Here is a 57,671-nt window from a genome sequence, read left to right as displayed (position 1 = left end):
AAGCAGCGCCCGCCAGCAAGACTCGGTTTCCCGTCAGCTGACCCAGACCTTTATCCGTCAGTGGAAAGCGGCGCACCCGGCCGATCAGATCACCGTCCGTGACGTTGCCGTCAACCCGGTTCCGCACCTCGACATCAACCTGCTGGGCGGCTGGATGAAGCCCGCCGAACAGCGCAATGACAGCGAGCAGTCCTCGCTGGACCGCTCCAACGAATTGACCGACGAGCTGCTCGCCGCTGACGTGCTGGTGATGGCCGCGCCGATGTACAACTTCGCGATCCCCAGCACCCTCAAGGCCTGGCTTGACCATGTGCTGCGTGCCGGCGTGACGTTCAAGTACACCGAAACCGGCCCGCAAGGCTTGCTCAGCGGCAAGCGTGCCTACGTGCTGACGGCTCGCGGCGGCATCTACGCTGGCGGCCCGGCCGACCATCAGGAACCGTACCTGCGTCAGGTGATGGGTTTCATCGGCATTCACGACGTGACCTTCATCCACGCTGAAGGCATGAACCTGGGCGGCGACTTCCAGGAGAAGGGCCTGAACCAGGCCAACGCCAGGCTTTCTCAGGTCGCTTGATATGTTAATCGCCAGATAATCACTGGATGTTCTAGTGCTCTGGCGCAACCCCTTCAAGGCTTTACGCGCATCGAACCTCCCTTTGCACTTGTTGCTCCTGAGTGCTGTAGCCCGATTGAACGCATTAGCGAGATCGGGCTTTTTTTTGCCCGGGATTTGAAGGCGGACACAGCCCCCCCTGTAGGAGCTGCCGCAGGCTGCGATCTTTTGACTGTAAAAAAAAGATCAAAAGATCGCAGCCTGCGGCAGCTCCTACAGGGGATTTGTGCGTATCCAGTCGATTCGCAGTGAAACCAAAAAACCGCTATCGTCGCCGCCATTCAAAACAGGGGCGACCATGGGCTATCTACTTTTTGTCACGCTGATCCAGGCGTTTTCCTTCAGTCTGATCGGCGAATACCTGGCCGGGCATGTCGACAGCTACTTCGCGGTGCTGGTGCGTGTGGTGCTGGCCGGGCTGGTGTTCATCCCGCTGACACGCTGGCGTTCGGTGGAGCCGGCGTTCATGCGCGGCATGCTGCTGATCGGCGCGTTGCAGTTCGGCGTGACCTACGTCTGCCTGTACCTGAGCTTTCGCGTGTTGACGGTGCCGGAAGTGCTGCTGTTCACCATCCTCACGCCGCTGCACGTGACCCTGATCGAAGATGCCTTGAACCGGCGCTTCAACCCGTGGGCGCTGATTGCGGCACTGGTGGCGGTGGGCGGCGCAGCGGTGATTCGTTTCGACCGGATCAACCCGGACTTCTTCATGGGCTTCCTGCTGCTGCAACTGGCCAACTTCACCTATGCCGCCGGGCAAGTGTTGTACAAGCATCTGGTGGCCAAACACCCGAGCGATCTGCCGCATTACCGGCGCTTTGGCTTCTTCTACCTTGGCGCACTGGCGGTGGTGTTGCCGGCGTTTCTGTTGTTCGGCAAATCGAACTTCCTGCCGGAGGCGCCGCTGCAATGGGGTGTGCTGGTGTTCCTCGGTCTGGTCTCGACCGCACTCGGCTTGTACTGGTGGAACAAGGGAGCGTGCATGGTCAATGGCGGCACATTGGCCGTGATGAACAACCTGCATGTGCCGGTGGGGTTACTGCTGAATCTGCTGATCTGGAATCAGGATGAGGAACTGGGAAGGTTGTTCCTGGGCGGGAGTGTGATTCTGGCGGCGGTGTGGATCAGCCGGTTGGGCATCCGTAAAACCCCAGCCACCGCATGATCCCTGACTGAAAAATATCCCTGTGGGAGCGGGCTTGCCCGCGATAGCGGAGTACCAGTCGATGAATTCGTTGCTGACACTCCCTCATCGCGGGCAAGCCCGCTCCCACAGGTTTCAGTGGCGCTACATAATATGTTTTTCAGCCTCTGGGATGCTGGCCGCGCCCAACACCGCCGGTAATAACCCCGAGCGCAAATCCCCGCCACTCGGCTGCTGATACAAGCTCAGTCCAAATTCCGGCAGCACTGCCAGCAGGTAATCGAAAATATCCCCCTGAATCCGCTCGTAGTCCGCCCACACCGTTGTGCGGGTGAAGCAGTAGATCTCCAGCGGAATGCCCTGCGCCGTGGTCTGCATCTGGCGAACCATGCAGGTCATGTTCGGTTGAATTTCCGGGTGGCTCTTCAGATAAGCCAGCGCATAAGCGCGAAAGGTTCCGATGTTGGTCATGCGCCGGCGATTCGCCGACATGGCCGCGACATTGCCCTGCGCCTCGTTCCACGCCTTGAGTTCGGCTTTCTTGCGGCCCATGTAGTCGGTCAGCAGATGCACCTGGGACAGCTTCGCTTCCTCGTCATCGCGAATGAAGCGCACGCCGCTGGCATCGATGAACAGGCTGCGCTTGATCCGCCGGCCACCGGACTGCTGCATGCCGCGCCAGTTCTTGAACGACTCGGACATCAGACGCCAGGTCGGGATCGAGACGATGGTTTTGTCGAAATTCTGCACCTTGACCGTGTGCAGGGTGATATCGACCACGTCACCGTCGGCGCCGACCTGGGGCATCTCGATCCAGTCGCCGACCCGCAGCATGTCGTTGCTGGTCAATTGCACGCTGGCGACAAACGACAGCAGCGTGTCCTTGTAGACCAACAGGATCACCGCCGACATCGCACCCAGACCCGACAGCAATAACAGTGGCGAACGATCGATCAGCGTAGCGACGATGATGATCGCGCCAAACACGTACAGGACCATTTTCGCCAGTTGCACGTAGCCTTTGATCGAGCGCGTACGGGCGTGTTCGGTGCGCGCGTAGATATCGAGCAGGGCATTGAGCAGAGCGCTGATCGACAGCAGCAGGAACAGAATGGTGAACGACAGCGCCACGTTACCGAGGAAGGTCATCGCGGTTTTGCTCAGCTCGGGCACCAGATGCAGGCCGAACTGAATGACCAGCGACGGCGTCATCTGCGCCAGTCGCTGAAACACTTTGTTGTGACGAAAGTCGTTGATCCAGTGCAGGGCCGGTTGGCGACCGAGCATGCGGCTGGCGTGCAGAATCAGATAACGCGCCACTCGTCCGAGCACCAGCGCGATCACCAGTAAAACCGTCAAGGCCAGGCCGGCCTGCAAGATCGGATGCTGTTCGAGGGTGCCCCAGAGGTCCTGGGCGTTGAGCCAGAGCTGTTTGAAATCCATAAGAGAAACGATTCTTCTGTAAGACGCGATGGCCGATTAGAGCATTTAAGACGCCATGTATTACCGTTGGATACAAATCGAGCAACAAAAAAGCCACTGATTCACGCCGTTTGTATAAAGAAACTCGGCCTGAGCGCTCGAAACCGGTAACCTATGCAGCTGTTTTTTTGCATATCTTCGAGGTAGCACCCGTGTTTTCCCAATTCGCCCTGCACGAACGCCTGCTAAAAGCTGTGGCCGAGCTGAAATTTGTCGAGCCAACGCCTGTGCAAGCCGCGGCCATTCCGCTGGCGCTCCAAGGGCGTGATTTGCGGGTGACTGCGCAAACCGGTAGCGGCAAGACCGCCGCGTTTGTACTGCCGATCCTCAATCGCCTGATCGGCCCGGCCAAGGTTCGAGTCAGCATCAAGACCCTGATCCTGCTGCCGACCCGCGAGCTGGCCCAGCAGACCTTGAAGGAAGTGGAACGCTTTGCGCAGTTCACGTTCATCAAGTCCGGCCTGATCACTGGCGGTGAAGACTTCAAGGTCCAGGCTGCCATGCTGCGCAAGGTGCCGGACATCCTCATCGGCACCCCGGGCCGGATGATCGAGCAACTGAACGCCGGTAACCTCGACCTCAAGGAAGTCGAAGTGCTGGTGCTCGACGAAGCCGACCGTATGCTCGACATGGGTTTCTCCGAAGACGTGCAACGTCTGGTCGACGAATGCCCTAACCGTCAGCAAACCATGCTGTTCTCCGCCACCACCGGCGGTTCGGGCCTGCGCGAAATGATCGCCAAGGTGCTGAACAACCCTGAGCACTTGCAGCTCAACGCGGTCAGCCAGCTGAATTCGACCACCCGTCAGCAGGTGATCACCGCTGACCACAACCAGCACAAAGAACAGATTGTGAACTGGCTGCTGGCCAACGAGACCTACCAGAAAGCCATCGTCTTCACCAACACCCGCGCCATGGCCGACCGCATTTACGGTCGTCTCGTGGCTCAGGAATACAAGGCGTTCGTGCTGCACGGCGAGAAAGACCAGAAGGATCGCAAACTGGCGATCGACCGTCTGAAGCAGGGCGGCGTGAAGATTCTGGTGGCTACCGACGTTGCGGCCCGTGGTCTGGACGTTGATGGCCTGGACATGGTGATCAACTTCGACATGCCACGCAGCGGCGACGAATACGTGCACCGTATCGGTCGTACCGGCCGTGCCGGTAACGACGGTCTGGCGATCTCGCTGATCTGCCACGGCGACTGGAACCTGATGTCGAGCATCGAGCGCTATCTGAAGCAGAGCTTCGAGCGCCGCACCATCAAGGAAGTCAAAGGCACCTACGGCGGACCGAAGAAGGTCAAGGCCTCGGGCAAAGCCGTTGGTGTGAAGAAGAAAAAGACCGACGGCAAGGGCGACAAGAAGAAAACTGCCGCCAAGACGCCGACCAAGCGCAAGAGCGTCAACCGTCCCAAGCCAGACGCTCTGGTGAGCAGCGACGGCATGGCGCCGCTCAAGCGCCGCAAGCCGGCAGAGCCAGCGGCTGAGTAAGTCGTTTCAGGCGCATAAAAAACCCGGACAGTGTCCGGGTTTTTTTATGGCCGGGATTTGTCAGCTCCCGAGCAGACCGCTGGTGTCGGCATCAAAACGTTGCTTTGCCTTTTCAGCGGCCGGTTTCAGCAACGCGAGCAGCGCGGCCTCGCTGTACATCCGGGTTGTCGCCAATTCCTTGGGCGTCGGCTCAATCGGAATCAGCAGATCTTCACCGTCCGCGTGCAGCCAGATTGCCACAACGTGTAGTGCCGAGACGAACAGCAGTCGCGGTTCCACGGTTTTGCCCTGCAATGGCGGCGACTGCTCTGCCAGTTTCAGCGCACCGACGGCAGCGGCGGCGAGTGTCCCGTGGTTCAACGAGGCAAACTCGACGTGGCCGCGTACTTCGGCCAGTTGCGCATCGGCAATCGTTACGCCATCGGCGAAGACCAGGTAATGCCAGTCGCCCATCCGAGCGTCTTGCAGACCTTTGCCGTTGCTCAAGTCCTCCAGACTCAGCGAGTAACCGCGCCAGGCCTCGCTGAGGCTGATCTTCGCAGGTGAGGCGTTAGCGAATTGGCGGTTGGCGCCAAAGCCTCGGGTTTGCAGGGCGGCTTGCAGAGCCGGACGCAAGGTCTGTACGCCGTTGGAAGGCGCCTTTGGATAAGTCAGGTTCATAAGGTCGCCCCCTGGTTTTTTGCGGTGAAGTAAGTGTTGGTCCAGTTGCCGCCGCCGTTGTATGAACGGGGGAATGTGTTCAGCGCGCGGGTCGAATAGCCGTAGATCGAGTCTGCGACCAGTACGTAGTTGCCATTGGTGCCGTAGATCGTCAGGAAGTGCGCACCACCGCCGTACCAGGCACAGCGCAGGCCGACCGGGCGGCCCATGTTGATCTGGTTCTGAATGGCCGACATCTGCAGCGACCCCTGATTCATGCCGTTATAACTGCGCGTGGTGCGCAGGGCGGTGTCCAGATAGCCATAGACGTTGCACGGCCCCGGCTGATTGCAGCAGTTGCGGTTCAGCTCAGAACTGGCAACACCGCACTGAGTCCACGACCCGGTGCCGTAATAGTTGCCGACTGAGGCGGAAACGGCCGCCCAGCACCAGTTGGTCTGGGTTTGCTTCTGCATCGTGAAGTTGAGGCTGCCTGCGGCGAGTGAGCGGGGCTGCGCCGCTGCTTCGACGTCGACCAGTTGCGGGTCGATCAGGTGGCCGATAAGACACCTTGGCAGGGTCTCGGCCGTAAAACGGGTTGCTTCATTGGTTAACATTTTTCAATCCTCCATGAGTGAAAACAAGCGTCCAGCTTGTGAGTGTGTTGCGGTGTTGCTGAGCTATCGGTGCGTAAGGGTTGCCATGTTGGATGGCGCGTTCCGATCTCCTTGCTCGAGGTGACCTTAGCCTGAATATGCATTTGTGCAACAAAATAAATGCACTGATGCATTTTTAAGATCAAAAGATCGCAGCCTTCAGCAGCTCCTACAGGTGGGCCATCAATCCCATGTAGGAGCTGCCGAGGGCTCGGGCCGCGTTCGGACGATCTTTTGACTTTTAGCTGTCTGCTTTCTTCTCAGCCGAATTCAGCTCTTTCAACCGCTGATCAATCAACTGGCACTTGTCCGGCAAATCCGCACTGGCCGTGCCCAGGTCCATCTTCTGCAATTCAGCATTGATCTCTTTGGCCTTGGCTGGATTCTGTTCGGTGAGCCGGGTGACCTCCTTGGCCAGTTGTTCACGTTTGGCCGTGGCTTCTTCGGGCGTGCAGGCCCAGACGGGCAGGGCGCAGGCGAGGGTGGCAGCGAGGGTGAGCTTGATCAGGGTTTTCATGGGAGCAGGCCTCAGTTCCGGTTAAGGCGGGTAAAACGGTTGAGGGCTTTGGCCTGTTAAAAGTTCAGTCTCGCTCCCATCAATCCTCCGCAGACTTTATGGGAGCGAGGCTTCTCACCATAGCGATGACACGGCATCAAAGACTAACTGGCGTGGCAGCAACTGGATCGGTTTTCCCCTTCATACCGGTCATGATGGCGCACCCATTCCATGATCTCGTCCTCATTTCTGCCCTTGGGCGTAAGGTCGAGGTAGTTGTACGCGCCGACCAGCATGTCCAGGCCTCGGGCATAGGTTGAGTAGGTGTGGAAAATCTCACCTTTATCATTGCGATAAAACACGCTCAGCCCCGGCAGCTCTTCCTCTGCGCTGTCAGTCTTTTCGTAGTTGTAGATAGCCTTTCCAGCTGCAACCTCTTCAGCATCTGGGCAAACGCCGAAGTCATAGTTGAAGTCGCAACCTTCTGACGACACCCAGTCAAACTTCCAGCCCATCCGCTGTTTAAAATCCTGGAATTCGTTGAACGGCGCATGGGAAACGGCAACCACAGCAATGTCGTGATGGGCCAGATGCTGATTGGCACCATCGATGTGGTCGCTGAGGAACGAGCAACCCTTACAACCCTGCTCCCAGCCCTTGGCGAACATGAAGTGGTAAATCACCAGTTGGCTGTTTTTGCCGAATAGATCGGTGAGTCTCAGTTCGCCGTTTGGCCCCTGAAAGTGGTAGTCCTTATCGATCTTTACCCAAGGCAGTGCGCGGCGTTCAGCGCTGAGGCGGTCGCGTTCCCTGGTGAACGCTTTTTCGTGAGCCAGGTGCTGCTTACGGGCGGCGAGCCATTCTTCGCGCGATACCACCGGATGATTCTCAACGTTCATGATGATTTCTCCTGCGGGGTTGAAACCGTCTGTTTCAGACTAGTCGTTTAACCCGCCGGGAATTCGACAGACCGCCGGTCGGTCACCGAGCAAAATGCGGCTGAACGGCTACGGCACGCCCGGGTCACAACCTATGAACGCGCCCTAAATCACGCGCACCGGAGGTTGAATCAGGATGACGACTTATAACTGGGATTTGATTGAGCGATTGCTGCATGAAGTGCAGAACAGCGCTGGCCATAGTTTCGCCCCTCGGGCGTACGCGGAGGATTACGCGGCAGCGAAAGCCAGCGCCGGTGAGCCGATCGAGAATCTGGATCACTTGAAAACGCTGGCCTGTGAATATGAGCGGTTGCTGCTATTGCGCGGTTACATTGAACCGCGTGGCGAAGATGAAGGCAGCACCGGCAATAACTTCAGTCTGACTCCGCGGGGATCGAGCCTGTTAAGCCTGATCGACAGCAGCATTCCCGGGAATGACCATCCGCGTCAGGTGCTGGATGAACAGGAAGATGCACTGGCAGAGGGGACGTTTGATGAAGTGGCGTCCAAAGCGCAGATAGCCTGACTTCGAAGTAATCTCCCTTGTGGGAGCGAGCCTGCTCGCGAATGCGGTATGTCAGCCACCATCAAAGCGTCTGACACACCGCATTCGCGAGCAGGCTCGCTCCCACATTGGTTTTGAATTGATCTTAATGTTGTCGTGCAGCCTTCAGGCATTTCAGATCATTGAAATCTTTACGCACACCCTCGATCTTCTTCAGCAACCGTTTACGCTGCTGCGGCGTACTCTCGGCCATCAGGTCGACTGCCATTGCTCGACCTTGTGCCTCGGTGTTGGCGTAGGCCTTGCGGTAATCCGCCGTCCACAAACTTTCGCGGTTGATCAGAAGGGTCTCGATACGTTGTGGGAATTCGGGACTTTTGCGCTGTGCAACCGCAGCGCTGAACTGCTTCTGCCAGTGCTCACGGTTGGCAATCCATTGGGTGTTCTGATCGCCCAAGGCGTTAGTCCAAGCCAATACCCGCTGCTTTTGTGTCGGGCTTAGTGGGCCGAGCCAGTCGTTCAGACGCTTCTCCATGCGCTCGCCACGTTCCTTGATCTGCTCGGCCAATGGCGGTTCGACGTAATCCTGCTGGCGTTTGCGCAGATCCTTGGCGAACGCGTCGTTCATCTCCGCCACCTGCTTATCGTCCAGGCCTTGCAGAAGTTCGATGGCTGACGGGGTGATCTCCCGCGCAGTTTCGGTAATGGCGTTTTTGGCTTCCACGGTGCGCGCCTGAAGCGCTTCGTCAGTGACCTGATTGGTTTCGACCATCGTTTGCAAACGATCCAGCCAGTCGAGATAGCCCGGCAATTGCGTGGTGCAGTGCCAGCTCAGGTGTTCCTGGAGGCGCTCGTTGAACCAGCCCTTTTGCTCGCCGTTCATGTCCAGGTAGTCGCCAAGCGTCCACGGGATAATCACGTCGAGATTGCGATACGCCAGGCCGACGCGGCTGCAGGCGCCAAGGGCGAGGGTGCAAATCAACAAGGCAGCGATGTGTTTGAACCAGCGAGACATAGGCGAATCCTTGCGATGGCCAGCCGTAGGGTCTGATTCTCATGTGAACGCAGAATGAGCCCGGCAGTTCAGCCAATCAATAGAACGCGCGTGCAGCCTTGAGTGTGACGAGGCCATCGCACTCGCTGTTGTGCCCGGAATAGGCCGAGCAATCGCTGCCGCTGAGGCTGGAGTTGCTGTAGATCAGGTCGAGGTCGACGCCCATGAAAGGCCGGGACAACTTCACCGACCAATCGGTAAAACTGCTGACGTAACCACCGTCCACCGCGACCGGCGAATTCAGTTGGTGGGTGGTGTATTTCATGCTGACACCAATGCCGAAGGGTTGATTGCCGCGCAGATCGGCAAACAGCGTGTTGTTCTGTTTATCCGGATCGTTGCTCAAGGCAATGCCGAACCGGCTGCCGAGCAGGGTCAGACCACCGAACAATTCCTGGCTGTCGAGGGTGTCCACTTTGGGATAGCTGTAGTGGATCATCCCCACTTCGTAGCCGAGGGTTTCGTCGAAAGGTTGTTTGAAGCCGACGTAGGAATCGATTTCGAGGTTCTTGCCCGGCGTGATGCCCATGCTCGGTGCGTACTGGCCGATATAGAGGCCACTGTCGTGGCTGAGGTCGAGTCCGCCATGAAACGAGCCGGTGGACGCCGGTTTGACCAGTCCTTGCGCCATGCTGCGCGTGGGCGTGGTGCCGAGCTTTAGGTCGAAATCACCGAGTTCACGCTGGAAAATCTGCGCGTGCGCAGTCGAACAAGCCAGCAGGCCAGCGAGCGATAAACAGGATGATTTGCGCATGCGTCACTCCATGTACAGCGAGCGCAGGGCAGCGAGCCTGCTGAAACGCTTGATCTAGACGCGTGCAAGGATACCGGCGAATGCTCGGCATTGATGGCCGTTCGTCGATTTTCAAAGAATGGATAAGTGTTTTTTTTAAGCAGAGGGGGATTTTGCGGTGCCAGTCCAGACGCTTCGAAGCTCAAAGCGCCTAGGGACGGGTGTATTACCGGGGATTACTTCTTGCCCAGGCTGATCTGCTTGGACGGACCGAACGTCTGGCCGCTGACGCCTTTGGCAATTTGCTGGATCTCGCCGCCGGACTTGAGGAACAAAGCAATCTGATCGTTGATCGATTCGCTTGTTTCAACTGCTGGGGCTGGCTTTGCTTTGCTGGTGGATGCTTTTACACGCATGGCGGCCATTAACCTGTAGAAGAGTAACTCGGCCAGGCATCGTACAGGAATAACTTGACAATAGCTCGGTAAATATCCCCCGGAATAACCAACCTTCAAGGTGGATTATTCTCGGTTAAATATCCGAAATACTTCGCTAACCTGCTGTTTTAGTTAAGAACATCTGTGCATTGCGGTGCTGCGGCGCTCTTGCGCTGGGCACCGAATCAGTCTGACGAGTGGCACCGCGTGCGTGCCCGACCAAGGAGAATCAAGGCGTTGCGCAGATTTTCCCGGCCTCGCCGTTTTGCCGACGAACGTTCACGGTAAAAACGGGTAGAATGCCGCCCACGCAATGAGGGTTTTGGAAATGGCTTTAGTCGGGCGCTACAACAGTTTGCAAGTGGTTAAACGCACTAACTTCGGTTTATATCTGGACGGCGGTGCCGACGGCGAAATTCTTTTGCCCAACCGTTATATCCCTAAAGATATTCCCAGCGAAGATGAAGACTGGCTCAACGTATTTGTTTATCTGGATAGCGAAGACAAACTTCTCGCTACCACTGAAAAACCGAAAGTTCAGGTCGGTGAATTCGCCAGTTTGAAAGTTGTTGAAGTCAACAGCATCGGTGTGTTCCTCGATTGGGGCTTGCCGAAGGATCTGTTGCTGCCGTATTCCGAAGAGAAGCGTCAGATGACTGCCGGCGAATATTGCGTCGTGCATGTCTACCTCGACAAGCACACCCGTCGCATCACCGCCACTGCGCGACTGGATCGTTACCTCGACAAAACCCCGGCCACCTACAGCCCGGGTCAGGAAGTTGATCTGCTGGTTGCCGAAGCTACCGATATGGGCTTCAAGGCAATCATCAACAACAAGCACTGGGGTTTGATTCACAAGAACGAAATCTTCAAGTTCATGCGCGCCGGCATGAGCGAAAAAGGCTTCATCAAGGAAGTGCGCGCCGACGGCAAGATCAGCCTGAGCCTGCAACCGGTTGGCCAGGAAGCGGCGAGCAGCCTGAACTCGAAGATTCTGACCAAGTTGCGCGAAAATGACGGCACCCTGCCGGTCAGCGACAAGAGCGATCCGGCATTGATCAGCAGTCTGTTCGGTGTCAGCAAGGGCAACTTCAAGAAGGCCATCGGTTCGCTGTACAAGGAAGGCAAGATCGTCATTCATGCGGATCGCATTGAACTAAGCTGATCGCGCACCAGCCCCATGTAGGAGCCGCCGAAGGCTGCGATCTGTTGATCTTCAACGGCAGAAGATCGCAGCCTGCAGCAACGCCTACATTGAGGGTCGTATGATGAAGAAAGCGCTGATTGCTTATTCTGCAACGCTGGTGACGTTTCTGTTGCTCGACGGGATATGGCTTGGCCTGCTGATGGCGCCGACCTATCGCGAACTGCTCGGTCCATTGATGCTCGAAAAACCGCTGCTCTTACCGGCAGCGGTTTTTTATTGCCTGTATGTTTTCGGTTGCGTGGTGTTTGTGGTGTTGCCGGCACTGAGATGGCAGAAGGCAGCGACGATGGGCGCACTGTTGGGACTTGTGGCGTATGGCACGTATGACCTGACCAATTGGGCGACATTGCGCGGATGGTCGGTGCAGGTGACTTTGCTCGATTGGGCGTGGGGGACGTTTGCCACTGCTGTGGCTTGTACTGTTGGTTTTGTCGTGTCGAAACGGCTGGTGAAGTCAGACTCCTGAACAGCGTTGATTGAACTGGCCTCATCGTTGGCAAGCCAGCTCCCACAGGGTTTTGTGTCGAGCACGAGACAGGGGCAGGCGCCACGAACTTGTGGGAGCTGGCTTGCCAGCGATTGGCGGCGCAGCCGACAGCCATTCACCACTGACGCAGCAAGGGAATTAAATGTCTTTTCCAGACGGCTTTTTCTGTCGCACTGGTTAATAATCGACGCCACGACTCTTCGCCCCGGACATTGATCCGGGGTTTTGTTTTGACCAATGGATGGCTGCCATGTTGTGTGTGTTCGAGGTGTTGCGGTGATTGTCGAGCGGCGCAATGCCGACCGTTTTGCCCTGCAGGTGATGATCGGTCTGTGCCTGATCTGGGGCGTGCAGCAGGTGATGATCAAGTGGGCTGCACCTGACATCGCACCGGTGATGCAAGCGGCGGGGCGCTCGGGGATTTCTGCGTTGCTGGTCGGATTGCTGATCTGCTGGAAGGGCGGTTGGGATCAGGTCGGGAGCACCTGGCGCGGCGGCTTGCTGGCCGGTGCGCTGTTCGGGCTGGAGTTCTTCTTTATCTCCGAAGGTCTGCAACTGACCACGGCAGCGCACATGTCGGTGTTCCTCTACACCGCGCCGATTTTCACCGCGCTGGGCGTGCATTTTCTGCTGGCCAGTGAGCGTTTGCGACCGTTGCAGTGGCTGGGGATTTTGCTCGCCTTCATCGGTATCGCGATTGCATTTGCCGGTGGTGTGTCGTGGGACAACCTCGATCGGCGCATGTTATTGGGCGATGCCTTTGGTGTATTGGCCGGTGCCTGTTGGGGCGCGACCACGGTGGTGGTGCGCGCCTCGCGCTTGTCGGAAGCCCCGGTGACGTTGACCCTGTTCTATCAGTTGATCGTCGGCTTCGTCGGCCTGCTGTTGATCGCACTGTTCAGCGGCCAGATCGGCCATGTCAACCTGACCGCAGTGGCGGTGGCCAGCGTGCTGTTTCAAGGGCTGGTGGTGTCGTTCTTCAGCTACCTGGTGTGGTTCTGGTTGCTGCGGCGTTATCTGGCGGCCAACCTCGCGGTGTTCTCGTTCATGACGCCGCTGTTCGGCGTCACCTTCGGCGTGTTGCTGCTCGGTGAACAACTGAGCCTGAACTTCGTCATCGGTGCTGTGCTGGTGCTGCTCGGCATCACTTTTGTCAGTGCCGAGCAGTGGCTGCGTCGGCGTTTGCGCAAAGCGCTGGGCCAGTAGCCGTCGATTGCATCGCCAGACCGCCGGCAATCAGCAAACCACTGCCGGCGATCACCAGCGCCGGCTGCAAGCCACCGCTGAAATGGCTGCTCAGCGCGGCGAGTAACGGGCCGCTGAGCTGGCCAACGGCGAAGCAGGCGGTGAGCATGCCGGCATTACGCTGGGTGGCGTGCGGCGCCAGTTCCCGCGAGCGTTGCATGACCAGTTGCATGCAGGCCAGGAACGGCGTCCCGCAGAAGATCACGCCCAGCGCCAGCCCCCAGCCGCTGCCCAGCAAGCAGGCGAACACCCCGGCGGCTTGCAGCCACAACGTCGCCATCAACCAGTGACGCGTGGTGTGCGGTTCGTGACGACGCAGGCTCACCAGTAAAACGCCGATGGCGGCGCCGAGGCCGAAGCATGGCCAGAACAGATCGGCCTGCCATTGCCCGTGAAACTGTGCGTTGGCCATTTGCGACAGGAACGTGGCCGGAATGATGTAACCGACGCCATACAGCGCGTAAATCAACGCCAGACGGCCAATGCCACGATTCGCCGGGCTCACGACCGCTGCATCAGCTGCCTTCGCGGCGACCGGTTGTGGCAGGAGTCGCCAGACCCCCAACATCATCACCAGCGCGGCCGCGGCATAAATCAGCCACAACGTCGCGGACGTCTGGTTCAACAGATGTGAGACCAGAGCCAGCAACCCTGTCAGAAAAATCCCCAGACCCGGCCCGGCAAAGACCAGCGCTCCCAGCCGTGGGCGACCCGCTGCCACCGCCAGTGGCTGACTCAGCGCGGTAATCATCACCAGCACCCAGGCACTCGCCACACCGGTTCCGAAGCGCAGCAGCAGATGTGCCCAGAAGCCATTCGCCCAGAACGACGCCAGTGTCAGCAGCACACAAAGCCACAAGCCGCCGTGCAGGCGCCGCTGCACCTGTTGCGCACGATGGGCAAACATCGCGTCCACCGCCCCGAGCAAGTAGCCGAGGTAATTGGCCGCGGCAATCAGACCGGCGGCAGTCAGGTCAAACTGCCCCTCGCTGAGCAGGTGCGGCATTTGCGGGGTGAGGGCGAAGCGCCCGATGCCCATGGCCATCATCAGGGCGACGAAGCAGGCGGATAAGCGAATCAGCGGCGACATGGTCTGGATTCCGTTGGCAAGATCAATGACCGTCAGGCTAGGACTGATTGACTTTCTTTAAAATTGAATAATAGTGAGTAACTTGTTCTGTTCTGGAGAAAGGTTGTGGAGTTCAGCCAACTGCGGATTTTTCAGGCGGTCGCCGAGGAAGGTTCGATCACCCGCGCCGCCGAACGCCTGCACCGAGTGCCGTCGAACCTGTCGACGCGGCTCAAGCAGCTTGAAGAGCAAATGGGCGTCGAATTGTTCGTCCGTGAGCGTCAGCGTTTGCAGCTATCGCCTGCGGGAAAAGTCTTGCTGGACTACACCGGCAAACTGTTCGCCCTGCGCGATCAGGCCAGCGCGGCGGTGATGGGCGGGCAACCGGCGGGGGATTTTGTGCTGGGCACGATGTACAGCACCGCAGCCATCCATCTGCCGGCATTGCTGGCGCGCTATCACAAGCAATATCCGGCGGTGAACCTGCAAGTGCAGTCGGCGCCGAGCGGTGAGTTACTGGAAGGTTTGCTCACCGGGCGCCTCGACGCGGCGTTGGTAGACGGGCCGCTGCAACTGGCCGGGCTCGACGGCGTGGCGCTGTGCGAGGAAAGGCTGGTGCTGATCACCGAGATCGATCACCCGCCCGTGCACAGCGCCAGTGATGTCGAAGGGCGCTCGGTGTTCACCTTTCGTCGCGGCTGTTCCTATCGCATGCGACTGGAGGCATGGTTCGCTCATGCCCACGCGGCAATGGGCCGGGCGATGGAGATCGAGTCCTATCAAGGCATGCTCGCCTGCGTGATTGCCGGCAGCGGGGTGGCGCTGATGTCGGAGTCGATGCTGGCCAGCCTGCCGGGGCGCGACAGCGTCGCGGTGCATCCGTTGGCCGAGCCGTTCGCGGGTGCGACAACATGGCTCATGTGGCGTCGGGGCATGGTCGGCGCCAATCTCAATGCGTGGATAGAAGTGCAGCAAGCTGTCTATCCCGTACCTTTGGTTGAATCCCTGGAAACGGCTTGAACCAATGGTGGCGCACTCTGTTCAATTCAGTAACAGATCATTGCGGATTTGGCCGAGCATTGCGTAGGACTTCGGACTATTATCAGTGCGAAGCGGCCTCAGAATTCCGGTCGCTCAGCACTACCCTGAAGGGGGCATGACGATGAAAGAGAAAATTCAGAACTGGCTGCATGATTTGGGTGTTGCCCTCGGCTTGATCGAACCGCCTCTGCAACCGGTTCCGATCCGCACTGACGACGAACAGCGTCGGCGCCAACCTCGTCGGCGGTAATGTCCCTGATGTGAAGGGTCAATAGACTCAAGATCAAGAGATCGCAGCCTTCGGCAGCTCCTACAGAGAAAAGTGTAGGAGCTGCCGAAGGCTGCGATTTTTTGTTTTCAATGCCGCCCGATCATCAGCAAAAACCGGCTCAAGTCATTTGCGGTCTTCGCAGTTTTGAGCAGGTGATCTTCTTCAGCGGTGAAAGCTGTCAGGCCGAATTCATCTTCCAGATGAAAGATCAGGTCCTCGATATCAGCTTTCTCTAATCCCAACTGCGCCAGGCTGGTGTTGTCATTGAATTCGCGGTTCTCCAGCAGGCGGCGGATATACCGATGCACGGCGGCACGTACGGCAGCTCTTCTCATGGCAGATATTTCGTTGTTGTTTGACTGATTACAGCAGGCATCAAGGTTGTTGCCGCAGCCATTCGTCCATCATCGAGCGTGGCTGAGCTGTCTGCAGCGAATCTTCACCAGCACTTTCCTCCAGGCGAAAAAAACGGGTGTGGCAACCGACGCCACACCCGTCGAAGAAAGCATCAGTTGTTACATCGTACTTAGATCGCGCTGGCCACCGTCGCAGGGCGCGGCGACAGCAGGCTGACCACCACAAAACTCACCAGACCCACAGCCAGGCTGTAGTAGATCGGGGTGTTGGCGTCCAGACCGTCCTTGAACATGAACAACAGCGCGGTGGCAAAGCCCAGGCCCATGCTGGCGATGGCGCCGGAGGTGGTCGCGCGTTTCCAGAAGATCGCACCGATCAGCGGAACCAGCATGCCGCCCACCAACAGGTTGTACGCCAGGGTCAGGGCGCTGATCACGTCGTTTACCACCAGCGCGATGCCCAGTACGACAACACCGGTCAGCAGGGTGAACAGGCGGTTGATGCGCAGGCTCGATGGCTTGCCGCCACGCAGTTTCGGCAGCAGGTCTTCGGTCAGCGTGGTGGCGGCGGCGAGGAGGCCGGCGCTGGCGGTGGACATCATGGCGGCCAGTGCGGCAGCGATCACAAGGCCTCGGATGCCGTCCGGCAGCGACAGTTTGACGATCGCGGCGAACGCGTTGTTGACGTTGTCCAGATCCGGGATCAGCACATGAGCGGCCATGCCGATCAGGGCGCAGGCCAGACCGTAGACGACGCAGTAGACGCCCGCGATGCTGCCGGCGTACTGGGCGACTTTGGCAGTCTTGACGGTGAACACCCGTTGCCAGATGTCCTGACCGATCAGGATGCCGAAGAAGTAGATCATGAAGTAGGTGATGATCGTGTCCCAGCCGATGCTGGTGAAGTTGAACGCGGTGGCCGGCAGTTTCAGCACCAGCTCATCCCAACCGCCGACGCGGTACAGGCAGATCGGCAACAGGATGAACATCAGGCCCACGGTCTTGATGATGAACTGGACGATGTCGGTCAGGGTCAGCGACCACATCCCGCCGATCGCCGAGTAGACCACCACTACACCACCGCCGAGCAACACCGAGACCCAGAAGGGCAGGTCGAACAGCACTTGCAGCACGGTGCCGATCGCCAGGATCGAGGTCACGCCGATCATCAGTGCATAGGCCAGCATGATCACCGCGCTCGCCGAGCGGGCCATCGGGTTGTAGCGTTTTTCCAGGACTTGGGTAACGGTGTAGATCTTCAGTTTCAGCAGCGGCTTGGCCAGGAACAGGTTCAGCGCAATGATGCCGCAACCCAGTGCCGCGCACAGCCAGAAACCGGAAATGCCATGCACGTAGCCCAGACGCACGGTGCCGACGGTGGACGCGCCACCCAGCACCGTCGCGGCCATGGTGCCCATGTACAGGCTCGGGCCCAGGTTACGACCGGCAACGAGAAAATCCTCGTTGGTCTTGGCCTTGCGCATACCGAAATAGCCGAGCAAAAGCATGCCGGCGGCGTAGATGAGGACGACGAATAAATCCAAAGCCATGATGGCGTGTCTCCGATTGTCTTTTTTATGGTGAAACAAAATTGGTTCGATGGAGCTGCCCTTTGTGGGAGCGAGCCTGCTCGCGAAGGCGATCTGTCAGTGACATCCATACTGGATGTGCCGAAGTCTTCGCGAGCAGGCTCGCTCCCACAGAGGAAAAGTGTCAGGCCAGTTCGGGCTTCGCTGAGGGGGGCATGAATTGGCTGCGTTCATCCTTCGGGCCGTAAACCGCCGCGGGCTCCGGAAACAGGCGCAGCAGCGTCAGATACACCACCGAGGCCAGACCCAGGGTCACCGGCAAACTGATGTCGATGCCGCCCGCCAACTCACCCAGTGGGCCGACGAACTGCCCCGGCAGGTTGACGAAGAACAGACCCACCGCCGCGCTCGGAATCCACGCGCCCAGGCCCCGCCAGTTCCAGCCGTGGGTGAACCAGTAGCGTCCGCCTTGCTCGCCGCGCGTGAACACTTGCAGGTCATCCGGGCAGTAGAAGCCGCGCCGCACCACCAGGCCGATGATCATGATCACCATCCATGGCGTGGTGCAGGTGATGATCAGCACGGCGAAGGTCGACACGCTCTGCACCAGGTTTGCCGCAAAGCGTCCGATGAAGATGAACGCAATCGACAGCACGCCGATCAGTAACGTCGCCTTGACCCGCGAGAGCACCCGCGGGAACACGCTCGACATGTCCAGACCGGTGCCATACAGCGACGTGGTGCCGGTGGACATGCCGCCGATCACCGCAATCAGACACACCGGCAGGAAGAACCAGCTCGGCGACACCGCCAGCAGACCGCCTACATAGTTGTTTGCCGCGATGTAGTCAGGCGCCTTGATCGCCACGATGGTTGCGGTGGCCAGGCCGAACAGGAACGGGATGAGCGTCGCCAGTTGCGCGGCGACCACCGCCAGCATGATGCGGCGCTTCGGCGTTTCGCGAGGAATGTAGCGAGACCAGTCGCCGAGGAATGCACCGAAGGAAATCGGGTTGCTCATGGCCACCAGTGCCGCGCCGATGAACGCCGCCCAGAACCCGGCCTGACCCATGGCCACGCTGCCGGCGTACTGGCTGTCAAAAGCGGGGGCAAAGGCGAAGATACCGAGCAGGAACAACAGGCTCGCGGCCCACACCGCAATGCGGTTGACCCACAACATGAAGCGAAAGCCGTAGATGCAAACCGTCAGCACCAGCAGCGCGAACAGCCCGTAGGCCAGACCGAGCGTGAGGTCGGTTTCCGGCAGGTCGAGCAGGCGTTTGGCGCCGCCAACCAATGCATCGCCCGAACTCCACACCGAGAGCGAGAAGAACGCGATAGCGGTCAACAACGACAGGAAGGAACCAACGATCCGCCCATGCACGCCGAAGTGCGCACCGGAAGACACAGCGTTATTGGTGCCATTGAGCGGGCCGAACAGGCCCATCGGCGCGAGGATCAGTGCACCGACCACCACACCCAGCACAATCGCCCAGACGCCAGCCTGAAAAGACAGACCGAACAGCACCGGGAAACTGCCGAGCACAGCCGTGGCAAAGGTATTGGCGCCGCCGAAGATCAAGCGAAACAGGTCGCTGGGCCGGGCGTCACGCTCATGATCCGGGATCTGTTCGACCCCGTTTGTTTCGATGCTGCTAAGGCGTTTTTCATTGTTGTTGTTATTCATGATCTGCTCCGATCATCAGGCGCGCTCATCGTGCGTGAGCGTCACCATTGGCTAAGGGGGTGGCAGCCCTTCCGGCATTGCGGACAAATGTTCGTGGCAGGCCAGCCAATGGCCTTGTTGTTCTAGGCTCGACGTTTGTTTCTTGAAAACAATCGTCTCGCGCTCCTGGCTGAAGTGTTGCTCCCCTTGCATGCGCAGCTCGGTGGCCACGTCATGGATGAAAATCGCCACGTCACCCTGCAGGCTGACGAAGGCGTTGCTCGAGGTGCAGGAAAGCACCTCGAAGCCATCCTCGGTGCGCCAGCTGTCCCACAACGCCTGATAGGCATCGCGCGACAGCAGTGGCTGTTCGAGGGTGTAAAACACGAAGCTGGCGTCGGCGCTGAACGCGCCGAAGTAGGCTTCGCGATCATTGCGTGCGAAGGCTGAAACCAGCTCGGCCGCCGCATGCAAAACCTGATCATGATCGTTCATGACCCGACCCTCAGCGATGAACCACGCCAGGCAGTACGCAGAGCATTTCGTACAGCAGGTTGGCGGCCAGCAGCGAGGTGTTGCCGGTGGTGTCGTAAGCGGGCGAGACTTCTACCAGATCGCAACCGATCAGGTCGAGGCCTTGGCAGCCGCGAATGATCTCAATGGCCTGAATGGTCGTCAGGCCACCGATTTCCGGGGTGCCCGTGCCAGGCGCCCAGGCCGGATCGATGCCGTCGATGTCGAAGCTCAGATACACCGGACCACCGCCGACTTTCTCGCGGACTTCGGCCATCAGCGGCGCCAGCGACTTGTGCCAGCACTCTTCGGCCTGCACCACGCGGAAACCCTGATTACGGCTCCAGTTGAAGTCATCAGCGGTGTAACCCTGGGCGCGTAAACCAATCTGCACCACGCGGTCACAATCCAGCAGGCCTTCTTCGACGGCGCGTCGGAAGGTCGTGCCGTGGGCGATTTTCTCGCCGAACATGTGGTCGTTGACGTCAGCGTGAGCGTCGATGTGTACCAGACCCACCTTGCCGTGCTTTTTGTGAATCGCACGCAAGATCGGCAGGGTGATGGTGTGGTCGCCACCCAGAGTCATCGGAATCACGTTGTGTTCGAGGATGTTGTCGTAGGCTTCTTCGATGATGCGCACGGCATCGAGCAGGTTGAAGGTGTTGATCGCGACGTCACCGATGTCGGCGACCGACAGCGAATCGAATGGCGCAGCACCGGTGGCCATGTTGTACGGGCGGATCATCACCGATTCGGCGCGGATGTCACGCGGCCCGAAGCGAGTGCCAGGGCGCAGCGAAGTACCGATGTCCAGCGGCACGCCTACAAAGGCAGCGTCCAGGCCGGCAGCGGTTGGCAAGTGGGGGAGTCTGAGCATGGTGGCGATGCCGCCGAAGCGCGGCATTTCGTTGCCGCCCAGTGGTTGGTGAAGAATCTTGTCCACGGGTAGGGCCTCATCGTCTTTGTTTTATTTATGTCGGCGCGCCGTTCAGCAAAGGTTCGGACGCCGCTGTGGGGCCGATTCTGCGAAATGTAGTGAGGGGGAAGAATCGCTACGGGCAAATACTTAGTTCAGATTTTTCTAAACTAATGGCCAGGCCCACGCTAGACTTCTCCCACTGCTGATTGCCTCTGTAGGAGCTGCCGCAGGCTGCGATCCTTTGATCTTCAGCGGCCCCAAGGCTGGCAAAAATCAAGATCAAAAGATCGCAGCCTGCGGCAGCTCCTACAGGGTTGTGGTTTAAATCTGGATGATGTGTGGAGCAAACATGGCCAACGCTTTACCCGACCTGAAACTATTACGCATCTTCGTGAGCATCGTGCGCCATCAGGGTTTCGCCAACGCCCAGCAGGAGCTCAACCTGTCGACCTCGGCGATCAGCACCTACATGAGCCAGCTCGAAGCCGCGCTCGGCCTGGTGTTGTGCCATCGCGGCCGCGGTGGTTTCAGCCTCACCAGCAAAGGGGAACTGTTCCATCAGGAAACCCTGCGTCTGCTCGCCGAGCTCGAAGGGTTTGAGCAATATGCCGCCGCGCTCAAGGGCGAATTGCGCGGCACGCTCAACCTCGGGGTGATCGACTCCACTGTCAGCGACAAGGCGTTGCCGTTCGCCGAAGCCATCGGCGCCTACAGTCAGGAACACCCGGCCGTGCATTTGCACCTGTCGGTAATGAGCCCCTACGAACTGCAACTCGGCGTGCAGGACAACCGCCTCGACCTGGCCATTGGTGCGTTCTCCACGCGCATGAGCGGTCTGATTTACATGCCCCTGTACCGCGAACAGCACTGGCTGTATTGCAGCAGTCGTCACCCGTTGTTTAACGAGCGACGGATTCCCGAGCAAGTCATCACCCAGCAACGCATGGTCGGTCGTGGCTACTGGAGCCAGGCAGAGCTGGCTCGCCACGGTTTCAAACACAGCGCGGCGACGGTAGAAAGTATGGAGGCGCAGTTGATTCTGGTGCTGTCCGGCGCCTACATCGGTTATCTGCCGGAGCACTACGCCCAGGCCTGGGCCGACAAGGGCGATTTGCGCGTGTTGCTGCCAGCGACTTTCGGCTACCAGGCGCCGTTTTCGATGATCATGCGCCGTGGCCGCAGCCGCGAACCGCTGATCCAGACTTTCCGCGATTTGCTTAAAGCCCAGCTCAACCAGGCGTAAAAATGATGTCCAGAGTCCAATGCCCGCGCTGCCTGCGCCCTCAAACCCATTGCCTTTGCCCGTTGATCCCGAGCCTCGACAGCCGCACCCGGGTGTTGCTGTTGCAGCACCCGAGCGAGGTCAATCATGCATTGAACACTGCGCGCCTGGCCGCGCTGGGGCTGACCAACGCCGAGCTGATTGTCGGTGAGGTATTTGAGGATTTGCCGACACTGCTGAACCGGCCGGGCTATCAGGCGCGGTTGTTGTTCCCCGCTGACGATGCGCAGCCGATGCAGGCTTATGGAACGTCTGATGAACCGCTGTTGCTGGTCGTGCCCGACGGCACCTGGCGCAAGGCGCGCAAGATGCTGCACCTCAATCCGCTGCTGATGGCGTTGCCACGGGTGACGCTGGCGGAGGGCGGGGTGTCGCGGTACCGGTTGCGCAAGGCACCGGGGCCTGGGGCGTTGTCGACCATCGAGGCGATTGTGCAGGCATTGCAGACGCTGGAAGCGCCAGCGTCTTTCGAACCGTTGCTGAAACCGTTTGAAGCGTTGATTGAGGGGCAGATTGCAGCGATGGGGCAGGAGACGTTTCAGCGTAATCATGCTGAAAAATGATCGGTGCTTTTGCCGGCCTCATCGCTGGCAAGCCAGCGATAAGGCCAGATCATTCACCACAAAATCCAGACCAAAAGATCGGAGCCTGCGGCAGCTCCTACATGGGTTTTGCGAGCGCCACAGCTTTTGTAAGAGCTACCGAAGGCTGCGATCGTTTGATCTTATCTTTCGCGCATCGCCTCGGTCCGCGCTTTGAGCACCGGTTTAAGCAGGTAATCCAACACACTTTTCTCCCCGGTGATGATGTCCACTGTCGCCACCATCCCCGGAATGATCAGCAGCGGTTTCACATCTCCGCCAAGGTGGTTTTTGTCGGTGCGTACCTGAATCAGGTAGAAGCTGTTGCCCTTGTCGTCAGTAATCGTGTCGGCGCCGATCAGCTCAAGCTTGGCGCTCAGGCCACCGTAAATCGTGTAGTCGTAAGCACTGAACTTGACCATGGCTTTCTGGCCCGGATGCAGGAACGCGACGTCTTGCGGGCGTACTTTGGCTTCGATCAGCAGGTTGTCTTCCAGCGGCACGATTTCCACCATGTCGCTGCCTGGCTGGACCACGCCGCCGATGGTGTTGACCTTCATCTGCTTGATCACCCCGCGCACCGGCGAGGTCACCGTGGTGCGCGTCACACGATCGTCGATGGCGATGCTCGATGCGGTGATTTTCGACAGGTCGGTGCGTTTCTCATTCAGCTCTTTGGCGGCATCCGAACGAAAGGTTTGCTCCGACTCGTCGATCTTGCTGCGGATTTCGGCAATCGCCGATTCGGCGCGGGGAATCGCCAGGGTGGTCGCGTTCAGCGAACCGCGGATTTCCACGGCATTGCGTTTGAGCCGCAGGATCTCCACGGGTGATACCGCGCCGGTTTTGACCAGCGGCTCGGACATGTTCATCTCTTGTTGCAGCAAGGCCAGGCTTGAACTGAACTGGCCTTGTTTGGAGCGAAATTCCGCCAGTTCCTGAGTTTTCTGCCGCAGTTGTTCGCTGAGGGTGCGTTGCTCACTGGCCAGCCGCCGCAGGCGTTGTTCGTGCAGCGAGCGTTCGTCTTCAGCGACTTGCGGGGCCTTGGCGATCACCTCGGCGGAGAGTTGGAACGGTCGCCCCTCGGCCTCTGCCGACAGCCGTTCGACCTGGGCGGTCAACGCATAACGATCCGCCTCGCTTTCACCCTTGTTCGACAAAAATCGTGTGTCATCCAGACGCAGCAGGGTGTCGCCCTTGTTGACCATTTGCCCTTCACGGACGAAAAGCTCGGTGACGATCCCGCCCTCAAGGTTCTGGATCACCTGAACCTTGCTCGACGGAATCGCCTTGCCTTCGCCCATGGTCACTTCTTCGAGCACGGCGAACTTGGCCCAGACCACCGCGCTGATCAACAGTGCCGCCGCGAGCCACACGGTGATCCGCGACCAGCGCGGCGAATCCTGCAATGAAGCCCCGGCAGTTTCCGGCATGAACTCGACCTCGGCGCTTTTGCCGAAACTGTCGAAGTAGCCGCGTGATTTGCTATCTGTGGAAGCAGACATGGGGCAACTCCTAGACCGCTGCCGAGCCGACGCGGCCCTTGCGCAGTGCTTCGATGACCGCTTCTTTCGGGCCGTCAGCGACGACCCGGCCGTTATCCAGCACCAGCAACCGATCCACCAGGCTCAGCATCGAGGTGCGGTGGGTGACCAGCAGCAGTGTTTTGCCTTGCACCCAGCCATGCAGCTTCTGGCGCAGTTGGTCTTCGCTGCTGTTGTCCATGGCGCTGGTGGGTTCGTCGAGCAACATGATCGGCGGGTCGAGCAGCAATGCCCGCGCCAGCAATACCGCTTGGCGCTGCCCACCGGAGAGCAGTTGTCCGCGTTCGCCCACCGGCCGGTCGAAGCCTTGCGGGTGTTGGCGGGCGAGTTCGGTGACGCCTGTCAGCTCGGCGACTTCGAGCATGCGTGAATCGCTGATGTAGCGCGCACCAAGGGTCAGGTTGTCGCGCAGGCTGCCGGCCAGCAGCGGCAAATCATGGGCGACGTAACCGATCTGCTGGCGCAGGTCAGCGACATCCAGTTGCCGCAGGTCGAGGCCGTCGAGCAGCAATTGGCCTTCTTCGGGTTCGTAAAAACCCATCAGCAGCCGCGCAAGGGTACTTTTGCCGGAACCACTGCGGCCGATGATACCGACCCGTTCACCGGGTTTGAGGCTGAAACTGACGTTGCTCAGCGCCGGGGCATTCTGGCCGTTGTAGTGGAAGGTCACGCCGCTGACGTCCAGCGCGCCTTGCAGTTGTGTGCGCTCCAGAGGCCGCTGTTTGCCGTCGCGTTCTTGCGGTAACGACATCAGCGCATCGGTGCTTTTCATGGTCAGTTGCGCTTGCTGATAGCGGGTAATCAGCCCGGCAATCTGCCCCAGCGGTGCGAGCACACGGCTGCCGAGCATGTACGTCGCCACCAGTGCGCCGACGCTCAGGTTGCCGGCGATGATGCTGTAGACCCCAGCAACAATCGTCGCCATCCCCGCGAACTGCTGGATGAACAATGTGCCGTTGGTGGCCAGCGCCGAGAGATTGCGCGCATGGCTATCGAGGCGGGTGAGGGCGCCGTGGGTGCTTTCCCATTTGTGCTGGCGCTCGCTTTCGGCGCTGCAGGCCTTGAGGGTTTCCAGGCCACCGAGGGTCTCGATCAGCAAGGCCTGGCGTTCGGCTCCGAGGCTCAAACTCTTCTGCACGGTGTCACGCAGGCGCACCTGAATGATCATCGCGAAGATGATCGTCAGCGGAAACGCCAGCAGTGGAATCACCACCAGCCAGCCGCCGAGCAGGCCGATCACCACCAGCATCAGCACCACGAAGGGCAGGTCGATCAGGCTGGTCAGGGTAACCGCGGTGAGGAATTCGCGCAGGCCCTGGAAGTCGTGAATGCTCTGGGCAAAACCGCCGATGGTTGCTGGCCGTGCCTTCATCGACATACCGGTGATGCGTTCAAATAAAGTCGCAGAAAGGATTACATCGGTTTTCTTGCCAGCGCTGTCCAGCAGGTGCGCGCGCACCACTCGCAGCACCAGTTCGAAGCCGGTGCCGATCAACAGGCCGATCGATAACACCCACAGGGTTGACGTGGCCTGATTGGGCACCACGCGGTCGTAGGTTTGCATGACAAACAGCGGCACCATCAGGCCCAGCAGGTTGATCAGGAAACTGGCAAGAATCGCATCGCTGTACAGCCATTTAGACAGCTTCAGGGTGTCGCGAAACCACGCATGCACCCGTGGCACCAGCGGCGAGCGCAGGTCTTCGAGTTCATGCCGTGGCCGCGCGAACAAGGCCTGGCCGCTGTAGTGTTCGCTGAGTTCTTCGCGGCTGACCCACTGCTCGCCGCCATCGGCTTCGCTGGGCAGGATCAGCGCCTTGCCGTCATCGCCAAAGCGCCGCAGCACGGCGGTTCGACCGTCGTTGAGCAGTAGCAGAATCGGCAGATTCAGCGGGGAAATGTCTTTCAGCTCGCGGCGTAACAGCCGCGCCTGCAACCCGGCCCGGGCGGCTGCGCGAGGCAGCAGATCCAGGCTCAGGCGTTGTTTGTTCAGGGGCAGTCCGGCACTCAGGCTGGCGCGGCTGACAGTCGCGCCATGGAGTTTGCAGAGGATCAACAGACCGTCGAGTAACGGATCATCGAAGCTCAGCCGCGGATCGACCCCGGCGTTGCCGCCTCCGGCCATGCTAGTCATATTGATCGCCTCTGTTGGACTGGCTCGAGTATCCCTATATCCCCTGTCGGAGCTGCCGAAGGCTGCGGCCTATTGATCTTGAAAAACAACATCAAAAGATCGTCCGATCGCGGCCCGTGCCTTCGGCAGCTCTTACGTGGGACTTACTTCAGCTCTGGCAGGCGTGCTTCGTTTTTGACTTCGGCAGAAGCAATCGCATCCGCTGGCAGCACCACCCGTTGTTTGCTCAGCAACTGGCCCATATTGGCCAGCACGCGATACATCGAATATTCCTCGGTGTAGCGGATTTCGGTGTAGCGACGGTTGGCGTTGTAGAGCTCGTTTTCACTGTCGAGCAAGTCGAGCAGGGTGCGTTGGCCAAGGCCGAACTGATCCTGGTACGCGGCGCGCACACGCTTGGTGGTTTCAGCGTATTCACGGGCGGTCGGGGTTTGTTTCTTGGCATTTTCCATGGCGTTCCAGGCCAGACGAATGTTCTCGTTGAGCTGGCGCAGGGCGTTGTTGCGGATGTCCATCGCCTGGTTGATGTCGTGCGCGTTCGCGGCCAGTCGGGCCTTGTCGCTGCCACCACGGAACAGGTTGTAGTTCATCACAATGCCCACGCGCCATTCGTTGTCGTGGCCTTCGTCACCCTGCACGTTGTTGTTCGCACCAACGGCGGCCTCAGCATCGAAGCGTGGGTAGAACGGCGACTTGGCGACTTCGTACTGGCTCTCGGCCGACTGCACGTCAGCCTGCGCCGATTTCAGGTACGGGTTGTTGTCGACCATGCTCTGCTGGGCTTCGCGCAGTTGGGTGGGCAGTTCGCCGCGAGTCGAGGCCGGGGTTTCCAGTTCATCGGGCATGCGCCCGACGACGCTGTAGAAATTGGCTTCGGCATCGGCCAGATCAACTTCGGCGGTGTCGAGGTTGTTCTGTGCCAAGGCTTTACGGGCTACCGACTGGTCGGAGTCGGCGGCGCTGCCGACGCCGCGCTCGGTACGCAGGCCAATCTGATCGTTGACGCGCAAGTGCGCCTGCAGGTTGTTCGTCGCCAGGGTCACCAGTTCGCGGCGCTTGAGCACTTCGAGGTAGACCTCGATGGTGCGCAGGGCCAGGTCTTGCGCGGTGCCTTGCGCGTAGTAGGCGCGCGAGTTGGACACACCTTTGGTGCGCTCGACTTCGTTGGCCGTGTTGAAACCATCGAAGATCATCTGCCGCATGCGCAGCTCGGACTGGGTGTAGGTGAGGATTTCGGTGTTGTGATTGCCGAAGGCCCGGGTGTTGGTGTTGTCGCTGTAACCGCGACCGTAGGCCGCGTTCAAATCGACGGATGGATAGAAACCACCCTTGGCGACCTTGACTTGTTCATCAGCCGACAGGCGCGCGTCCACGCGCGACGCAAGTTCCGGGTGGGTGGCGATAGTGCTTTGAATCGCCTCCGTGAGGTTCATTGCCTGGGCTTGAGAAGTGCAGGCCATGGCCAGCAAAACCGCGCTGCAGAGGGGGGTTAGAACGCGCATGGGGTGCATCTCCCTGAGTCCTGATGGTATGTTACTGTCGCCAAATATTTGACGATATTATGAGGTCTAAGCGTTTCACTCTTGTAACAACAGAGCTAAGAACATCCTGAAGCGTAGCTAAGAAAAAATTTTCATAAGGCTTATTCCGAAAAAAACTTATGCGGTTTGTAAAATGCAGCACATTGTTCACCACGAAAGCCTTTGTTTTGTGCGCTTTAGGGAGCGCAAAAAGGCTTGAGGAAAGTTCCATTCACTTTGCGACATACGGCGAAGTACTGCTGAAGGGGAGGGACGCGTAACGGTTGATGAGCGACAGATTTCTGTCACTCGAGTGCTTCACCACCGTTACGTAGCGTTAGCAGGTTGGTTGCCTCGATCAGGGTTTGGAGGTGCTTGAAAGCACTCAAATTTCTCGCTCGGGCAAGGCCTGTGAAACGAACTGTCGAGGGTGCGAGCGTCGCCCCGACAACCCGATTGAGCCATGGGCTACTTCGCGAACCAGTGCTGACGGTGGTCAGCAGCGGAGGATTTCACATGGCAACGCTCATCGGCACAGTCACCAAGGTTATTGGTCAGGTTTTCGCTCAAGGTATCGACGGCACCCGTCGCGTCCTGGTTGAGGGGGATCGGCTGTTTGCAGGCGATCAACTGATCACCGGGGCCGAGGGCGCGGTTGCCGTTCATCTGCAAAATGGCCAGGAACTGACCTTGGGCCGCGGTAGCAACGTGACCATGACCGACCAATTGCTGGCCGGCCAGGCAGCACAGGTGAACGCCGCTGAAGCGCTGACCCCGAGCGACGCACAACTGACCGATGTCGAACAGATCCAGAAAGCCATCGCCGCCGGTGAAGACCCGAGTAAAACCGCTGAAGCCACCGCTGCAGGCCCGAATGCCCCAACGGGTGCGCCGGGCGCGGTGGGCGGCGGCCATAGCTTTGTGCTGCTGGAGGAAGTCGGCGGGCGGGTCGATCCGGTTATCGGTTTCCCCACTGCAGGCTTTAACGGTATTCCCGAGTTTCCCGAAGAACGCCGCGAAGCGGTCATCGACAATGGTGACGACGGCGGCGATATCGTCGTGCCTGTTGTTCCGCCGCCACCGGTGAACAATCCCGTCACGCTCGGCGGGCTTGCGGTAGACGGTGGCGAACTGAACGTAAACGAAGCCAACCTGCCCGACGGCTCTGCCGCCAATAGCGGGGCTCTGACGCAAAGCGGCAGCTTCACCGTATCGGCACCGGACGGTCTGACCAGTCTGAGCATTGGCGGCATCAGCCTGATCAATGCTGGCGTGGCGGTCGATTTTCCGCAGTCGGTCACCACGCAGTTGGGCAATACGCTGACCATCACCGGTTACAACCCGGCAACTGGCGTGGTCAGCTACAGCTACACGCTCAATGGCAATGAAACCCATGCGGCCGGTGACGGCGCCAACAATCTCAGTGAACAGTTCACGGTGATTGCCGGCGACAGCAATGGCGACACTGCCACGGGAACGCTCGACGTCAACATCACCGACGACGTGCCGGTCGCGGTCGATGACGGCAATGGCATCGCTTCAGAAACCTCGTTGACGCTGACCGGCAACGTCCTGACCAATGACGTGCAGGGCGCCGACCGCGTCGCCACCGGCCCGATCACCGCCGGTACTTTTACCGGGACGTACGGCACGCTGGTGCTCAACGCCAATGGCACTTACACCTACACGCTGAACACCAGCGATGCTGACTTCAAGGCCCTGACCGGCGGCGGCAACGGCACGGAGACCTTCGCCTACACCATCACCGATGCCGACGGCGACACCAGCACCGCGAACCTCGTATTGCAGATCCAAAACAACGACGATCCGGTGATCATCAACGGCTTGAACGTAGAGGGTGGCGAGCTCACCGTTTACGAGAAAAACCTCAGTGACGGCAGCGCGCCGGACTCATCCGCGCTAACGCAAAACGGTACCTTCACCATCACCGCACTGGACGGCGTTACCACGCTGACTATCGGTGGCATCGCCGTGGTCACCAATGGCGTCGCCGCCGGTTTCCCGCAATCGGTTACCACCCCTCTGGGCAGCACGCTGACCATCACCGGGTTCAACGCGACGACGGGCGTGGTCAGTTACAGCTACACCCTGGTCGACAACGAAGCGCACGCAACCGCCAACGGCGCCAACAATTTGCCTGAGCAATTCGCCGTCACCGTGGTCGATGACAACGGCACCACTGCCAACGCGACCCTCGATGTGAACATCGTCGACGACCTGCCAAACGCCGTGGACGACAGCAACGCAACCACCGCCTCGGAAGCTCAACTCACGCTGACCGGCAACGTCCTGACCAATGACGTGCAAGGCGCCGACCGCGTCGCCACCGGCCCGATCACCGCCGGTACTTTTACCGGTACCTACGGCACGCTGGTGCTCAACGCCAACGGCACTTACACCTACACGCTGAACACCAGCGATGCTGACTTCAAAGCCCTGACCGGCGGTGGCAACGGCACGGAAACCTTCGCCTACACCATCACCGATGCCGACGGCGACACAAGCACCGCGAACCTCGTGTTGCAGATCCATAACAACGACGATCCGGTGATCATCAACGGTCTGGATGTGAACGGTGGCGAGCTCACCGTTTACGAGAAAAACCTCAGCGACGGCAGCGCGCCTGACTCTGCGGCGCTGACCCAAAACGGTACCTTCACCATCACCGCACTGGACGGCGTTACCACGCTGACTATCGGTGGCATCGCCGTGGTCACCAATGGCGTCGCCGCCGGGTTCCCGCAATCGGTTACCACGCCGCTGGGCAGCACGCTGACCATCACCGGGTTCAGCGCAGCGACGGGCGTGGTCAGTTACAGCTACACCCTGGTCGATAACGAAGCGCACGCAACCGCTAACGGCGCCAACAATTTGCCTGAGCAATTCGCCGTCACCGTGGTCGATGACAACGGCACCACCGCCAACGCGACCCTTGATGTGAATATCGTCGATGACCTGCCAAACGCCGTGGACGACAGCAACGCAACCACCGCCTCGGAAGCGCAACTCACGCTGACCGGTAACGTCCTGACCAACGACGTGCAAGGCGCCGACCGCGTCGCCACCGGCCCGATCACCGCCGGTACTTTCACCGGTACCTACGGCACGCTGGTGCTCAACGCCAATGGCACTTACACCTACACGCTGAACACCAGCGATGCCGATTTCAAAGCCCTGACCGGCGGCGGTAACGGCACGGAAACCTTCGCCTACACCATCACCGATGCCGACGGCGACACCAGCACCGCGAACCTCGTATTGCAGATCCAAAACAACGACGATCCGGTGATCATCAACGGTCTGGATGTGAACGGTGGCGAGCTCACCGTTTACGAGAAAAACCTCAGCGACGGCAGCGCGCCGGACTCCGCGGCGCTGACCCAAAACGGCACCTTCACCATCACCGCACTGGACGGCGTCACCACGCTGACGATCGGTGGCATCGCCGTGGTCACCAATGGCGTCGCCGCCGGTTTCCCACAATCGGTCACCACTCCGCTGGGCAGCACGCTGACCATTACCGGGTTCAACGCAGCGACGGGCGTGGTCAGTTACAGCTACACCCTGGTCGACAACGAAGCGCACGCAACAGCCAACGGCGCCAACAATTTGCCTGAGCAATTCGCCGTCACCGTGGTCGATGACAACGGCACCACCGCCAATGCGACTCTTGACGTGAACATCGTCGACGACCTGCCAAACGCCGTGGACGACAGCAACGCAACCACCGCCTCGGAAGCGCAACTCACGCTGACCGGCAACGTCCTGACCAACGACGTGCAAGGCGCCGACCGCGTCGCCACCGGCCCGATAACCGCCGGTACTTTTACCGGGACGTACGGCACGCTGGTGCTCAACGCCAATGGCACTTACACCTACACGCTGAACACCAGCGATGCTGACTTCAAGGCCCTGACCGGCGGCGGCAACGGCACGGAAACCTTCGCCTACACCATCACCGATGCCGATGGCGACACCAGCACCGCGAACCTCGTTCTGCAGATCCAAAACAACGACGATCCGGTCATCATCAACGGCTTGAACGTAGAGGGTGGCGAACTTACCGTCTTCGAGAAAAACCTCAGTGACGGCAGCGCGCCTGACTCCGCGGCGCTGACCCAAAACGGTACCTTCACCATCACCGCACTGGACGGCGTTACCACGCTGACGATCGGTGGCATCGCCGTGGTCACCAATGGCGTCGCCGCCGGTTTCCCACAATCGGTTACCACGCCGCTGGGCAGCACGCTGACCATCACCGGGTTCAACGCGACGACGGGCGTGGTCAGTTACAGCTACACCCTGGTCGACAATGAAGCGCACGCGACCGGCAACGGCGCCAACAATTTGCCTGAGCAATTCGCCGTCACCGTGGTCGATGACAACGGCACCACCGCCAACGCGACTCTTGACGTGAACATCGTCGACGACCTGCCAAACGCGGTGGACGACAGCAACGCAACCACCGCCTCGGAAGCTCAGCTCACGCTGACCGGCAACGTGCTGACCAACGATGTGCAGGGCGCCGACCGCGTCGCCACCGGCCCGATCACCGCCGGTACGTTCACCGGGACCTACGGCACACTGGTGCTTAATGCCAACGGCACTTACACCTACACGCTGAACACCAGCGATGCCGATTTCAAGGCCCTGACCGGCGGCGGCAACGGCACGGAAACCTTCGCCTACACCATCACCGATGCCGACGGCGACACCAGCACTGCGAACCTCGTATTGCAGATCCTAAACAACGACGATCCGGTGATCATCAACGGCCTCGACGTAAACGGTGGCGAGCTCACCGTTTACGAGCAGAATCTCAGTGACGGCACCAGCCCCAACACCCCGGCCCTGACCCAGAGCGGCACGTTCACCGTGACGGCCCTCGACGGTCTGCAAACCCTCAGCGTTGGCGGCATTGCCGTCGTCACTAACGGCGTGGCCGCAGGCTTTCCGCAATCGGTCACCACGCCGCTGGGCAGCACGCTGACCATCACCGGGTTCAACGCAGCGACTGGCGTGGTCAGCTACAGCTACACCCTGGTGGATAACGAAACCCATCCGAACGCCAATGGCGCCAACAGCATCACCGAGAACTTCAACGTCGTCGCCACGGACACCGATGGCAGCACCGCCAGCGGGCAGATCAACGTCAATATCGTCGATGACCTGCCAAGCGCTTATTCCGATGCAGCTTCAGTGGCGGAGGGCGGCACCGTCAGCGGCAACGTGTTGCTTAACGACATCGGCGGTGCCGATGGCCCGGCCGTGACGGGCGCGGTGGTCGGCGTGCGCGTCGGTGCCGATACCTCGACTTCGGCCATCGGTGGCTTGAACTCGCAGATCAACGGTACCTACGGCTACCTGACCCTCGATGCCAACGGCAACGCGGTTTACCACAGCAATCCCAACACGGTGAATGGCCCAGGTGCAGTGGATGTGTTCACCTACACCGTGCGCGATTCCGACGGCGATGAAAGCACCACCACCATCACCATCGATGTCTCCAACAGCAAACTGTATGCAGTCAGCGACACCGACGTCACCGTCTACGAGAAAGCGCTTGATCTGACCAAGGACGGCGCGGATCTAGCGCCCGGCACGGTCACCGGCAGCGACCCGACCAGCACCAGCGAAACCGCGTCCGGCACTTTGGTCGGCTCGGTCAACGGTGCCGTCGGCGCGATCAGCTATGCGCTGATTGGCAGCGCCACCGGCAACTACGGGCAGATCGTCCTCAACCCCAACGGCACGTACACCTACACCCTGACATCGCCAGCGACCACCACACCGAATGCCGATGACGGCGCCAACACCCTGACCGAAACCTTCACCTATCAGGCCACCGATTCGCTGGGCAACATCGTCACCAGCACCATCGTCGTCAGCATTGTCGATGACGTGCCGAAAGCGATGAACGACAGCAATGCCAACACGGCCTCGGAAACCCAGCTGACCCTGAGCGGCAACGTGCTGACCAACGATGTGCAAGGCGCAGACGTGGTGGCGACCGGGCCGATTACCCCCGGCACTTTCACCGGGACGTACGGCACGCTGGTGCTCAACGCCAACGGCACTTACACCTACACACTCGACGCCACTGACGCCGACTTCAAAAACCTGCAAGGTGGCGGCAACGGCACCGAGACGTTCACCTACACCCTGACCGATGCCGACGGCGATACCAGCACCGCCAACCTGGTGCTGAACGTCCACAACAACGACGATCCGGTGGTGCTCAACGGCCTCGACGTCAATGGCGGCGAACTCACCGTCTACGAGAAGAACCTCAGTGACGGCACCAGCCCCAACACCCCGGCGCTGACCCAGAGCGGTACTTTCACCGTCACCGCGCTTGATGGACTGCAAACCCTCACTGTCGGTGGCATCGCCGTGGTCACCAATGGCGTGGCCGCCGGTTTCCCGCAATCAACCGTCTCGCCGCTGGGCAGCACGTTCACCATCACTGGTTACAACCCGGCCACTGGCGTGGTCAGCTACAGCTACACCCTGGTCGATAACGAAACCCACCCGAGCGCCAACGGTGCCAACAGCATCACCGAGAATTTCAACGTGGTGGCGACCGACACCGATGGCAGTACCGCCAGCGGTCAGATCAACGTCAACATCGTCGATGATCTGCCGACCGCCAAACCCGACACCGGCTCGGTGGCGGAGGGAGGTACGGTCAACGTCAGCGTACTGGGCAACGACGTCAACGGTGCCGATGGCGCGGTTACGGTGATCGGCGTGCGCGCCGGCAGCAACACCGCCACCTCGGCCGTCGGCGGGCTCAACAGCAACATCAACGGCGCCTACGGTTACCTGACCCTCGATGCGGCGGGCAATGCCGTTTACCACAGCAACCCGAACTCGGTGAGCCCACCGGGCGCCACCGACACCTTCACCTACAGCATCCGCGACAGTGACGGTGACGAAAGCACCACGACCATCACCATCAACGTCGCCGACAGCAAACTCATCGCCTCGGTCGATCAGGACGTGACCGTTTACGAAAAGGCCTTGGACTTGAGTAAAGATGGCCAGGATCTGGCACCCGGCACGGTCACCGGCAGCGAGCCTGGCAATAACGGCGAAACCGCCAGCGGCACGCTGGTCGGTGCGGTGACCGGCGGCAGCGGTGCGCTCACCTACACCCTGGTTGGCAGCGCCACCGGCACTTACGGGCAGATCCAGCTCAACGCCGACGGCACCTACACCTACACGCTGACTTCGGCACCAAAAACCTCGCCGAACGCCAACGACGGGCCGAACACCCTGAGCGAAAGTTTCACCTACAAAGCCACCGATGCGCTGGGCAACACCACCACCAGCACCCTCGTCGTCAACATTGTTGATGACGTGCCAAAAGCCGTGGCCTCGGATCGCTCGGTGACAGCAGTGGAGATCGATTCCAACCTGCTGATCGTTCTCGACATCTCCGGCAGCATGGCCGATGCCTCGGGCGTTCCGGGCCTGTCGCGCCTGGCGCTTGCCAAGCAGGCGATCAGTGCCTTGCTCGACAAGTACGACGATCTGGGCGACGTCAAAGTCCAACTGGTGACCTTCAGCAGCAACGCCACCGACAGAACTGCCGTGTGGGTGGACGTCGCGACAGCGAAGACGATTCTCGCAGGCCTGACCGCCGGCGGCGGCACCAACTACGACGCTGCCGTTGCGGTGATGCAGACCGCGTTCAACACCTCGGGCAAACTCACCGGGGCGCAGAACGTCGGTTACTTCTTCTCCGATGGCAAACCCACCACCGGGCAGGAGATCGGCACGGCTGACGAGACCGCACTCAAAGCTTTCCTTGATGCCAACAACATCAAGAACTACGCGATCGGCCTCGGCAGTGGCGTGAGCAACGCCAACCTCGATCCGCTGGCTTACGACGGCATCAATCACACCAACACCAACGCGGTGGTGGTCACTGACCTCAACCAGCTCAACTCGGTGCTGTCGGGCACCGTGCAGGGCGCGCCGGTCACCGGTTCGCTGCTGGGCGAGGGGGGCACGTTTGGCGCCGATGGCGGGTTCATCAAATCCATCGTGATCGACGGCACCACTTACACCTACGACCCGAAAGCCCTCAGTGGCCAGGGGTCGCTGATCGCGAGCGGTGGTGTCAATCACGGCACCTTCAACACCGCGAACAACACGTTGAGCATCGCCACCAACAACAGCGGCACGCTGCTGATCAACCTCGACACGGGCGAATACACCTACACCTCGCAGAAAACCACCGCTGTGGTGCTCACCGAAAATATCGGCTTCACCGTCAGCGACAACGATGGCGATCTGGCCAGCTCGACGCTGACCGTAAAAGTGATCCCCAACGCGCCTCCGGTGGCGATGGACGACCACGTCATCACCAACGTGCTGTCGGGCAACATTGTGGTGCCGGGTGAGCTGTTGCTGGCCAACGACACCGATCCTAACGGCGATACCCTCAACGCCACGCCGACCAGTTTCAACACGGGTTGGGTGTCGAAAGCGGCGGACTTCACCGGCACCGGCGCGATCAGTTTCACGGGCACCAACGTCAATACGGCGGCCAACCAGAATCTGGCCAACGTCCGTAGTGCGTTCTCGGCGAACGCGGCAACCATGACCGCCGTGCTGGTGGTCAGCGGCTACCTGGGCGCCGTGACCAACAGCAATGCCAACGATGAAGACCGCATCACCGTCAACCTGCGTCAGGGTGAAACCCTCAACCTCGACCACAACCTGGCGGCCGGTTACGTCGGTATGGAGTACTCGATCAACGGCGGCGGCTGGATCGCGCTGGCGGACGGGCAAACCCTCACTGCGACGTCGAACGCGGTCTACCAGATTCACATCACCAACCTGACCAATCCCACGGGTGGCAACGTCAACGGATCGGAAAACTACCAGTTGACCATGAAGCTCAACTACGCCGGGGCCCAGGACATCGCCCCGGACTACCACGGCACTTACACCGCCAACGATAACCACGGCGGCAGCGACACGGCCAACGTGAGCATCAGCTATCAGGACGGCCACACCCTCACCGGTACAGCAGGCGATGACGTGCTGGTGGCGGGCACCGGCAACAACATCATCAATGCCGGCGACGGCAACGACGTACTGACCGCAGGCTCAGGCAACAACGAACTGCACGGCGGCGCGGGCAACGACTTGCTCTACAGCGGCGCGGGCAATGACCTGCTCGATGGTGGCAGCGGTACCGACACTGCCAGCTACGCCCATGCGACTGCCGCCGTCACCGTCAATCTCGGCCTGCTCGTCGCGCAAAACACCCTTGGCGCCGGGACGGACACCCTGACCGGCATCGAAAACCTCGTCGGCTCGAACTTCAACGACAGCCTGACCGGCGACAACAATAACAACGTGATCAACGGGGGGCTGGGCAACGACACCCTCAACGGTGGCGGCGGCGATGATTTGCTGATCGGCGGCATGGGCAACAACACTCTGACCGGCGGGGCAGGGGCCGACACCTTCCAGTGGCTCAAAGGCAACAGCGGCCACGACCTGATCACCGACTTCACCCCCGGCACCGACAAGCTCGACCTGTCGCAACTGTTGCAAGGCGAAAACGGCACTACGTCGTCCCTCGACGACTATCTGCACTTCACCGTCAGCGGCAGCGGCGCCTCGGTCATGACCAGCATCGACGTCAGCGCCATGGCCGGCGCCACGCCGAACCAGACGATCGATCTGGCCGGCGTCAACCTCGCCAGCCACTACGGCGTCACGCCTGGCGCCGGCGGGATGATTGCCAGCGGGCACGACACAGCGACGATCATCAGCGGGATGTTGAATGATCATTCGTTGAAGGTGGACACCGTGTGATCGAGACCTGAAACGACAAAACCCGCCGCCCCGGTTGATGGGGCGGCGGGTTTTTTCTGTCTGATGGTATGGCGTTGCTCATTCTGGCCCCTTCGCGAGCAGGCTCGCTCCCACATTGGAGTGCGGTTAACTGTGGGAGCGAGCCTGCTCGCGAAAGCGCCAGATCTGACGCCGAATAACTCAGCGGTTGATCACGCCTGCATCAACCCGGCAACTCCAGATTATCGATCACCCGATTCACCGCCAGCTCCCCGAGCATGATCAGTTGCGCGATCCCCAACAGCGTCCTGCGCTGCGACGCGGGTATGAGGTGGGCGAAGTCATGGGCGATGGTTCTGGCTGAGGCGAGTGTTTCGCTGGCATCGGCCAGCAGTTCTTCATTTTTGAAGTCTGCGGTCACGGCGTACATCCGGCGGGTTTTTCGGGGCGGTGGCGTGGAGCCGGGCGGGCAGAGGTAGTGATCGAGGGCGCGGTCGGCGGCTTCGCTCAGCCTTCTCGAATCGATGGATTCGTAAGGCGAGGTGGGATCGGTTTCGGGCGGGTTGGGCGTTGGTTTGATCATGGTGAAGCTCCTAGAGTCGACGGAGCCGCCACATTTCGCTGCGATACGAAAAGGAGGTGGCAGCTATACGCGGGTCGCAGACCGGGACTCTAGAACCGGCAGACCCGAAGGTCTCCCACGTACAGCCGCCATAACAAGAACGGGTGTTGTGCGTCTAGAGATCAGCGGGCTGCGAGACCCGATCGCTGATTCGTCAGCGACCGCCCCACAATAGAACCCGTCCCCAAGGCGCACAAGCCGGCGGATTCTGGCGTAGCTGTAGGCAATTACGCAAGGACGTGTAGCTTCGGAGAGTGTTTGCAGGTCTGGTTTAAACGTGGGTGTTTAAAGTCAAAAGATCGCAGCCTGCGGCAGCTCCTACAGACGATCTTCATGTAGGAGTTGCCGCAGGCTGCGATCTTTTAGTGTTTCAGGATTTGCGCAGGGTCTTCTGCCGCAAAATATAAACCGTCACCAGCACTGCACTCGTCAACATAAACCCCCGCGCCCACACCAGCGGCACCAGGTAGCAGGAAAGCAGAATGCTCGTCCACATCAGCCCGATCGCGTAGACCTTGCCCTTGAGGGGAATGCCGTTGCCATCAAGGTAATCGCGGATCCATGGCCCGAGCCGTGGATGCTCGACCAGCCATTGATAGAAACGCGGAGAACTGCGCGCGAAGCAGGCGGCGGCGAGCAGAAGGAAAGGGGTGGTGGGCAGGACGGGCAGGAAGATACCGATCACCCCCAATGCCACGCTGAGCCAGCCGATAGCCAGCAGGAAGTAGCGCAACATCAGGGGGCGGTTGCCTATGGGGTTGTCCATAGGCTGGATCTTAGTGGTGACGTGGCTTGAGGATCGCCGGTTTTTCGTCTGGCGCCTGGCACAGCAGGTACAGCGCAGTCAGGGCTTCCGGGATCTGCACAATCATGTCGTCCATCAGATTGGCGTCTTGAGCGATGTCTTCGAACTCGGGTTGTTCGTCGAACAGACCCGAACCGACCATGATCGGCAGGAGCATTTCGCTGACTTCTTCTTCGGCGGTTTCGAACCAGGCGGCTTCACGCAGGAACACGCCTTCCATGAAACCAATGCACCAGCCGCGCAATTCCGAATCGTCCGGGTCTTCGCCCAGATCCAGCTCGCACGGCAGTTCGAATTCTTCATCGGACGCCAGTTGACGGGCGATGTGCGCCTTGAGGCCGATCAGGGTGGCTTCGATCTCGGCACGCTGTGCTTCGTCGCTGTAATGCGGCTCTTCGGCGAATAGGGCGTCGATCCATTCACGCTCCGACACTTCTTCGGAGCAGATCGACAGCGCGGTCAGGTAACCGTGGGCGGCCACGTAATCCAGCGCCTCGTCGTGCAGCTCGTCGGCGTCGAGGAAGACTTGCAGGCGGGTCAGTTGCTCAGCGAAGGACATTACGTTGCTACCTTGGGGAATCAATAATGCGGGAATTCTAGGCCTTCTTGCGCGCTCAAGCCAGCCGCATGGCAGATTTGCCGCAATTGCCGGGCTGCATATAAATCCTGTGGGAGCGAGCCTGCTCGCGAAAGCGGCGTATCAGGCACCTTTATGTCGAATGACCCACCGTATTCGCGAGCAGGCTCGCTCCCACAAGGGATTTATGTGTGGCAGGGTTATCAGTGTCTTATCAGCGGCACCCTGCGCAGGGGAGGCCTCGGGTATACTGCCGCGTTTTGCGATCCCTGCCCGCATTGCGGTTGTCGTGCAATGCGTTCTTACGTTTTGTTTAAACGGCCCTGGCTGTTCTGAACCAGCCTGAGCAGGGATGTATCGGTAGATTTTTGGAGTTTTTATGCTCGAACAGGCACAACGCGTCCTCAAGGACATCTTCGGCTACGACAGTTTCCGTGGCCGCCAGGGTGCAATCATTGAGCGCGTGGCCAGTGGCGGTGACGCGCTGGTATTGATGCCTACCGGTGGCGGCAAGTCCCTGTGCTTCCAGGTTCCGGCGCTGTTACGCGATGGCCTGGCAGTGGTGGTATCGCCGTTGATCGCCCTGATGGATGACCAGGTTGCCACCCTCGAAGAGCTGGGCGTGGCGGCCGCCGCGCTGAACTCCACGTTGAGTGCCGAACAGCAGCGTGATCTGGCAACGCGGATCAAGCGCGGTGAAGTGAAGATGCTCTATCTGGCGCCCGAGCGTCTGGTGCAGCCACGCATGTTGTCCTTCCTGCAAAGTCTCGACATTGCGCTGTTCGCCATCGATGAAGCGCACTGTGTGTCGCAGTGGGGCCATGACTTCCGTCGCGAGTATCTGCAACTCGGGCAACTGGCCGAGTTGTTCCCGACTGTGCCGCGCATCGCGCTGACTGCCACCGCCGACAAACGTACCCGCGAAGAAATCGTCGAACGCCTGCATCTGCAGAACGCCGAGCGCTTCCTGTCGAGCTTCGACCGACCGAACATTTTCTACCGCATCGTGCCCAAGGAGCAGCCGCGCAAGCAGTTGCTGGCGTTTCTTGCCGAGCGGCGCAGCGATGCCGGCATTGTCTATTGCCTGTCGCGCAAAAAGGTTGAAGAAGTCGCGACATTCCTTAGCGATCAAGGCTTCCCGGCGCTGCCGTATCATGCCGGTCTGCCCAACGAGCTACGCGCCTTCAACCAGAAGCGTTTCCTCAATGAGGAAGGCCTGATCATGGTCGCCACGGTGGCGTTCGGCATGGGCATCGACAAGCCCAACGTGCGTTTTGTTGCCCACCTCGATCTGCCGAAATCCCTCGAAGCGTATTACCAGGAAACCGGACGCGGTGGTCGTGACGGTCTGCCGGCGGATGCGTGGATGGCCTACGGTCTGCAAGACGTGGTGATGCTCAAGCAGATGCTGCAAAACTCTGAAGGCGACGAGCGTCACAAGCGTCTGGAGCAACACAAGCTCGACGCGATGCTGTCGCTCTGCGAAGAGACTCGTTGCCGTCGTCAGACGCTGCTGGCGTATTTCGATGAGCAGATGGCCGAACCTTGCGGCCATTGCGACAACTGCGTCGACGGCGTGCAGACCTGGGACGCCACCGAGCCTGCACGTCAGGGTTTGTCGGCGATCTTTCGCACCGGTCAGCGTTATGGCGTCGGCCATCTGGTCGACGTGCTGCTGGGCAAGGACAACGAAAAGGTTCGCAGTTTCGGTCATCAGCATCTGTCGGTGTTCGGCGTTGGCAAGGCTCTGAGCGAAAGTGAATGGCGCTCGCTGTTCCGTCAATTGGTTGCGCGTGGACTGGCCGATGTCGACCACGAAGGTTATGGCGGTTTGCGTTTAAACGACTCCTGCCGGCCACTGCTCAAGGGCGAAGTGACACTGGAACTGCGCCGCGACCTCAAACCACAGGTCACCGCCAAGAGCGGCAGCAAAAGCCAGGCCAGCCAATTGGTGCGCGGCGAAGAGCGCGAGCAGTGGGAAGCCCTGCGTGCGTTGCGACGCAAACTGGCCGAAGAACACGGCGTGCCGCCGTATGTCATCTTCCCGGATTCGACACTTCTGGAAATGCTTCGCAGCCAGCCAACTTCGTTGGCGGAAATGGCCCGGGTCAGCGGCGTCGGTGCGCGCAAGCTGGAGCGCTACGGCGATGCTTTCCTCGAAGTGCTCGGCGGCGAGGTCGAGGCGCCGAAGGTGGTGGCCGATGTGCGTCACGAGCTCATCACCCTGGCCCGCGCCGGCATGACCCCGATGCAGATTGCCGGGCAGTTGCAGTGTTCGGAAAAGAACGTCTACACCATGCTCGCCGAGGCGATCGGCAAGCAACAACTCTCACTGGAACAGGCTCTGGACTTGCCTGAAGAGCTGATGGGCGAGGTGCAGGACGCGTTTCTTGATGGCGAGGGGGAATTACCGCCGGTCGCCGAAATCGCCGAACTGTTCGCCGGTCGTGTTCCTGAAGGCGTCCTTTATTGTGTGCGGGCTGCGCTGCAATCCGAGTTCGAAATGTAATTCGGTCCAACCCTCATCGGAACGCCGCCCGCAGCCTTCTCCAAGAGGAGAGGGAGCCGACCGAGGTGTTTTGCGGATTACATCGACCTGACAGACCAGGTCGATCAAGGATTCGGTAAAGCCCTGTCAGGTCGGTGGATTTGTGCAGCATCCCCCAATCAAGCCCTTCTGCCTTTGGGAGAGGGGCTTTTCAAGATGTAACGATTCAGTACAGACCGACACTTGCCTATAGCTGCAGCTCATGCTTAGCTGACTAATAATTAGTTTTTCTCTATTACATCCGTCTAACCATGAGTGTTTTATGCCGTTAACCGATCAACACCGCTTTGGCATGCAACTGGCCCAGATGTCCCGCGGCTGGCGTGCCGAGCTGGACCGGCGTCTGGCCGGCCTTGGCCTGTCCCAGGCGCGCTGGCTGGTGCTGCTGCATCTGGCGCGTTTCGAGGAAGCGCCCACACAGCGAGAGCTGGCACAAAGCGTTGGCGTCGAAGGCCCCACCCTCGCGCGCTTGCTCGATAGTCTGGAAAGCCAAGGGCTGGTGCAACGCCAGTCGGTGGTTGAAGACCGCCGGGCGAAAAAAATTGTCCTGTGTGCACCGGCCCTGCCGTTGATCGAACAAATCGAAACCATTGCTACCCAACTGCGCCACGAATTGTTCGACGGTGTCGACGAGGCGGATTTAAAGGTGTGCATGCGTGTTCACGGTCACATTCTGGCCAATCTGGAAAAATCTTGAGGCATAACCGCGCACCCGTTTTTTGAGAGATCGCACTGAGCAGACTATAAGAACTACTAGGCAATATCGTGTTCGTACCGGATGTGCGAACGCATAAGAAGTCGGTTTTGCTTATTTAAGGGATGCTCATGCTCGCAAGTTGGCACACGGTACTGCGCGTTTACGCCAAGGGATTATTGGTCGCTGGCGCATTCGGCTATTCGACCTTGTCGATGGCTTTGGGGCTTGGCGAGATCACGATTCACTCAGCCCTCAATCAACCGCTCAAGGCCGATATTGCGCTGATCGATGTCGGAACACTGACGCAGAACGACCTGTCAGTGAGCCTGGCCACGGCAGAAGAATTTGGCCGTGCCGGGGTCGAGCGGGTGTTTTTCCTCAACGACCTCAAGTTCACGCCGATCCTGCATGGCAATCGCCAGATGATTCGGGTGACCTCCAGCAAACCGGTCAACGAGCCCTTTCTGAATTTCCTGGTGCAGCTCAGTCAGCCCAATGGGCGCTTGCTGCGCGAATACACGGTGCTGATCGATCCGCCGGGTTCACCGGGTATCGTGCCGGCTACCGATGAGCCGGACCCGCGCGCGCAATCCTCAGCATTTCCCACTGTCGAGCCCGTGAGCGCGCCACCACAGGCGGCCCAGGGCAAACGCGCCATGCCGGCCGCGCCTTCATCCACAACCGCTCCGGCCAACGATGCACTGGCCGAACAACTGGCAGCCAGCATGTTGCAGAACCAGCAGTTGCAAAAGTCCCTAGATGAGCTGAACGCCAAACTGCAGGCGCAGGATGTGCAGATTGCCGACGGCAGGAAACAGGTCAGTGATCTGCAAGCACGCTTGATCGAGCAGCAAAAGGCATCGCCAGCGCCATTAGTGACACCGGCACCAACACCAACACCGACAGCTGCCGCTGCGCCGATCGAGCCCGCAGAGGACGGTTTGAATTGGCCATTACTCGGTGGCTTGCTGTTGCTGGTGACATTGGCCGGGTTGCTCGTACTCCGTCGACGCCAGCAACAGCAGCAGGGCGATGCACCTTTGCCGTTATTACCGTTGAGCAACGAGCCCGATGGGGATGACGCCGGTTCCTCACAGGGGGCGACTGAACCGGTCATGGGGCACGCCTCGGCCGATCCGCGTGAAGAGCCGACGGCGGGTGATGTGCTGGAAGCCGTGGGGATTTACCTGGCCTATGGGCGCCTCGGCGAAGCCGCCGGACTGTTGCGCGATGCGCTGCACAAAGAGCCGGAACGCACCGATCTTGGTTTGCAGCTACTCGAAGTGCTAGGGCGTCAGGGCGATAGCGCAGCGTTCGAACAGCAGGAAAGTCATTTGCGTGAACAGGGCGTTGCTGCACAAGCCTTGCAGGATATCCGCGCTCGGCATCCGAAGCTGTTGGGCACTGCGCCGTTGGCGGCAGTCACGCCATCGGCCATTGGCATTGCTCCCGTCGTAGTCGCCGGGCCCGTGTTGCCTGAGGACAATTTCGAGTTGAATCTGGATGAGTTGTCGGTGAACTCAAATTGGGATCTGGAGGACAGCCGCCCGGCACTGGCTCAGTCAGCAACAGACGACTCCAGCTTCGCTTCCAGCCTGAAAGTGTTGCCGCAGGACTTTGACCTGCCAGAGACCGCGGCCAGTGAAGACGCGGAGCTTGAATGGATTCCGGAGCCTGAGGCACAGCCGCTGGACGATGACTTCCTTGAAGCATTTTCCGATCCGCTGCCGTCGCTGGCGCTGGAGCCATTGGATTTACAGATGTCAGCGCCAGACGAGGCGGGGGCGGGGAAGCTCGAACAGGCGCAGACCTGCATTGATGACGGTGACATCGACAGCGCGATTGCGCTGCTCAATGAGTTGCTCAAGGACGGGGACGAGCCTTTGAAGCAAACCGCCAGAACCCTTTTGGCAGGGATCCGCTGATCCGAGAGCTTCAGTCACTGTTGCGGCGATCTTTATGACGCCATCGCGGGCGAGCCCGCTCCCACAGGTATCGATGCCGAACAAAAATGCAGTGAACGACGCTCAACCTGTGGGAGCGGGCTTGCCCGCGATGGCGGCCGGCCAGGCACCCTCACTCCTGAACCTTGATCAGAACGTCTGCCCCAGATTCAAATACACCGCCTGCTCGTTCGCATCATTGAGCCCATAACTGAAATTCAACGGCCCCAGCGGCGTATCGAAGCCAATAAACACACTCGCCGCATTGATGTAACCGCTGTCGAACTCGTTGTCGTTGTTCCACGCTCGCCCACGCTCCAGCGATCCGCCGGCGTACAGCGGGAAGTCCAGCGGCAGATACGAGCGCGGTGTCAGACGGCGGTAGTACACCGCCCGCATCAGACTGACGTTCTGCCCGGAAATCGCATCCTCGCGAAAGCCCGACAGCTGGCGCGCGCCACCGAGCAGGAAGCTGGACGTCACCACATTGGTGTCGTCGAGGGTACGGCCATAGCGCCCGCCCAGAATCAATGTGTCCGGTCCGCGGCTCATGGCTTTGTCGAATTTGAACTCCCACTGTCGATAACGCGTATCCGAGCCCAGGCTCGGTTCGAATTGCAGGATTGTCAGGCTGACGTCCTTGCCCTCGTGGGGGTAGTAGACGTTGTCCAGTGAGTCGTAGGAATACTTCAGCGAATAGAAGCCTTCGTTGAAATTCTCGCTGGGCAGGTCCTGATCGCCAATGCGCACATCGGCCTTGCCCCAGGCCTCACCGACGCCGAAGCGCACTTCGCCGTTGTTGCCGATTTGCCGGCCGACATTCAAGGCCATGCCGTAACGCTCGACGCGGTACTGGGCGACCGGATCATTGTCGAGCACCGCATCGACGTTTTGCGCCTCGAACACCACCGACGGCGCGATGAAGTAGCGTGAGCCAACGTCCAGCGGCTGATAGAACTCGCTGTACAGCTCCTGTGTGTCGCCAATCTGCACACGCGTCAGCCATTCCGCACCGAGACGATTGATGCCGTTTTTGCGGTAACTGGCGCCGAGGTTGAAAGCACTGCTGCCGCGCATGTCGTCTGACAGGTTCAGGCCGACCCTCAGGTAATCGGTGCCACTGCGTTTGCCGCGGGCACTGATTACCAGGGTGTGATCCTGCCCCTTGTGCGCCACGCGGTACTGCACCTGTTCGAAGTAGTCGAGGCCGTACAAGGTGCCCATGTCCGAATGCAATCGACCCAGATCCAGCGGTTCGCCGATGTGTTGGCGAATGTAGTAGCGGATCACGTCGTCGTCGACTTTCGAATCGTTCTCGACCTTGATCGCGGTGATGATCGGCGTACGTTGACCCGGCGCTCGGGCTGCATTGAGTTCGGCGTCCTGGGACTCGGCAGGTTTGAGACTGGCGAGGCGCGCATCAAGGATTCGGGTTGCGCGATAACCCGCATCGATCATTTCCTGGGCGCGGCCGAAATCAGTCACGCCGAAGCTTGCCAGCGACGGTTGTATCAACACGTCAGTGGCTTTCAGCGCGGCCAGTTGTTCTTCAGAGTTGCGTCGGGTCATCAGGGTGATCGACTGGTTGAGCACATCGACCACAGTGTTAAGTTGCTTGCGACCGCGCAGCGGCGTACCGATGTCGACCACGATGGCGATGTCGACGCCCATTTGCCGCGCGACATCCAGCGGAATGTTGTCGGTCATGCCGCCGTCCACCAACAGGCGGCCGTCGAGTTCGACCGGCGCGAACACCGCCGGAATCGACATGCTGGCGCGAATCACCTGGGGCAGATGGCCCTTGCGGAATACCACTTTTTCGCCATTGGCGATGTCGGTGGCCACGGCGCGGAAGGGGATCGGTAACTTGTCGAAATCCCGGGTGTCGCTGGTGTGCGCCAACAAGCTTTCGAGCAACAGCGCCAGATTCTGCCCCTGAATCACGCCCAGTGGCAGGCCGAGACTGCCGTCGTCGCGAAAGCTGAGTTTTTGTTTTACCAGAAAGTCGCGGTCATCCTGTTTGCGCCGGAACGGCACGTCTTCCCGGGGCGGCGCGTCGGACAGCGCCTGCTGCCAGTCGATTTCCAGGGCGAGCTTTTCCAGTTCGTCGATCTTGTAGCCCGAGGCATACAAGCCGCCAACCACCGCACCCATGCTGGTGCCGGCAATCGCATCGATCTTGACGCCTTGCTCTTCCAGCGCCTTGAGTACGCCGATGTGCGCCAGACCACGAGCGGCCCCACCGGACAGCACAAGGCCGACTTTCGGTCGCGGCGCTTCGCTGGCAAGCACGAACAAAGGAAGAAAACCAAGCAGCAGGCAGAACAGCAGACGGCGCATTGTGAGTCTCGGGGCAAACGATAAAGCCGGGTATTATAGCGGCGCCCTCTGTCTCTGGAGTTTCATTGAACATGACCGTCGCAAAAGCAGAAGTTGTCATCACTTATTGCACCCAATGCCAGTGGCTACTGCGCGCGGCGTGGCTGGCGCAGGAACTGCTCAGCACCTTCGGCGACGACCTCGGCAAAGTGTCACTGGTGCCGGGCACCGGTGGGGTGTTTCACATCACTTGTGATGGCGTGCAGATCTGGGAGCGCAAGGTTGATGGCGGTTTCCCGGAGGCCAAGGTGTTGAAGCAGCGGGTGCGCGACCAGATCGATCCTGACCGCGACCTCGGCCACAACGACCGCGCTCAGTGAGACGCGGCTTCGGCGGCGACGGTTTTTTTGTCGGCACTGCCTGACATTCGCGCCGACACCACGATGGCGACGATGATCAGCGCACCGCCGAGCAGCATGCGTAACGTCGGATTTTCATCGAACAGCAACCAGGCAATTGTGATGCCGTAGACCGGTTCCATGGCGAACACCACAGCAGCGGTGCGCGCCTTGATCACTGCCAGACTCGCAACGAACAGACTGTGGGCGACGCCGGTGCAGAACACGCCGAGCAGGGCGATCCACAACCAGTCCAGCGCGCGCACTTCGCTCAGTTGTGGCGCCGCCACTGGCAGCAGACACAAAGCCACCACGACGTTTTGACAGAGTGCTGCCTGCACTGCCGGGATTCGCCCGGAGCTGGCGCGATTGGTCAGCGACAACAGGGAAAACAGCAGCCCGGACAACACCGACCAAAGCAAACCTATGGTTGCACCGCTGCCAAGATCGAACGCCGGGGTCACCAGCACCAGACCGACGCTCACCAGCACCACCAGCAGAATTTCATTGGCACGGATGCGCTCGCGAAAGATCAGCCCTTCGAGAATCACCGTGAACGCCGGGAAACTGGCAAAGCCAAGCGTCGCGATGGCTACACCCGCGACCTTCACCGAAATGAAAAAACTCACCCAGTGCCCGGCCAGCAATACACCGCTGAGCAGCAGACGTCGCCAATCCACGGCCTGGAGTTTTTGCCAACCGTGCTGGCTGGCGAATCGGGCAAAAAATGCCAGCGCGATGACGGCGAAAGCGGCACGTCCAAAGACAATCACGGCAGGGGACGCGGCGGCGAGTTTGCCGAACACGCCGGTCAGGCCAAACATCAGAGCGCCAATATGCAGGGCGCCGAGGGCGGTACGCGGAGTCATTGCAGTCCTTAATTCAAACGCAGATTCACAGACCTATTGAAACGTGTCGCAGCCCATAAATCTGTCGGCAAACTATTGTCGTTTGTCGCCAGCCTCGCGCCGCAATTGGCCCGGCGAGGCGCCAAACTCGCGCAGCACCGCTGCCGCAAATGCACTTTGCGAGCTGTAGCCGACCCGACTGGCGATTTCGCCAATCGGCAGCACAGTCTCACGCAGCAGGGTCACAGCCTTGTGCAGGCGCCGACTGCGGATGTAGTCCATCGGCGTCTGCCCGCATTCAGCCATGAAGCGCGCGTGCAGACGTGCACTGGATAATCCGGCGATCCGCGCCAGATCGGCGACTTGCAGCGGATAAGCAGCATGCTGCTCGATGTGCGCATCCAGCGCCGCGTAAGGCAAGCGCCGGGCGGTGAGTTCGACAGGTTGCGCATGATTCAGACTGGCCAGCAGCAATACCGCGCCTTGCTGCGCAATCAGCGGATCGCTAACCGGGCTGTTCGCCAGCCAACTGACCAACTGGCTTTGTCCTGAATCCAGCGACAACCGGGCGGTCTTGTCGAGTAAGCGGCGGCTGGCTTCGGCGTGCTCGCCCAGTGAATCGAGCAGCCATTGCTCGTCAGGGATGTCCATGACCAGACAACGACTGCCTTGCGGACTGCCGCAGGCGTGGTGGGCGTCGGCTGGAATGACCACGAAACTCTGCTGACGCACCTGACTGCCACAGCCCTCGACCTCGAAGTCCAGCGCGCCAGACAAGCCGAACACCAGTTGCGCGTGGTCGTGGCTGTGGACGATCAGGTCGTGAGAGTAATGACGCAGGGTGAGGATCGGTCGCATGGCAGGTCGTCTCCGAAGTGACCGACAGTCTACACCGGCGCCTCCCGAGTGCGTTGTCACAGGACTGACTCGCGGCTGTCATGGACGATTAACCGGGCGCGCGCAAGCTGGCGAAAACATCCAGAGGGTTGCCCATGACCAGCGCCGAGCTCGCCAAACCCAGCCGCAAACAACGGGTGCGAACCTTGTGGATTTCCGACGTGCACCTGGGCACGCGGGATTGCCAGGCCGAGCATTTGTCGCAATTTCTCAAGGGCTACCACACCGACAGGATTTACCTGGTCGGTGACATTATCGACGGCTGGAAACTGCGCGGCGGCATGTATTGGCCGCAGGCTCACACCAACGTGATCCGCCGCTTGCTGACCATGAGCAAGCGCGGCACCGAAGTGATCTACGTCACCGGCAACCACGATGAATTCCTGCGGCGTTACTCGAAGCTGATTCTGGGCAATATCCAGTTGGTCGACGAGGCCGTGCACGTCACGGCGGACGGTCGCCATCTGTTGGTGATACACGGTGACCAGTTTGATGTGATCACCCGTTATCACCGCTGGCTGGCCTTTCTCGGCGACTCGGCCTACGAATTTACCCTGACGCTCAACCGCTGGCTCAACCACTGGCGCGCGCGATATGGCTACGGTTACTGGTCGTTGTCGGCGTACCTCAAGCACAAGGTGAAGACGGCCGTAAGCTTCATCAGTGACTTCGAAGAAGCCATCGCCCATGAATGTGTGAAGCGCGAATTGCACGGTGTGGTTTGCGGGCACATTCACCACGCCGAAATCCGCAAGGTCGGCGACGTGGATTACCTTAACTGCGGCGATTGGGTGGAGTCGTGCACCGCGCTGATCGAGCATTGGGACGGCACGATCGAGTTGTATCGACTGGCGGATGCGCAGGCGCGGGAGGCCGAACTCAAGGCTGCCAAGGTTGCCGAACCCGCCTGAGCGAAAGAGAACCCTGTGGGAGCGAGCCTGCTCGCGAATGCAATACATCAGGCAAAGCTTTACTGCCTGACACTCCGCATTCGCGAGCAGGCTCGCTCCCACATTTTGAGTTGTGGTGTTCTCAGGCCGGGCTGTGTTCTTCCATCGCCGCCTTGTAGATCGAATTCTTCGGCTGGGCAAACAAGCGCTCCATCATCGGCTCAAAGAAGCTCAACGGCAGCGTGTCGTACTCCGGATCAAACGCCGCTGCATCGTATCTGGCGCAAAACTCGGCAGTTGCCTGAAACTGCGGGTGCTCTTTGAACTGCTCGCGCAGATGCCGATCCATTCCCAGATGATGAAAGAAGTAGTAACCCTGAAACACCCCGTGTTTCTCGACCATCCACAGGTTCTCGGCACTGACGAACGGCTTGAGAATCGCCGCCGCAATGTCCGGATGGTTGTACGAGCCCAAGGTATCGCCAATGTCGTGCAGCAGGGCGCACACCACATATTCCTCGTCACGGCCATCGCGAAAGGCGCGGGTGGCGGTTTGCAGCGAGTGGGTCAGGCGATCCACCGGGAACCCGCCGAAATCGCCTTCGAGCAACTTCAGGTGAGTGGTGATGCGTGATGACAACTGCTTGGCATAGGCGCTGAAGTCTGCGGCGATGATCGCCCAGTCTTCCTGGGTGCCATCCTGCATATGGGTGAAGCGGGCACTGACGGTCATCGGCAATCCTCGTTGTTGCTTGTTTTCAGAACGCCACGCGACCCAGAATCATGTCGCGGTACATGACGAAGTCGCCGAGCAGGCTGTAGAGCGGATGCTGGAACGTCGCCGGCCGGTTCTTTTCAAAGAAGAAATGTCCGGCCCACGCGAAGCTGTAGCCCGCCAGCGGCAGTGCCAATAACAGCAGCCAGGCGCCTTTGGCGATGGTTAGCGCGAGAATGAAAATAACCAGGGTCGTGCCAATGAAATGCAGGCGACGGCAGGTGCTGTTGTTGTGCTCGCTGAGGTAATACGGATAGAACTCGGCGAAGCTTTTGAAATGCTTGATGTTTTCCACGACTGCGATCTCTGTGGTTATTGTTCTGGCGACGAGTTGTGCTGCGGGTAGCTTATTTGAGTCTAGAGTGATCATGGGGGTGGGCCAGTGACAATTGGCGCCACTTTAGTATCCTTCGCAAATCGGGCCGCAACAGGCGACCCGCCATGCAAAAGAAAAACGCCATGAGCGAACGAACGACTTCTGCAAGCTGGGCGATGGGGATTGTCAAAGCATTGGAGATGGACGGCCTGGATTGCCGGGTTCTGTTCAAGCAGCTGGGGCTGGATTACTCGGCTCTGGATGATCCGGATGCGCGTTTCCCGCAAGACTCCATGACCCGGCTCTGGCAACGGGCGGTGGAGGTGTCCGGCAATCCGGCCATCGGTCTGAACATGGGCAAAGTGGTGCGTCCGGCCTCGTTTCATGTCGCCGGTTACGCGCTGATGTCCAGTAATACCCTGGTCGAAGGCTTTCAACGGCTGGTGCGCTATCAACGAATCATCGCCGAAAGCGCCGACCTGAGTTTTCGTCTGCTGGATGAAGGTTACGCGCTGATTCTGACGGTGCACGGCGATCACCTGCCGCCCACCCGGCAAAGCGCCGAAGCGTCGCTGGCCTGTGCGCTCGCCCTGTGCGGCTGGCTGAGCGGGCGCACGCTGCATCCAGTCAAAGTGTTGCTGCAGGGCGATGAGCCGGCTGATCTGCAACCCTACAAACACGCTTTCCATGCGCCGCTGGTGTTCAGCGCGCCTTACGATGCGCTGATCTTCAAACGCGCTGACATGGAGGCGCCGCTGCCCACCGCCAACGAGGCCATGGCGCTGTTGCACGATCGCTTTGCGGGAGAATACCTGGCGCGGTTTTCCGAAAGCCGTGTGACCCACAAGGCGCGGCAGGTGCTTTGTCGGTTATTGCCTCAGGGCGAGCCCAAGCGCGATGCGGTGGCGCAGACTCTGCACCTCTCGCAACGCACGTTGCAACGCAGGCTGCAGGAGGAGGGCACGAGTTTTCAGCAGTTGCTCGATGACACTCGCCGCGAACTGGCCGAACAGTACCTGGCGCAGCCGAGCATGACCCTGCTGGAAATCGCCTATCTGTTGGGCTTTGCCGATCCGAGCAACTTCTTTCGTGCCTTCCGCCGCTGGTTCGACAGTACGCCCGGTGATTACCGGGCGCGGTTGGCCAAGGCGCTCAACGCCGTCAGTGACGCCAAAAGGCCGGTATACACAGTACAAACACCGTAATGATTTCCAGTCGGCCGAGCAGCATGCCGAACGACAGGATCCACTTCGCGGCATCCGGCAGGGTGGCGAAGTTGCCCGCTGGGCCGATGGTCTCGCCAAGGCCCGGGCCGACGCCGGACACGGTGCTGGCGGCGCCGGTCAGCGCGGTCATCCAGTCCACGCCCAGCAGCGACAGGAGCAGGGCGATCACGCAGATGGTGATGGCGAAGAAAAACGAAAACGTCAGAATCGAACGCACGATCTCTTCGTCGAGCCGGTGACCGTTGTACTTCTGCTTGATCACCGCACGGGGGTGAATCAGCTGATTAAGGTTGGCCTTGAGCAGGATGTAGGCGACCTGGAAGCGGAAGATCTTGATCCCGCCTGCCGTCGACCCGGAGCAGCCGCCGACAAAACCCAGATAGAAGAACAACATCAACGAGAAGTTGCCCCACAGGCTGTAGTCGCCGAGGGCAAAACCGGTGGTGGTCAGCACCGACGTCACGTTCAGCGCCACATGGCGCAGCGCATCCAGCCAATGCAGTTGGGTCGTCCACCAGTACCAGGTGCCGAGCACCAGCCAGGTCACCAGCAACATCGCCAGCATGCCCTGCACCTGCTGATCCTTGATCAACGCTCGGCGATTACCGCGCATCGTCGCCACGTACAGGGTGAACGGCAGGCTGCCGAGAATCATGATGACGATCGCCACCCAGTGCACAGCCGGTTGCGTCCACTTGGCCAGGGATTGGTCGGAGGTCGAGAATCCACCCGTGGAAATAGCCGACATCGCATGATTGATCGCGTCGAACAGGCTCATCCCTGCCCACCAGAACGCCAGGCTGCCGAGGATGGTGATGCCGACATAGGCCCCCACGATCAGCCGCGCCACCATGTGTGAACGGGGCATGACCTTTTCCGAGCGATCCGACGATTCGGTCTGGAACAGGCGCATGCCACCAATTCGCAGCAGCGGCAGAATCGCCACCGCCATGCCGATAAAGCCGATGCCGCCAATCCAGTGCAGCAGTGAACGCCACATCAGAATCCCGGGGGACATGCTGTCGAGGCCGTTAAGCACGGTCGCGCCGGTCGCGGTAATGCCGGACATGCTTTCAAAAAACGAGTCGGTGTAGCTGATGTGCTGAGTCAGCAGGAACGGCAGCGCGGCGAAAATACATACCACCAGCCAACTGCTGACGGTCAGCAGGTACATGTCACGCGGGCGCAGGTGAATGTGTTCCGGACGGCCCGGAATCACCAGTGCGAGGCCGGCAACGAAGGTGATCATGCTCGCCCAGAGGAACGACGGCAGATCGCCGGTGCGGTCGAAAATCACCAGGGTGGCCATCGGCACGACCATGGCAATTGCCAGAGTGATCAGGAAGATGCCGATGATGAAACCAATGATCCGTAAGGTCGGCAACGCCATTAAGTCTGCTCGGGCTGATAGGGGAAGGGCGCCATTCTACCCGTGGGGCAGGGCATGTAAACCGGCATCCTTTTGGTAGATACCGCTAGAATAGCCGCATATTTTTTTCAGGAGGTGGCCGATGCAGGCTCTCGACGCTTTGCTCAACCGTGTTTCCGTTCCACGACTGGTCGAACCGGCCCCTACCGCGCAGCAGCGCGAAGCCCTGTTTGCCGCCGCGTTGCGCGCGCCGGATCACGGGCACTTGCAGCCGTATCGTTTTTTGACCGTCGAAGGCGCTGCGCGCGAGCAGATGGGCGAACTGTTGGCTGAAGCTGCGCAGAAGCAGGAAGGCGAAATCACTGAAGCCATGATCGACAAGGCGCGCAACGGCCCGCTGCGTGCCCCGCTGGTAGTTGTGGTGATCGCGAAACTGCAGGAACACGTCAAGTACCCGAAGGCCGAGCAGTTGCTGGCCGCCGGGTGTGCCGCCCACGGGATTTTGCTGGCGGCGTATGCGCAGGGGATTGGTGCGGTTTGGCGTACCGGCGATCTGGCTTATTCGCAGCATGTCGCGAAAGGCTTGGGACTGGTGGAGGGCGAGGAGGTGATTGCGTTCCTGTACCTCGGCACTCCGCAGAAAGAGCCGCGGGTGGCGGAAAAGGTCGATCTGGCGGAGTTTGTCAGCGCTTGGCCTGGTAAGGCCTGAAGATCAAAAGCCCCTCACCCTCACCCTCTCCCGAAGGGAGAGGGCTGGGCGGCGTTCCGATGAGGGTCGCTGTCAGGGCTGGACGACAGCCCCCGGCACCAGCGGCAATTCCAGACTGGCAACAAATCCGCCGTCAGGATGATTTGCCAGCACCAGACTTCCGCCATGCCGTTCCGCCGCACGCCGTGCAATCGCCAGGCCCAGACCATGACCCGCCGCTGTCTGCCCCGGCGCCCGATAAAACGGCTCGCCCAACTGACTCAGGTGCTCGGCCTGAACCCCCGGGCCATGATCGCGAACACTGATGACTATCCGCTCACCCTGCCGCGAGGCCTGCATTTCAATCGCCTGACCCTGGGGATTGAAGCGCTGCGCATTGCGTAGCAGGTTGTCCACGGCGCGCTCGATCATGGTCGGCCAGCCCTTCAGATTCAGCTGTTGCTCGGCGTCCAGACTCACGTTCTGTTCCGGCGACGCCAACTGCGCATCCTTTTGCAGGGCGCTCAGCAGCGTATTCAAATCCACGTCTTCAGCGCTGGCGTTGTCGGCATCGACCCGCGCCAGCACCAGAATTTCACTGATCAGCGCTTCCAGGCGATCGCATTCGCGGGTCAGTCGTGGCCAGAGTTTTTCGCGTTCTTCAGGGTTGGCGCGCTCTGCCAGCGCCAGGGCAATTCGCAGCCGCGCCAGCGGTGAACGCAGTTCATGGGATACGTCGCGCAACAACTGACGCTGACTGCCGATCAGGCTTTGCAGGCGTGCACCCATGCGGTTGAAGTCGTTGGCGAGGACGCCGAACTCATCGCGGCGGTTGGCCAGTTTGGCCAGGCTGTTCTGCTGATAAGTCGCCTGCCCCAGGTCATGTACCGCGCCGCGCAAACGGCTAAGCGGACGGGTGATGGAGAAGGTCACCAGCAAGCTGAACAGAGTCAGTACCACCAGCGCAATGCCCAGAGCACTCAATGGCCAGAGCAGGCTTTCGCGGTGCCAGGAGTCGAGTTCGGGATGTGGGATGCGGTAGATGAACAGGTAGGTGTCACCGGTTTTTTCACTGGTGAACTCATCGGTCAGGCGCCGCCATGGCAGGCGTCGGTCATCGTTGTTCTGGCGGGCTTCGAAGGCTGCGGCACGACGGGGGAAGGTGCCGCGCACGACCGGGTCACCGCTTTCGTTCAGCACTTGAACGTCGATGTGGTACTGGCGTTTGCGTTGTTGGAGGATCTGCTGAGCGGCTTCCTCGCCTTGTGCTTCGTAGCTCTGCGTCCACTCAGCCGCGAGGGTGTTGAGGCCCGGATGGCGACTGAGGATCCACGCGTCCTGATTGAGCATGTGCCCCAACAGAATGGACAGCCCTGCAACCAGAGCGATAGCCAGCCAGAAGCTTGCGAGAATACGCCAGAACAATGACCGCACAGAAAATCCTCAATCAAACGCGTAACCCCTGCAGGAGTTGCGGCACGCTGCGATCTTCTGATCTTGTTTTTCAAAAGCAGAATCAAAAGATCGCAGCGTGCCGCAGCTCCTACAGAGGGCGGATGTGAACAGGCCCGACGGTGTTAGCCGTCGGGCCTGTGGTTAAAACATTATTGCGCTTTTTGCGGCTGTTGCGCTTTCCACGCCTTGAACTCAGCCCATTCGGCGCGACGCTCGGCCTTTTTCTTCTGGATCTCGTCGAATTTCTTCTGTTGATCCGGTTTCAGCACGGCGCGAACATCGGCCTCGGCTTTCTTGTGGTTGGCTGCCATCTCATCCTTCATGGCTTTCTGGTCAGCCGGCGAGAGTTTTTCCAGGTACTTGTCGACCACTTGCTTACGCTCGTGCATCTGCTCGCCCATGATCTTGCGGATCTGCTCGCGTTGTTCGCGGGACAGGTCGAGTTGGCTGTACGGGCCTTTGCCGTGCATGCCGTGCATCTGACCGCCGTGGCGTGGGCCGTCGAGCGGGCCACCCATCGGGCCGCCGTCTTGCGGCATGGCCATGGCGACGGTTGGCAGAGCGGCAGCGAACATCAGAGCGATAAGAGTCTTGCGCATGGTGTATCTCCTTGTCTCGTTCCCGGTACGTTCCGGATGAGTTCAGATTACGCAGATCAAGGTCAGCGGCGGTCAGCGCTAGGTAAAGCTTGGGTAAAGACGATTTGTCTTAAGCCTTACACACAGACCCCTGTGAGCTGCCGAAGGCTGCTACAGGGGGGGCGGTCCCATTGGAGGGGGATCAGGTCAGAGGCAGTAGAAGTAACCGCGGCTGCGCAAGGCAACGATGCGCGGGCGCCCATCGGGATGCGGGCCGATTTTTTTGCGCAGGTTGCTCACGTGCATGTCGAGGCTGCGGTCGTACAGGGTCAGCTTGCGGCCGAGGGCCAGTTGCGCCAGTTCCTGTTTGTCCAGCGGCTCGCCGGGCTGCTTGAGCAGGGCTTCGAGCAGACGGCTTTCGGAAACGGTGAGGGTCAGTTCTCTCTCGTCGATGCTGACCACGCCGCGCACCGGGCTGAAACTCAGGTCGCCCAGTTCAAGCTGCGTCGACACGGCCGCCGGGTGGCTGCGGCGCAGTACGGCGCGCAGGCGTGCGGTCAGCTCACGGGGATCACACGGTTTGGCCAGGTAGTCGTCGGCGCCCAGTTCCAGACCGAGGATCCGGTCCAGCGGTTCGCCACGGGCCGATAGCATCAATACCGGCAGATCGGCGTGATCGTTGCGCAATTGCTTGAGCAGTTCCAGACCGCTGCCATCGGGCAGCATCACGTCCAGCACCACCGCCGCCGGGGCGGTTTCGGCCAAGGCCTTGCGGGCGCTCTGGCCATCGTGGCAGGCACGTACCTGGAAGCCTTCCTGGCTTAGCCAACTGCTCAGGAGCTCACACAGCTCCTGGTCATCATCAATAATTAACAGCTCGCTCATGACTCACTCAATTTAACCATTGCCGACGTTTTCGGCTTGCCCCACTGGCAAAGATACCGCAGAGCAGCGCCAATAGCGCTACTCCGGCACCCGTGACGAACCACTGCTGCTGATCGGTCAACAAGCGCGGCCCCGGGCTGGCCTGGGCTTCCTTGAGTTGCAGCTTGAGGCGCTGGTTCTCTTGGCGCAACCGGGCGAGCTGAGCGCTTTCACGTTGGTTGTCGGCATTTTGCAGTTGTTTGCTCAATTCTTCCCGCTGCTGCTCGCTCACTTTGAGGCGCTGCTGCAACTCGGTGATCTGGCTGCCGGCACTTAATGACAATGGCGTGGAGCTGCCGCCTTCGGTGGTTTCATCACCATGGGCGGGCGCCATGATCGACAACGTGACCAACATCAGACACAACGGACCCTTGCGCATCGCGACACCTGTTTCCA

50 protein-coding genes (1 of these 50 only partly in view) are annotated in these 57,671 nt (G+C 59.9%); 19 read left to right on the top strand and 31 right to left on the bottom strand.

Features of this window, described 5'->3' with window-relative positions:
- On the top strand, nucleotides 1-577 hold the 3' portion of the coding sequence (locus JJD74_RS02060) for an FMN-dependent NADH-azoreductase (RefSeq protein WP_042558126.1). The gene continues 23 nt to the left of window position 1, outside the view; the window shows 577 of its 600 coding nt (coding positions 24-600); its start codon lies beyond the left edge, outside the window; its stop codon occupies nucleotides 575-577.
- 337 nt (nucleotides 578-914) lie between these two features.
- Nucleotides 915-1,781: a carboxylate/amino acid/amine transporter gene (locus JJD74_RS02055; protein ID WP_115147866.1), complete on the top strand. Its 867-nt coding sequence runs from the start codon at nucleotides 915-917 to the stop codon at nucleotides 1,779-1,781.
- 123 nt (nucleotides 1,782-1,904) lie between these two features.
- Here the strand turns inward: JJD74_RS02055 and JJD74_RS02050 are convergent, their stop codons facing one another.
- Nucleotides 1,905-3,203 (bottom strand): mechanosensitive ion channel family protein, encoded by a 1,299-nt coding sequence (locus JJD74_RS02050; RefSeq protein ID WP_115147862.1) that lies wholly within the window; start codon nucleotides 3,201-3,203, stop codon nucleotides 1,905-1,907.
- Nucleotides 3,204-3,394: 191 nt separating this feature from the next.
- On the opposite strand from JJD74_RS02050, the gene JJD74_RS02045 reads away from it, so the two are divergent.
- Entirely contained in the window at nucleotides 3,395-4,735 is a 1,341-nt protein-coding gene (locus tag JJD74_RS02045; protein WP_042558129.1) for a DEAD/DEAH box helicase, read from the top strand.
- A gap of 60 nt (nucleotides 4,736-4,795) precedes the next feature.
- On the opposite strand, the gene JJD74_RS02040 is transcribed toward JJD74_RS02045, so the two are convergent.
- From JJD74_RS02040 to JJD74_RS02025, 4 genes are all read right to left on the bottom strand, one after another.
- Entirely contained in the window at nucleotides 4,796-5,395 is a 600-nt protein-coding gene (locus JJD74_RS02040; RefSeq protein ID WP_200610911.1) for a hypothetical protein, read from the bottom strand.
- Nucleotides 5,392-5,991 carry a papain-like cysteine protease family protein gene (locus tag JJD74_RS02035; RefSeq protein WP_200610908.1) on the bottom strand — a complete coding sequence of 200 codons (600 nt, stop codon included), beginning with the start codon at nucleotides 5,989-5,991 and terminating at the stop codon, nucleotides 5,392-5,394. Before JJD74_RS02035 ends, JJD74_RS02040 begins: the two co-directional genes overlap by 4 nt.
- A gap of 280 nt (nucleotides 5,992-6,271) precedes the next feature.
- The gene (locus tag JJD74_RS02030; RefSeq protein WP_042558132.1) at nucleotides 6,272-6,547 is read right to left on the bottom strand and encodes a hypothetical protein; all 276 of its coding nucleotides are present in this window, start codon (nucleotides 6,545-6,547) and stop codon (nucleotides 6,272-6,274) included.
- Between the two features lie 143 nt (nucleotides 6,548-6,690).
- A complete protein-coding gene (locus tag JJD74_RS02025) occupies nucleotides 6,691-7,425 on the bottom strand; it encodes a DUF899 domain-containing protein (protein WP_200610906.1) in 735 nt (244 codons plus the stop codon).
- A gap of 175 nt (nucleotides 7,426-7,600) precedes the next feature.
- On the opposite strand from JJD74_RS02025, the gene JJD74_RS02020 reads away from it, so the two are divergent.
- Entirely contained in the window at nucleotides 7,601-7,993 is a 393-nt protein-coding gene (locus JJD74_RS02020; RefSeq protein WP_042558134.1) for a hypothetical protein, read from the top strand.
- Nucleotides 7,994-8,117: 124 nt separating this feature from the next.
- Here JJD74_RS02020 and JJD74_RS02015 read toward each other — a convergent pair whose 3' ends face one another.
- The 3 genes from JJD74_RS02015 to JJD74_RS02005 all read right to left on the bottom strand — a co-directional run bounded on the left by JJD74_RS02015 (nucleotide 8,118) and on the right by JJD74_RS02005 (nucleotide 10,184).
- Nucleotides 8,118-8,987, bottom strand: a complete 870-nt coding sequence (locus JJD74_RS02015) for a DUF6279 family lipoprotein (RefSeq protein ID WP_200610905.1) — start codon at nucleotides 8,985-8,987, stop codon at nucleotides 8,118-8,120.
- Nucleotides 8,988-9,063: 76 nt separating this feature from the next.
- Complete coding sequence (locus JJD74_RS02010; RefSeq protein WP_042558136.1) at nucleotides 9,064-9,780, bottom strand: TorF family putative porin; 717 nt, start codon at nucleotides 9,778-9,780, stop codon at nucleotides 9,064-9,066.
- Nucleotides 9,781-9,995: 215 nt separating this feature from the next.
- A complete protein-coding gene (locus JJD74_RS02005; protein ID WP_181818528.1) occupies nucleotides 9,996-10,184 on the bottom strand; it encodes a hypothetical protein in 189 nt (62 codons plus the stop codon).
- A 340-nt stretch (nucleotides 10,185-10,524) separates the two neighbouring features.
- Here JJD74_RS02005 and JJD74_RS02000 point away from each other — a divergent pair, with 340 nt between their 5' ends.
- From JJD74_RS02000 to JJD74_RS01990, 3 genes are all read left to right on the top strand, one after another.
- Nucleotides 10,525-11,361 carry a CvfB family protein gene (locus JJD74_RS02000; protein WP_200610904.1) on the top strand — a complete coding sequence of 279 codons (837 nt, stop codon included), beginning with the start codon at nucleotides 10,525-10,527 and terminating at the stop codon, nucleotides 11,359-11,361.
- A gap of 103 nt (nucleotides 11,362-11,464) precedes the next feature.
- On the top strand, nucleotides 11,465-11,869 hold the full coding sequence (locus JJD74_RS01995) for a DUF2177 family protein (RefSeq protein ID WP_042561982.1): 405 nt from the start codon (nucleotides 11,465-11,467) through the stop codon (nucleotides 11,867-11,869).
- Between the two features lie 258 nt (nucleotides 11,870-12,127).
- On the top strand, nucleotides 12,128-13,096 hold the full coding sequence (locus tag JJD74_RS01990; RefSeq protein ID WP_215729181.1) for a DMT family transporter: 969 nt from the start codon (nucleotides 12,128-12,130) through the stop codon (nucleotides 13,094-13,096).
- On the opposite strand, the gene JJD74_RS01985 is transcribed toward JJD74_RS01990, so the two are convergent.
- Nucleotides 13,044-14,225 (bottom strand): MFS transporter, encoded by a 1,182-nt coding sequence (locus JJD74_RS01985; RefSeq protein WP_200610903.1) that lies wholly within the window; start codon nucleotides 14,223-14,225, stop codon nucleotides 13,044-13,046. The two genes, JJD74_RS01990 and JJD74_RS01985, sit on opposite strands and share 53 nt — an antisense overlap.
- Before the next feature lie 105 nt (nucleotides 14,226-14,330).
- Between JJD74_RS01985 and ptrR the strand changes: the two genes are divergently transcribed.
- Together ptrR and JJD74_RS31115 are read left to right on the top strand one after the other, a co-directional pair.
- Nucleotides 14,331-15,224, top strand: a complete 894-nt coding sequence (ptrR, locus tag JJD74_RS01980) for a putrescine utilization regulator PtrR (protein ID WP_200610902.1) — start codon at nucleotides 14,331-14,333, stop codon at nucleotides 15,222-15,224.
- Between the two features lie 142 nt (nucleotides 15,225-15,366).
- Nucleotides 15,367-15,495, top strand: a complete 129-nt coding sequence (locus tag JJD74_RS31115; protein WP_003184145.1) for a PA1414 family protein — start codon at nucleotides 15,367-15,369, stop codon at nucleotides 15,493-15,495.
- Between the two features lie 107 nt (nucleotides 15,496-15,602).
- Here the strand turns inward: JJD74_RS31115 and JJD74_RS01975 are convergent, their stop codons facing one another.
- The 5 genes from JJD74_RS01975 to speB all read right to left on the bottom strand — a co-directional run bounded on the left by JJD74_RS01975 (nucleotide 15,603) and on the right by speB (nucleotide 20,523).
- Entirely contained in the window at nucleotides 15,603-15,851 is a 249-nt protein-coding gene (locus tag JJD74_RS01975; RefSeq protein ID WP_042558141.1) for a phosphopantetheine-containing protein, read from the bottom strand.
- Nucleotides 15,852-16,042: 191 nt separating this feature from the next.
- The gene (locus JJD74_RS01970) at nucleotides 16,043-17,422 is read right to left on the bottom strand and encodes a sodium:solute symporter (protein ID WP_200610901.1); all 1,380 of its coding nucleotides are present in this window, start codon (nucleotides 17,420-17,422) and stop codon (nucleotides 16,043-16,045) included.
- 163 nt (nucleotides 17,423-17,585) lie between these two features.
- Nucleotides 17,586-19,088 (bottom strand): purine-cytosine permease family protein, encoded by a 1,503-nt coding sequence (locus JJD74_RS01965; RefSeq protein WP_200610900.1) that lies wholly within the window; start codon nucleotides 19,086-19,088, stop codon nucleotides 17,586-17,588.
- A gap of 51 nt (nucleotides 19,089-19,139) precedes the next feature.
- Nucleotides 19,140-19,562, bottom strand: a complete 423-nt coding sequence (locus JJD74_RS01960) for a YybH family protein (RefSeq protein WP_042558144.1) — start codon at nucleotides 19,560-19,562, stop codon at nucleotides 19,140-19,142.
- 10 nt (nucleotides 19,563-19,572) lie between these two features.
- A complete protein-coding gene (gene speB / locus JJD74_RS01955) occupies nucleotides 19,573-20,523 on the bottom strand; it encodes an agmatinase (RefSeq protein ID WP_047300226.1) in 951 nt (316 codons plus the stop codon).
- A 325-nt stretch (nucleotides 20,524-20,848) separates the two neighbouring features.
- On the opposite strand from speB, the gene JJD74_RS01950 reads away from it, so the two are divergent.
- Together JJD74_RS01950 and JJD74_RS01945 are read left to right on the top strand one after the other, a co-directional pair.
- Nucleotides 20,849-21,742, top strand: a complete 894-nt coding sequence (locus JJD74_RS01950; protein ID WP_042558146.1) for a LysR family transcriptional regulator — start codon at nucleotides 20,849-20,851, stop codon at nucleotides 21,740-21,742.
- Nucleotides 21,743-21,747: 5 nt separating this feature from the next.
- Entirely contained in the window at nucleotides 21,748-22,344 is a 597-nt protein-coding gene (locus tag JJD74_RS01945) for a tRNA-uridine aminocarboxypropyltransferase (RefSeq protein WP_200610899.1), read from the top strand.
- A gap of 161 nt (nucleotides 22,345-22,505) precedes the next feature.
- On the opposite strand, the gene JJD74_RS01940 is transcribed toward JJD74_RS01945, so the two are convergent.
- The 3 genes from JJD74_RS01940 to JJD74_RS01930 form a co-directional block, all read right to left on the bottom strand.
- A complete protein-coding gene (locus JJD74_RS01940; RefSeq protein ID WP_042558147.1) occupies nucleotides 22,506-23,867 on the bottom strand; it encodes an HlyD family type I secretion periplasmic adaptor subunit in 1,362 nt (453 codons plus the stop codon).
- 10 nt (nucleotides 23,868-23,877) lie between these two features.
- Nucleotides 23,878-26,040 carry a type I secretion system permease/ATPase gene (locus JJD74_RS01935; protein ID WP_042558148.1) on the bottom strand — a complete coding sequence of 721 codons (2,163 nt, stop codon included), beginning with the start codon at nucleotides 26,038-26,040 and terminating at the stop codon, nucleotides 23,878-23,880.
- A gap of 143 nt (nucleotides 26,041-26,183) precedes the next feature.
- Nucleotides 26,184-27,542, bottom strand: coding sequence for a TolC family outer membrane protein (locus JJD74_RS01930; RefSeq protein WP_042558149.1), 1,359 nt, complete (start codon nucleotides 27,540-27,542; stop codon nucleotides 26,184-26,186).
- A gap of 534 nt (nucleotides 27,543-28,076) precedes the next feature.
- Between JJD74_RS01930 and JJD74_RS01925 the strand changes: the two genes are divergently transcribed.
- A complete protein-coding gene (locus tag JJD74_RS01925; protein WP_200610897.1) occupies nucleotides 28,077-37,421 on the top strand; it encodes a retention module-containing protein in 9,345 nt (3,114 codons plus the stop codon).
- A 202-nt stretch (nucleotides 37,422-37,623) separates the two neighbouring features.
- Here JJD74_RS01925 and JJD74_RS01920 read toward each other — a convergent pair whose 3' ends face one another.
- From JJD74_RS01920 to JJD74_RS01910, 3 genes are all read right to left on the bottom strand, one after another.
- Complete coding sequence (locus JJD74_RS01920) at nucleotides 37,624-37,983, bottom strand: DUF6124 family protein (protein ID WP_115147848.1); 360 nt, start codon at nucleotides 37,981-37,983, stop codon at nucleotides 37,624-37,626.
- A gap of 409 nt (nucleotides 37,984-38,392) precedes the next feature.
- Complete coding sequence (locus JJD74_RS01915; protein ID WP_115147847.1) at nucleotides 38,393-38,788, bottom strand: YbaN family protein; 396 nt, start codon at nucleotides 38,786-38,788, stop codon at nucleotides 38,393-38,395.
- A 10-nt stretch (nucleotides 38,789-38,798) separates the two neighbouring features.
- On the bottom strand, nucleotides 38,799-39,386 hold the full coding sequence (locus JJD74_RS01910) for a UPF0149 family protein (RefSeq protein WP_042558152.1): 588 nt from the start codon (nucleotides 39,384-39,386) through the stop codon (nucleotides 38,799-38,801).
- A 397-nt stretch (nucleotides 39,387-39,783) separates the two neighbouring features.
- Here JJD74_RS01910 and recQ point away from each other — a divergent pair, with 397 nt between their 5' ends.
- The 3 genes from recQ to JJD74_RS01895 all read left to right on the top strand — a co-directional run bounded on the left by recQ (nucleotide 39,784) and on the right by JJD74_RS01895 (nucleotide 44,574).
- Entirely contained in the window at nucleotides 39,784-41,913 is a 2,130-nt protein-coding gene (gene recQ / locus JJD74_RS01905) for a DNA helicase RecQ (protein WP_200610881.1), read from the top strand.
- Nucleotides 41,914-42,214: 301 nt separating this feature from the next.
- Nucleotides 42,215-42,649, top strand: coding sequence for a MarR family transcriptional regulator (locus tag JJD74_RS01900; RefSeq protein ID WP_042558154.1), 435 nt, complete (start codon nucleotides 42,215-42,217; stop codon nucleotides 42,647-42,649).
- A gap of 128 nt (nucleotides 42,650-42,777) precedes the next feature.
- Entirely contained in the window at nucleotides 42,778-44,574 is a 1,797-nt protein-coding gene (locus tag JJD74_RS01895) for a FimV/HubP family polar landmark protein (protein WP_200610877.1), read from the top strand.
- Between the two features lie 168 nt (nucleotides 44,575-44,742).
- On the opposite strand, the gene JJD74_RS01890 is transcribed toward JJD74_RS01895, so the two are convergent.
- A complete protein-coding gene (locus JJD74_RS01890) occupies nucleotides 44,743-46,932 on the bottom strand; it encodes a patatin-like phospholipase family protein (RefSeq protein WP_047300234.1) in 2,190 nt (729 codons plus the stop codon).
- Between the two features lie 62 nt (nucleotides 46,933-46,994).
- A complete protein-coding gene (locus JJD74_RS31300) occupies nucleotides 46,995-47,048 on the bottom strand; it encodes an H-X9-DG-CTERM domain-containing protein (RefSeq protein ID WP_442793275.1) in 54 nt (17 codons plus the stop codon).
- Here JJD74_RS31300 and JJD74_RS01885 point away from each other — a divergent pair.
- Nucleotides 47,031-47,291, top strand: coding sequence for a SelT/SelW/SelH family protein (locus JJD74_RS01885; RefSeq protein WP_442793274.1), 261 nt, complete (start codon nucleotides 47,031-47,033; stop codon nucleotides 47,289-47,291). The two genes, JJD74_RS31300 and JJD74_RS01885, sit on opposite strands and share 18 nt — an antisense overlap.
- On the opposite strand, the gene JJD74_RS01880 is transcribed toward JJD74_RS01885, so the two are convergent.
- The gene (locus JJD74_RS01880) at nucleotides 47,285-48,178 is read right to left on the bottom strand and encodes a DMT family transporter (RefSeq protein ID WP_047300236.1); all 894 of its coding nucleotides are present in this window, start codon (nucleotides 48,176-48,178) and stop codon (nucleotides 47,285-47,287) included. The genes JJD74_RS01885 and JJD74_RS01880 overlap by 7 nt on opposite strands.
- Nucleotides 48,179-48,250: 72 nt before the next feature.
- Nucleotides 48,251-49,015 (bottom strand): AraC family transcriptional regulator, encoded by a 765-nt coding sequence (locus JJD74_RS01875; RefSeq protein WP_200610874.1) that lies wholly within the window; start codon nucleotides 49,013-49,015, stop codon nucleotides 48,251-48,253.
- 134 nt (nucleotides 49,016-49,149) lie between these two features.
- Between JJD74_RS01875 and JJD74_RS01870 the strand changes: the two genes are divergently transcribed.
- Nucleotides 49,150-49,965 carry a UDP-2,3-diacylglucosamine diphosphatase gene (locus JJD74_RS01870; protein WP_047300237.1) on the top strand — a complete coding sequence of 272 codons (816 nt, stop codon included), beginning with the start codon at nucleotides 49,150-49,152 and terminating at the stop codon, nucleotides 49,963-49,965.
- 121 nt (nucleotides 49,966-50,086) lie between these two features.
- Here the strand turns inward: JJD74_RS01870 and JJD74_RS01865 are convergent, their stop codons facing one another.
- Both JJD74_RS01865 and JJD74_RS01860 read right to left on the bottom strand, forming a co-directional pair.
- The gene (locus JJD74_RS01865; protein WP_047300238.1) at nucleotides 50,087-50,677 is read right to left on the bottom strand and encodes an HD domain-containing protein; all 591 of its coding nucleotides are present in this window, start codon (nucleotides 50,675-50,677) and stop codon (nucleotides 50,087-50,089) included.
- A gap of 25 nt (nucleotides 50,678-50,702) precedes the next feature.
- Nucleotides 50,703-51,014: a DUF962 domain-containing protein gene (locus JJD74_RS01860; RefSeq protein WP_047300239.1), complete on the bottom strand. Its 312-nt coding sequence runs from the start codon at nucleotides 51,012-51,014 to the stop codon at nucleotides 50,703-50,705.
- Between the two features lie 164 nt (nucleotides 51,015-51,178).
- Here JJD74_RS01860 and JJD74_RS01855 point away from each other — a divergent pair, with 164 nt between their 5' ends.
- The gene (locus JJD74_RS01855; protein WP_200610871.1) at nucleotides 51,179-52,240 is read left to right on the top strand and encodes an AraC family transcriptional regulator; all 1,062 of its coding nucleotides are present in this window, start codon (nucleotides 51,179-51,181) and stop codon (nucleotides 52,238-52,240) included.
- Here the strand turns inward: JJD74_RS01855 and JJD74_RS01850 are convergent.
- Nucleotides 52,197-53,651, bottom strand: coding sequence for a TrkH family potassium uptake protein (locus tag JJD74_RS01850; protein WP_042558162.1), 1,455 nt, complete (start codon nucleotides 53,649-53,651; stop codon nucleotides 52,197-52,199). The two genes, JJD74_RS01855 and JJD74_RS01850, sit on opposite strands and share 44 nt — an antisense overlap.
- Before the next feature lie 121 nt (nucleotides 53,652-53,772).
- Between JJD74_RS01850 and JJD74_RS01845 the strand changes: the two genes are divergently transcribed.
- Nucleotides 53,773-54,339 (top strand): nitroreductase family protein, encoded by a 567-nt coding sequence (locus JJD74_RS01845; RefSeq protein WP_042558163.1) that lies wholly within the window; start codon nucleotides 53,773-53,775, stop codon nucleotides 54,337-54,339.
- 72 nt (nucleotides 54,340-54,411) lie between these two features.
- On the opposite strand, the gene JJD74_RS01840 is transcribed toward JJD74_RS01845, so the two are convergent.
- From JJD74_RS01840 to JJD74_RS01825, 4 genes are all read right to left on the bottom strand, one after another.
- Nucleotides 54,412-55,752, bottom strand: coding sequence for a sensor histidine kinase (locus JJD74_RS01840; RefSeq protein ID WP_115147843.1), 1,341 nt, complete (start codon nucleotides 55,750-55,752; stop codon nucleotides 54,412-54,414).
- Between the two features lie 170 nt (nucleotides 55,753-55,922).
- Nucleotides 55,923-56,372 (bottom strand): Spy/CpxP family protein refolding chaperone, encoded by a 450-nt coding sequence (locus JJD74_RS01835; protein ID WP_115147842.1) that lies wholly within the window; start codon nucleotides 56,370-56,372, stop codon nucleotides 55,923-55,925.
- Between the two features lie 186 nt (nucleotides 56,373-56,558).
- The gene (locus JJD74_RS01830; protein WP_047300242.1) at nucleotides 56,559-57,236 is read right to left on the bottom strand and encodes a response regulator transcription factor; all 678 of its coding nucleotides are present in this window, start codon (nucleotides 57,234-57,236) and stop codon (nucleotides 56,559-56,561) included.
- Nucleotides 57,237-57,243: 7 nt separating this feature from the next.
- A complete protein-coding gene (locus JJD74_RS01825) occupies nucleotides 57,244-57,654 on the bottom strand; it encodes a translation initiation factor 2 (RefSeq protein ID WP_200610861.1) in 411 nt (136 codons plus the stop codon).
- Nucleotides 57,655-57,671 lie beyond the last annotated feature (17 nt).

It is taken from the genome of Pseudomonas sp. MF6776, assembly GCF_016613125.1.
GTDB classification, from domain to species: Bacteria; Pseudomonadota; Gammaproteobacteria; order Pseudomonadales; family Pseudomonadaceae; genus Aquipseudomonas; species Aquipseudomonas iridis.
This window is presented reverse-complemented; position numbering and strand designations above follow the sequence as displayed.

Bases quoted from the DNA above. Each gene is read 5' to 3' on its own strand.
- JJD74_RS02055 (WP_115147866.1), top strand. From the start codon at position 915: ATGGGCTATCTACTTTTTGTCACGCTGATCCAGGCGTTTTCCTTCAGT.
- JJD74_RS02050 (WP_115147862.1), bottom strand. From the start codon at position 3,203: ATGGATTTCAAACAGCTCTGGCTCAACGCCCAGGACCTCTGGGGCACC.
- JJD74_RS02040 (WP_200610911.1), bottom strand. From the start codon at position 5,395: ATGAACCTGACTTATCCAAAGGCGCCTTCCAACGGCGTACAGACCTTG.
- JJD74_RS02035 (WP_200610908.1), bottom strand. From the start codon at position 5,991: ATGTTAACCAATGAAGCAACCCGTTTTACGGCCGAGACCCTGCCAAGG.
- JJD74_RS02030 (WP_042558132.1), bottom strand. From the start codon at position 6,547: ATGAAAACCCTGATCAAGCTCACCCTCGCTGCCACCCTCGCCTGCGCC.
- JJD74_RS02025 (WP_200610906.1), bottom strand. From the start codon at position 7,425: ATGAACGTTGAGAATCATCCGGTGGTATCGCGCGAAGAATGGCTCGCC.
- JJD74_RS02020 (WP_042558134.1), top strand. From the start codon at position 7,601: ATGACGACTTATAACTGGGATTTGATTGAGCGATTGCTGCATGAAGTG.
- JJD74_RS02015 (WP_200610905.1), bottom strand. From the start codon at position 8,987: ATGTCTCGCTGGTTCAAACACATCGCTGCCTTGTTGATTTGCACCCTC.
- JJD74_RS02010 (WP_042558136.1), bottom strand. From the start codon at position 9,780: ATGCGCAAATCATCCTGTTTATCGCTCGCTGGCCTGCTGGCTTGTTCG.
- JJD74_RS02005 (WP_181818528.1), bottom strand. From the start codon at position 10,184: ATGGCCGCCATGCGTGTAAAAGCATCCACCAGCAAAGCAAAGCCAGCC.
- JJD74_RS02000 (WP_200610904.1), top strand. From the start codon at position 10,525: ATGGCTTTAGTCGGGCGCTACAACAGTTTGCAAGTGGTTAAACGCACT.
- JJD74_RS01995 (WP_042561982.1), top strand. From the start codon at position 11,465: ATGAAGAAAGCGCTGATTGCTTATTCTGCAACGCTGGTGACGTTTCTG.
- JJD74_RS01990 (WP_215729181.1), top strand. From the start codon at position 12,128: ATGGATGGCTGCCATGTTGTGTGTGTTCGAGGTGTTGCGGTGATTGTC.
- JJD74_RS01985 (WP_200610903.1), bottom strand. From the start codon at position 14,225: ATGTCGCCGCTGATTCGCTTATCCGCCTGCTTCGTCGCCCTGATGATG.
- JJD74_RS31115 (WP_003184145.1), top strand. From the start codon at position 15,367: ATGAAAGAGAAAATTCAGAACTGGCTGCATGATTTGGGTGTTGCCCTC.
- JJD74_RS01975 (WP_042558141.1), bottom strand. From the start codon at position 15,851: ATGAGAAGAGCTGCCGTACGTGCCGCCGTGCATCGGTATATCCGCCGC.
- JJD74_RS01970 (WP_200610901.1), bottom strand. From the start codon at position 17,422: ATGGCTTTGGATTTATTCGTCGTCCTCATCTACGCCGCCGGCATGCTT.
- JJD74_RS01965 (WP_200610900.1), bottom strand. From the start codon at position 19,088: ATGAATAACAACAACAATGAAAAACGCCTTAGCAGCATCGAAACAAAC.
- JJD74_RS01960 (WP_042558144.1), bottom strand. From the start codon at position 19,562: ATGAACGATCATGATCAGGTTTTGCATGCGGCGGCCGAGCTGGTTTCA.
- JJD74_RS01950 (WP_042558146.1), top strand. From the start codon at position 20,849: ATGGCCAACGCTTTACCCGACCTGAAACTATTACGCATCTTCGTGAGC.
- JJD74_RS01945 (WP_200610899.1), top strand. From the start codon at position 21,748: ATGTCCAGAGTCCAATGCCCGCGCTGCCTGCGCCCTCAAACCCATTGC.
- JJD74_RS01940 (WP_042558147.1), bottom strand. From the start codon at position 23,867: ATGTCTGCTTCCACAGATAGCAAATCACGCGGCTACTTCGACAGTTTC.
- JJD74_RS01935 (WP_042558148.1), bottom strand. From the start codon at position 26,040: ATGACTAGCATGGCCGGAGGCGGCAACGCCGGGGTCGATCCGCGGCTG.
- JJD74_RS01930 (WP_042558149.1), bottom strand. From the start codon at position 27,542: ATGCGCGTTCTAACCCCCCTCTGCAGCGCGGTTTTGCTGGCCATGGCC.
- JJD74_RS01925 (WP_200610897.1), top strand. From the start codon at position 28,077: ATGGCAACGCTCATCGGCACAGTCACCAAGGTTATTGGTCAGGTTTTC.
- JJD74_RS01920 (WP_115147848.1), bottom strand. From the start codon at position 37,983: ATGATCAAACCAACGCCCAACCCGCCCGAAACCGATCCCACCTCGCCT.
- JJD74_RS01915 (WP_115147847.1), bottom strand. From the start codon at position 38,788: ATGGACAACCCCATAGGCAACCGCCCCCTGATGTTGCGCTACTTCCTG.
- JJD74_RS01910 (WP_042558152.1), bottom strand. From the start codon at position 39,386: ATGTCCTTCGCTGAGCAACTGACCCGCCTGCAAGTCTTCCTCGACGCC.
- recQ (WP_200610881.1), top strand. From the start codon at position 39,784: ATGCTCGAACAGGCACAACGCGTCCTCAAGGACATCTTCGGCTACGAC.
- JJD74_RS01900 (WP_042558154.1), top strand. From the start codon at position 42,215: ATGCCGTTAACCGATCAACACCGCTTTGGCATGCAACTGGCCCAGATG.
- JJD74_RS01895 (WP_200610877.1), top strand. From the start codon at position 42,778: ATGCTCGCAAGTTGGCACACGGTACTGCGCGTTTACGCCAAGGGATTA.
- JJD74_RS01890 (WP_047300234.1), bottom strand. From the start codon at position 46,932: ATGCGCCGTCTGCTGTTCTGCCTGCTGCTTGGTTTTCTTCCTTTGTTC.
- JJD74_RS01880 (WP_047300236.1), bottom strand. From the start codon at position 48,178: ATGACTCCGCGTACCGCCCTCGGCGCCCTGCATATTGGCGCTCTGATG.
- JJD74_RS01875 (WP_200610874.1), bottom strand. From the start codon at position 49,015: ATGCGACCGATCCTCACCCTGCGTCATTACTCTCACGACCTGATCGTC.
- JJD74_RS01870 (WP_047300237.1), top strand. From the start codon at position 49,150: ATGACCAGCGCCGAGCTCGCCAAACCCAGCCGCAAACAACGGGTGCGA.
- JJD74_RS01865 (WP_047300238.1), bottom strand. From the start codon at position 50,677: ATGACCGTCAGTGCCCGCTTCACCCATATGCAGGATGGCACCCAGGAA.
- JJD74_RS01855 (WP_200610871.1), top strand. From the start codon at position 51,179: ATGAGCGAACGAACGACTTCTGCAAGCTGGGCGATGGGGATTGTCAAA.
- JJD74_RS01850 (WP_042558162.1), bottom strand. From the start codon at position 53,651: ATGGCGTTGCCGACCTTACGGATCATTGGTTTCATCATCGGCATCTTC.
- JJD74_RS01845 (WP_042558163.1), top strand. From the start codon at position 53,773: ATGCAGGCTCTCGACGCTTTGCTCAACCGTGTTTCCGTTCCACGACTG.
- JJD74_RS01835 (WP_115147842.1), bottom strand. From the start codon at position 56,372: ATGCGCAAGACTCTTATCGCTCTGATGTTCGCTGCCGCTCTGCCAACC.
- JJD74_RS01830 (WP_047300242.1), bottom strand. From the start codon at position 57,236: ATGAGCGAGCTGTTAATTATTGATGATGACCAGGAGCTGTGTGAGCTC.
- JJD74_RS01825 (WP_200610861.1), bottom strand. From the start codon at position 57,654: ATGCGCAAGGGTCCGTTGTGTCTGATGTTGGTCACGTTGTCGATCATG.